54 protein-coding genes and 2 tRNA genes (1 of these 56 cut by a window edge) are annotated in these 56,746 nt (G+C 70.6%); 41 read left to right on the forward strand and 15 right to left on the reverse strand.

The annotated features are described in order from the left end of the window. Positions 1-798: 798 nt before the first annotated feature. From ABZ470_RS40340 to ABZ470_RS40445, 22 genes are all read left to right on the forward strand, one after another. Complete coding sequence (locus ABZ470_RS40340; protein ID WP_362918441.1) at positions 799-2,091, forward strand: folylpolyglutamate synthase/dihydrofolate synthase family protein; 1,293 nt, start codon at positions 799-801, stop codon at positions 2,089-2,091. Continuing rightward, positions 2,088-2,444 carry a DUF4233 domain-containing protein gene (locus ABZ470_RS40345; RefSeq protein ID WP_352016363.1) on the forward strand — a complete coding sequence of 119 codons (357 nt, stop codon included), beginning with the start codon at positions 2,088-2,090 and terminating at the stop codon, positions 2,442-2,444. The genes ABZ470_RS40340 and ABZ470_RS40345 overlap by 4 nt, the downstream gene beginning before the upstream one ends. Before the next feature lie 11 nt (positions 2,445-2,455). Beyond that, positions 2,456-4,150, forward strand: a complete 1,695-nt coding sequence (locus ABZ470_RS40350) for a hypothetical protein (protein ID WP_362918393.1) — start codon at positions 2,456-2,458, stop codon at positions 4,148-4,150. A gap of 91 nt (positions 4,151-4,241) precedes the next feature. After that, a complete protein-coding gene (gene ndk / locus ABZ470_RS40355) occupies positions 4,242-4,652 on the forward strand; it encodes a nucleoside-diphosphate kinase (protein ID WP_352016361.1) in 411 nt (136 codons plus the stop codon). Positions 4,653-4,834: 182 nt separating this feature from the next. Continuing rightward, on the forward strand, positions 4,835-5,866 hold the full coding sequence (locus ABZ470_RS40360; protein WP_352016360.1) for a rod shape-determining protein: 1,032 nt from the start codon (positions 4,835-4,837) through the stop codon (positions 5,864-5,866). Further along, positions 5,866-6,789 (forward strand): rod shape-determining protein MreC, encoded by a 924-nt coding sequence (gene mreC, locus ABZ470_RS40365; RefSeq protein WP_362918396.1) that lies wholly within the window; start codon positions 5,866-5,868, stop codon positions 6,787-6,789. The genes ABZ470_RS40360 and mreC overlap by 1 nt, the downstream gene beginning before the upstream one ends. Next, entirely contained in the window at positions 6,779-7,306 is a 528-nt protein-coding gene (mreD, locus tag ABZ470_RS40370) for a rod shape-determining protein MreD (protein ID WP_352016358.1), read from the forward strand. The genes mreC and mreD overlap by 11 nt, the downstream gene beginning before the upstream one ends. A gap of 52 nt (positions 7,307-7,358) precedes the next feature. Then, the gene (gene mrdA, locus ABZ470_RS40375) at positions 7,359-9,437 is read left to right on the forward strand and encodes a penicillin-binding protein 2 (RefSeq protein ID WP_352016357.1); all 2,079 of its coding nucleotides are present in this window, start codon (positions 7,359-7,361) and stop codon (positions 9,435-9,437) included. Next, on the forward strand, positions 9,434-10,597 hold the full coding sequence (gene rodA / locus ABZ470_RS40380; RefSeq protein WP_362918398.1) for a rod shape-determining protein RodA: 1,164 nt from the start codon (positions 9,434-9,436) through the stop codon (positions 10,595-10,597). The genes mrdA and rodA overlap by 4 nt, the downstream gene beginning before the upstream one ends. A gap of 114 nt (positions 10,598-10,711) precedes the next feature. Further along, a complete protein-coding gene (locus ABZ470_RS40385; RefSeq protein ID WP_184715420.1) occupies positions 10,712-10,936 on the forward strand; it encodes a hypothetical protein in 225 nt (74 codons plus the stop codon). A 103-nt stretch (positions 10,937-11,039) separates the two neighbouring features. Then, complete coding sequence (locus tag ABZ470_RS40390; RefSeq protein WP_352016355.1) at positions 11,040-12,467, forward strand: hypothetical protein; 1,428 nt, start codon at positions 11,040-11,042, stop codon at positions 12,465-12,467. Beyond that, positions 12,464-13,360 carry an aminoglycoside phosphotransferase family protein gene (locus ABZ470_RS40395; protein WP_352016354.1) on the forward strand — a complete coding sequence of 299 codons (897 nt, stop codon included), beginning with the start codon at positions 12,464-12,466 and terminating at the stop codon, positions 13,358-13,360. Before ABZ470_RS40390 ends, ABZ470_RS40395 begins: the two co-directional genes overlap by 4 nt. 17 nt (positions 13,361-13,377) lie before the next feature. Further along, the gene (locus ABZ470_RS40400; protein ID WP_352016353.1) at positions 13,378-15,288 is read left to right on the forward strand and encodes a TIGR03960 family B12-binding radical SAM protein; all 1,911 of its coding nucleotides are present in this window, start codon (positions 13,378-13,380) and stop codon (positions 15,286-15,288) included. 69 nt (positions 15,289-15,357) lie between these two features. Then, positions 15,358-16,182, forward strand: coding sequence for a TIGR03936 family radical SAM-associated protein (locus tag ABZ470_RS40405; protein WP_352016364.1), 825 nt, complete (start codon positions 15,358-15,360; stop codon positions 16,180-16,182). Between the two features lie 97 nt (positions 16,183-16,279). Continuing rightward, entirely contained in the window at positions 16,280-18,979 is a 2,700-nt protein-coding gene (locus tag ABZ470_RS40410; protein ID WP_362918400.1) for an Rne/Rng family ribonuclease, read from the forward strand. Between the two features lie 221 nt (positions 18,980-19,200). Continuing rightward, positions 19,201-19,503: a 50S ribosomal protein L21 gene (rplU, locus tag ABZ470_RS40415; protein ID WP_352016351.1), complete on the forward strand. Its 303-nt coding sequence runs from the start codon at positions 19,201-19,203 to the stop codon at positions 19,501-19,503. 19 nt (positions 19,504-19,522) lie between these two features. Continuing rightward, complete coding sequence (rpmA, locus tag ABZ470_RS40420; RefSeq protein WP_352016350.1) at positions 19,523-19,780, forward strand: 50S ribosomal protein L27; 258 nt, start codon at positions 19,523-19,525, stop codon at positions 19,778-19,780. A 104-nt stretch (positions 19,781-19,884) separates the two neighbouring features. After that, a complete protein-coding gene (gene obgE / locus ABZ470_RS40425; protein WP_352016349.1) occupies positions 19,885-21,237 on the forward strand; it encodes a GTPase ObgE in 1,353 nt (450 codons plus the stop codon). 58 nt (positions 21,238-21,295) lie between these two features. Further along, complete coding sequence (gene proB, locus ABZ470_RS40430) at positions 21,296-22,420, forward strand: glutamate 5-kinase (RefSeq protein WP_362784390.1); 1,125 nt, start codon at positions 21,296-21,298, stop codon at positions 22,418-22,420. Between the two features lie 17 nt (positions 22,421-22,437). After that, positions 22,438-23,730 carry a glutamate-5-semialdehyde dehydrogenase gene (locus ABZ470_RS40435; protein WP_362784388.1) on the forward strand — a complete coding sequence of 431 codons (1,293 nt, stop codon included), beginning with the start codon at positions 22,438-22,440 and terminating at the stop codon, positions 23,728-23,730. A 49-nt stretch (positions 23,731-23,779) separates the two neighbouring features. Beyond that, positions 23,780-23,953: a hypothetical protein gene (locus tag ABZ470_RS40440; protein WP_352016346.1), complete on the forward strand. Its 174-nt coding sequence runs from the start codon at positions 23,780-23,782 to the stop codon at positions 23,951-23,953. A 166-nt stretch (positions 23,954-24,119) separates the two neighbouring features. After that, positions 24,120-25,700, forward strand: coding sequence for a serine/threonine-protein kinase (locus ABZ470_RS40445; protein WP_362918403.1), 1,581 nt, complete (start codon positions 24,120-24,122; stop codon positions 25,698-25,700). Between the two features lie 92 nt (positions 25,701-25,792). Here ABZ470_RS40445 and ABZ470_RS40450 read toward each other — a convergent pair whose 3' ends face one another. After that, positions 25,793-26,818 (reverse strand): M48 family metallopeptidase, encoded by a 1,026-nt coding sequence (locus tag ABZ470_RS40450; protein WP_184715434.1) that lies wholly within the window; start codon positions 26,816-26,818, stop codon positions 25,793-25,795. Between the two features lie 74 nt (positions 26,819-26,892). Here ABZ470_RS40450 and nadD point away from each other — a divergent pair, with 74 nt between their 5' ends. From nadD to ABZ470_RS40475, 5 genes are all read left to right on the forward strand, one after another. Next, positions 26,893-27,561 carry a nicotinate-nucleotide adenylyltransferase gene (nadD, locus tag ABZ470_RS40455; protein WP_352016344.1) on the forward strand — a complete coding sequence of 223 codons (669 nt, stop codon included), beginning with the start codon at positions 26,893-26,895 and terminating at the stop codon, positions 27,559-27,561. Positions 27,562-27,651: 90 nt separating this feature from the next. Next, positions 27,652-28,059: a ribosome silencing factor gene (gene rsfS, locus ABZ470_RS40460; protein ID WP_362918405.1), complete on the forward strand. Its 408-nt coding sequence runs from the start codon at positions 27,652-27,654 to the stop codon at positions 28,057-28,059. After that, on the forward strand, positions 28,056-28,688 hold the full coding sequence (locus tag ABZ470_RS40465) for a histidine phosphatase family protein (RefSeq protein ID WP_362918407.1): 633 nt from the start codon (positions 28,056-28,058) through the stop codon (positions 28,686-28,688). The genes rsfS and ABZ470_RS40465 overlap by 4 nt, the downstream gene beginning before the upstream one ends. 121 nt (positions 28,689-28,809) lie before the next feature. Beyond that, positions 28,810-28,882, forward strand: a tRNA-Ala gene (locus ABZ470_RS40470). Between the two features lie 133 nt (positions 28,883-29,015). Further along, a complete protein-coding gene (locus ABZ470_RS40475; protein WP_362918409.1) occupies positions 29,016-32,198 on the forward strand; it encodes a BTAD domain-containing putative transcriptional regulator in 3,183 nt (1,060 codons plus the stop codon). A 9-nt stretch (positions 32,199-32,207) separates the two neighbouring features. Here ABZ470_RS40475 and ABZ470_RS40480 read toward each other — a convergent pair whose 3' ends face one another. Next, positions 32,208-33,566: an ATP-binding protein gene (locus tag ABZ470_RS40480; RefSeq protein WP_362918411.1), complete on the reverse strand. Its 1,359-nt coding sequence runs from the start codon at positions 33,564-33,566 to the stop codon at positions 32,208-32,210. After that, positions 33,563-34,240 carry a response regulator transcription factor gene (locus ABZ470_RS40485; RefSeq protein ID WP_352016339.1) on the reverse strand — a complete coding sequence of 226 codons (678 nt, stop codon included), beginning with the start codon at positions 34,238-34,240 and terminating at the stop codon, positions 33,563-33,565. The genes ABZ470_RS40480 and ABZ470_RS40485 overlap by 4 nt, the downstream gene beginning before the upstream one ends. A 50-nt stretch (positions 34,241-34,290) precedes the next feature. Between ABZ470_RS40485 and ABZ470_RS40490 the strand changes: the two genes are divergently transcribed. Then, positions 34,291-35,010 carry a hypothetical protein gene (locus ABZ470_RS40490; protein ID WP_352016338.1) on the forward strand — a complete coding sequence of 240 codons (720 nt, stop codon included), beginning with the start codon at positions 34,291-34,293 and terminating at the stop codon, positions 35,008-35,010. Positions 35,011-35,017: 7 nt separating this feature from the next. On the opposite strand, the gene ABZ470_RS40495 is transcribed toward ABZ470_RS40490, so the two are convergent. Continuing rightward, positions 35,018-35,515, reverse strand: coding sequence for a DUF523 domain-containing protein (locus ABZ470_RS40495; RefSeq protein WP_352016337.1), 498 nt, complete (start codon positions 35,513-35,515; stop codon positions 35,018-35,020). Positions 35,516-35,602: 87 nt separating this feature from the next. On the opposite strand from ABZ470_RS40495, the gene ABZ470_RS40500 reads away from it, so the two are divergent. From ABZ470_RS40500 to ABZ470_RS40530, 7 genes are all read left to right on the forward strand, one after another. Further along, entirely contained in the window at positions 35,603-35,965 is a 363-nt protein-coding gene (locus ABZ470_RS40500) for a hypothetical protein (protein WP_362918413.1), read from the forward strand. Continuing rightward, positions 35,962-36,342 (forward strand): hypothetical protein, encoded by a 381-nt coding sequence (locus ABZ470_RS40505; RefSeq protein ID WP_362918415.1) that lies wholly within the window; start codon positions 35,962-35,964, stop codon positions 36,340-36,342. The genes ABZ470_RS40500 and ABZ470_RS40505 overlap by 4 nt, the downstream gene beginning before the upstream one ends. Positions 36,343-36,402: 60 nt before the next feature. Further along, positions 36,403-37,086: an SRPBCC family protein gene (locus ABZ470_RS40510; RefSeq protein WP_362918417.1), complete on the forward strand. Its 684-nt coding sequence runs from the start codon at positions 36,403-36,405 to the stop codon at positions 37,084-37,086. A 269-nt stretch (positions 37,087-37,355) separates the two neighbouring features. After that, positions 37,356-38,519, forward strand: a complete 1,164-nt coding sequence (locus ABZ470_RS40515) for an MFS transporter (RefSeq protein ID WP_352016333.1) — start codon at positions 37,356-37,358, stop codon at positions 38,517-38,519. Positions 38,520-38,625: 106 nt separating this feature from the next. Continuing rightward, positions 38,626-39,465: a metal-dependent hydrolase gene (locus ABZ470_RS40520; protein ID WP_362784369.1), complete on the forward strand. Its 840-nt coding sequence runs from the start codon at positions 38,626-38,628 to the stop codon at positions 39,463-39,465. A 142-nt stretch (positions 39,466-39,607) separates the two neighbouring features. Continuing rightward, positions 39,608-41,038, forward strand: a complete 1,431-nt coding sequence (locus ABZ470_RS40525) for an MFS transporter (RefSeq protein ID WP_362918419.1) — start codon at positions 39,608-39,610, stop codon at positions 41,036-41,038. A gap of 21 nt (positions 41,039-41,059) precedes the next feature. Next, a tRNA-Ala gene (locus ABZ470_RS40530) sits at positions 41,060-41,132 on the forward strand. Between the two features lie 120 nt (positions 41,133-41,252). Here ABZ470_RS40530 and ABZ470_RS40535 read toward each other — a convergent pair. The 7 genes from ABZ470_RS40535 to ABZ470_RS40565 all read right to left on the reverse strand — a co-directional run bounded on the left by ABZ470_RS40535 (position 41,253) and on the right by ABZ470_RS40565 (position 46,237). After that, the gene (locus ABZ470_RS40535) at positions 41,253-41,723 is read right to left on the reverse strand and encodes a S26 family signal peptidase (RefSeq protein WP_352016330.1); all 471 of its coding nucleotides are present in this window, start codon (positions 41,721-41,723) and stop codon (positions 41,253-41,255) included. Further along, positions 41,720-43,594 carry an ABC transporter ATP-binding protein gene (locus tag ABZ470_RS40540; protein WP_362918421.1) on the reverse strand — a complete coding sequence of 625 codons (1,875 nt, stop codon included), beginning with the start codon at positions 43,592-43,594 and terminating at the stop codon, positions 41,720-41,722. Before ABZ470_RS40540 ends, ABZ470_RS40535 begins: the two co-directional genes overlap by 4 nt. Beyond that, positions 43,591-44,148, reverse strand: coding sequence for a TlpA disulfide reductase family protein (locus ABZ470_RS40545; protein WP_352016328.1), 558 nt, complete (start codon positions 44,146-44,148; stop codon positions 43,591-43,593). Before ABZ470_RS40545 ends, ABZ470_RS40540 begins: the two co-directional genes overlap by 4 nt. Before the next feature lie 45 nt (positions 44,149-44,193). Next, positions 44,194-44,703, reverse strand: coding sequence for a MauE/DoxX family redox-associated membrane protein (locus ABZ470_RS40550; protein ID WP_362918423.1), 510 nt, complete (start codon positions 44,701-44,703; stop codon positions 44,194-44,196). Between the two features lie 95 nt (positions 44,704-44,798). Beyond that, positions 44,799-45,008 carry a hypothetical protein gene (locus ABZ470_RS40555; RefSeq protein WP_352016326.1) on the reverse strand — a complete coding sequence of 70 codons (210 nt, stop codon included), beginning with the start codon at positions 45,006-45,008 and terminating at the stop codon, positions 44,799-44,801. A 32-nt stretch (positions 45,009-45,040) separates the two neighbouring features. Further along, entirely contained in the window at positions 45,041-45,205 is a 165-nt protein-coding gene (locus ABZ470_RS40560) for a hypothetical protein (RefSeq protein ID WP_362784356.1), read from the reverse strand. Positions 45,206-45,694: 489 nt separating this feature from the next. Beyond that, positions 45,695-46,237, reverse strand: a complete 543-nt coding sequence (locus ABZ470_RS40565; protein ID WP_362918425.1) for a hypothetical protein — start codon at positions 46,235-46,237, stop codon at positions 45,695-45,697. A 63-nt stretch (positions 46,238-46,300) separates the two neighbouring features. On the opposite strand from ABZ470_RS40565, the gene ABZ470_RS40570 reads away from it, so the two are divergent. The 5 genes from ABZ470_RS40570 (at position 46,301) to ABZ470_RS40590 (ending at position 50,325) form a co-directional block, all read left to right on the forward strand. Continuing rightward, positions 46,301-47,191, forward strand: a complete 891-nt coding sequence (locus tag ABZ470_RS40570; protein ID WP_362918427.1) for a hypothetical protein — start codon at positions 46,301-46,303, stop codon at positions 47,189-47,191. A gap of 66 nt (positions 47,192-47,257) precedes the next feature. Next, positions 47,258-47,527: a metal-sensitive transcriptional regulator gene (locus ABZ470_RS40575; protein ID WP_352016322.1), complete on the forward strand. Its 270-nt coding sequence runs from the start codon at positions 47,258-47,260 to the stop codon at positions 47,525-47,527. Between the two features lie 127 nt (positions 47,528-47,654). Then, positions 47,655-48,992, forward strand: coding sequence for a rhodanese-like domain-containing protein (locus ABZ470_RS40580; RefSeq protein ID WP_362918429.1), 1,338 nt, complete (start codon positions 47,655-47,657; stop codon positions 48,990-48,992). Beyond that, positions 48,989-49,558 (forward strand): rhodanese-like domain-containing protein, encoded by a 570-nt coding sequence (locus tag ABZ470_RS40585; protein ID WP_352016320.1) that lies wholly within the window; start codon positions 48,989-48,991, stop codon positions 49,556-49,558. The genes ABZ470_RS40580 and ABZ470_RS40585 overlap by 4 nt, the downstream gene beginning before the upstream one ends. Then, complete coding sequence (locus ABZ470_RS40590; RefSeq protein ID WP_362918431.1) at positions 49,555-50,325, forward strand: sulfite exporter TauE/SafE family protein; 771 nt, start codon at positions 49,555-49,557, stop codon at positions 50,323-50,325. The genes ABZ470_RS40585 and ABZ470_RS40590 overlap by 4 nt, the downstream gene beginning before the upstream one ends. 81 nt (positions 50,326-50,406) lie before the next feature. Here ABZ470_RS40590 and ABZ470_RS40595 read toward each other — a convergent pair whose 3' ends face one another. The 4 genes from ABZ470_RS40595 to ABZ470_RS40610 all read right to left on the reverse strand — a co-directional run bounded on the left by ABZ470_RS40595 (position 50,407) and on the right by ABZ470_RS40610 (position 55,200). Next, entirely contained in the window at positions 50,407-51,225 is an 819-nt protein-coding gene (locus ABZ470_RS40595) for a MerR family transcriptional regulator (RefSeq protein WP_362918433.1), read from the reverse strand. A gap of 46 nt (positions 51,226-51,271) precedes the next feature. After that, entirely contained in the window at positions 51,272-51,871 is a 600-nt protein-coding gene (locus ABZ470_RS40600) for a hypothetical protein (RefSeq protein WP_352016317.1), read from the reverse strand. An 87-nt stretch (positions 51,872-51,958) separates the two neighbouring features. Further along, positions 51,959-53,347, reverse strand: coding sequence for a selenium-binding protein SBP56-related protein (locus ABZ470_RS40605; protein WP_362918435.1), 1,389 nt, complete (start codon positions 53,345-53,347; stop codon positions 51,959-51,961). Positions 53,348-53,430: 83 nt separating this feature from the next. Next, positions 53,431-55,200, reverse strand: coding sequence for an asparagine synthase-related protein (locus tag ABZ470_RS40610; protein ID WP_362918437.1), 1,770 nt, complete (start codon positions 55,198-55,200; stop codon positions 53,431-53,433). 255 nt (positions 55,201-55,455) lie between these two features. Between ABZ470_RS40610 and ABZ470_RS40615 the strand changes: the two genes are divergently transcribed. Beyond that, positions 55,456-56,746, forward strand: the 5' portion of a protein-coding gene (locus tag ABZ470_RS40615; protein WP_362918439.1) for a von Willebrand factor type A domain-containing protein. 182 nt of this gene lie beyond the right edge of the window; only the first 1,291 of its 1,473 coding nucleotides appear in the window; its start codon is at positions 55,456-55,458; the stop codon falls past the right edge of the window.

Below are 56,746 nucleotides of genomic sequence, written 5' to 3' on the forward strand. Positions count from 1 at the left end.
GGTGGCGAAGGCCGCCCCTTTTTTGTGTGGGGTTCCCCGCGGGGTTGGTTCTGGGTTCCCTGGGGTTTTTGGTGTGGTGGGGTTGTGTTCCAGGCGGGGCGTGGGGGGTGGCGGGAGCTGCCCTCCTTTTTTGTGTATGCCTGGCTTTGGGTGCGTGTGGGTGTTTGAGGGGCGGCGGTAGCTGCCCCTTTTTTGTTTCAGGAGCGGGGCGGGAGGGCGTGGGGTTCGCTGGACAGGATGGTTACCGCTCCGCTCGTTCGGTCGGCTTCATCCGGTCTTCCAGGGTGTTGTGGTGGGTGGGTTGCGTTCCAGGCGGGGTGCCTGGGGCGCGTTTGGGGGTTGGGGGTGGCTGGCGGCTGCCCCTTTTTTGTTTGTGCCCGGCCTGGAAAGGTGATGTGAGGGGTGGCGAGGCTGCCCCTTTCTCTGGTGCGGGGTGGCTTCGCCGTCGGGGCTGTTTCTTTTCTGGTTCAGCAGCAGCCTCCGGCAGCGGTCTCGGGGAAGGTGTTGTCTGCCGGCGGGGGTCCACGGGGCGATCAGGTTGATCCTGTTCGCCCTGGTCGTGGACGGCCCTGGTTGTGGACGGTGAGGTCCCGGGTCGGGGGCCGGAGAAGGCCGAAGGGCCGCTCCTCCGGCGGCCGGTGTCCGACGGTCCCCACGGTCCCGGCATCGTGTCGGGAGCGAGCCCTACCTTCTCTGAAGGCGTTGTGAAGGGGCGCACAGGGCGTGGGGCAGGGGGAAGAGCGGCTTGTGGGTCAGTAGGCTTGAGGCGTGGAATATCGAGCGGTCGAACAAGCAATCATGGAACGTGGCGTCGAGTGGAACTTCGAGCCCACTCTCGACAGGATCGCCGCGCTCATGGATGTGCTCGGTTCCCCTCAAGACGCCTATCCGATCGTGCATGTCGCCGGCACCAACGGTAAGTCGAGCACGACGCGCATGATCGAGACGCTTCTGCGTGAGCGCAATCTGCGTGTCGGTCGCTTCACCAGTCCGCACCTGGTGTCCATGCGTGAGCGCATCTCGATCGACGGCCTCCCGCTGAGCGAGGAGCGTTTCACCGAGATCTATCTGGACATCGAGCCCTACCTCAAGATGATCGACGCTCAGGGACGCAGGCTTTCCTTCTTCGAGACGCTCACCGCGATGGCCTTCGCGGCCTTCGCCGATGCTCCCGTGGACGTGGCGGTCATCGAGACGGGTATGGGCGGCAGCTTTGACGCGACCAATGTCGCCGACGGTACGGTCGCCGTCATCACTCCGATCTCCCTGGACCACGTCGACTATCTCGGCCCGGACGTCGCGACGATCGCCGGGGAGAAGGCCGGGATCATCAAGCCGGGGGCGACCGCCGTACTCGCTCAGCAGCAGCTTCCCGCTGCGGAGGTGCTGGTGCGCAGGGCCGTGGAGGCCGGGGCGACGGTGGCCAGGGAGGGGCTGGAGTTCGGCGTGCTCGGCAGGGAGCTGGCGGTCGGCGGGCAGCTGCTCCGCCTCAAGGGGCTCAAAGGGGTCTACGAGGAGGTTCTCCTCCCCCTGTACGGCGCGCACCAGGCGGGCAACGCCGCCTGCGCGCTGGCCGCCGTCGAGGCGCTGACAGGAGGGGAGGAACCCCTCGGCATCGAGCTGGTACGACAGGCCTTCCTGAACGTCACCTCACCCGGAAGGCTGGAGGTCGTACGGCGGGGCCCGACGGTGCTCGTGGACGCCGCGCACAACCCGGGCGGGGTGCAGGCGACCCTGGAGGCCGTCCACGAGTCCTTCGGCTTCGGCAAGCTCATCGGTGTGGTGGCCATGTTCGCGGACAAGGACGTCCAGGGCATTCTCGAGCTGATGGAGCCCATGATGGACGAGATCGTGGTGACAAGGAACTCCTCGCCGAGGTCCATGGAGCCGGACAGGCTCGCGGCGCTGGCCGGAGAGATCTTCGGAGCCGACCGGGTTCGTCTGGCCGAACGACTCGACGAGGCGATCGACATGGGGATCGGCCTGGCCGACGAGGAGGGAGAGTTCGCCGGTGCCGGTGTGTTGATCACCGGCTCCGTGGTCACGGCCGGAGACGCGCGGTTGCTGCTGAAGGCGGAGGAGGCCACGTGAGCGAGAGGCGGGGCATGTTCACCGTCACGCCGGGTATGCGGCGGCTCTGTGCCAGTGTGCTGGGCATGGAGGCGATCGTCGTCGGCCTTTTCACGCCGGTGGCGATCAACACCCAGGGGGTCGAGCCCGCTTTCGCGGTGACGGTCGGGCTGGGTCTGGCCGTCCTCTGCGTCCTGGTGGTGGGTCTGTTGAAACACCCCTTCGCCTACATCGTGGGAAGCGTGATCCAGGTTCTGGCCATAGCCGCGGGTTTTCTCGTTCCGACCATGTTCTTCCTTGGGGCGATCTTCGCCGCACTGTGGATCACGGCGATATTCGTCGCTCGCCGTGTCGAGGGCGTGACTTCCCGCTAAAGTCGGCCAACATGGCCGTCCCTCCCATGCAGCCGGCCCGGGGGGTGGCCGCCGGGTCCGCTGACCTGGCGCGTCCTCTCCGTGCCTCGCTGATGCTCGACGTCATCCTAGGGCTGCTCGTCGCGGTGACCCTTCCCCTGGCGATCGTCGCCGTTCCCAACACGATCTCGGTGGTCGCGGCACTGCTGCCGCCTGACGTCTCCCAGATCGAGATGGTCAGGGCACACGGGCTCGCCCTACCCGCGATGGTGCTGACCGTGCCGCTCGCCGCACTGTTCTTACGCCGGGTCAGGGCGGTGCCGGTCCTGGTCGCCGGACTGGCGTTGCTGGCGCTCGCGGACGCGGCCGGGGGCTACGCCGGGTCGGCGTCCCTGGTCGGGGTGCTGCGGGCTCTGCACGGTGTCGGAGCCGGGCTGTTGCTGCCCGCCAGTCTTGTGACGGTCTGGGAACGCTCCGCCGTCCTGCGTGCCCTCTGGGCGGGCATGCTGGCGGTGAGCCTCACGGCCGCGCAGGCATTGGCCCTGTGGCCGCTCAACGAGGTCAGGTCCTGGAGGGTCGCGCTCCAGCCGTACCCCATGCTGACCGGAGTGGCGTTGGTGCTGGCCGCCGTCTACCTCGTGTTCTGGATAAGGAGCGGTGAAGGTTCCGCGAGTCCCGAGGTCATGCGGGGCGGTCGCCTGCCGGTCGCGGCGGGGTCGGCCGCGGCGGTGGCGACACTGGCCCTGGGCACGACGTTCGACTGGCCGCCGGGCCTGCTCGTTCTCGTCGCGGTGCTGTCGATCATCGGGCTTTTCCTCCTGGCTTCGGCGAGCGGGTTCGGGGAAGGGGCGGGCAGGGCTCCCGCCTACACGATGCTGGTGGTCGGCGTCGTCGTCCTGCCGACCGCGGCGCAGGTCACCAATGTCGAGCTGGGTGGGTTGAGTGGTCCCGGGCTCAGCGGGCTGTGGCCGGCGTTCCTGGTCGCCGGGATCCTCGGACTGGCCGCGGCCGTCGCGGTGAGCAGACTCGGAGAGTCCACCGCACCGCTGTGCGCCGCGGGTGGCCTGGCCGTCCTGGTCGCCGGGCTGTGCGCGGTCAGGGCGTTGCTGCCCACCGCGGAGGGGCTCGCGCTCCTGTTTCCCTTCGCACTGCTCACGGCGGGTGCCGCCGTGGCCCTGACAGCGGTGCTGCGTCCTTCGGGAGTGGGAGTGGCGCTGTTCGCTCTCTCGCTGTTCCTGCCGGGGATCCTGTCCGGCTTCCTGCTGGGGACCGGCGTCCAGCTCACCATGCTGCGGCAGGCGGAGACCCCGCAGGCGATGGTGGACGCGTTCGTCGGGGCGCTGCATCTGTGGGCGCTCGTCGGTGGCGGTCTGGTGGTCGCCACGATCGTGCTCGGCGCCGCGCTGGCCCGCCGTACGGTCGTGGTCCGTGCCGGGGCCGTCGAAGACGAGGCGTCGCAGGAGGGGGTGGTGGGGAACGAGAGGAGCGTTTCGGTCCCGGCGCCCGCGCCGCCGGTCGACTCGGCCCCATCTCCGGTGGGGTCCACGGGCGATGACCGATCCGCCGACGAGGCCGAGGAGGAGGGGCCCGACGGGGCCGTTCCCGAGACCGGTCCCGGGCGAGATCCGGGAGCGGCGGGCGCACCCGAGCCGGGGACGTTGCCGGTCGTGCCGCCGCCGACTCCGTCCCCCGAGGGGGCGCTGGGAGACGGGGTGGACCGCCCATGACGTCGCCGACCACGGGGAACCGGGCCGAGGGCGATAAACTTCGCGCGTTCCTCGCAGTCCGCGAGTCATCCCCGTTCAAAGGAGAACCTCAGTGTCCGAGCGCACTCTTGTCCTGATCAAGCCCGACGGTGTCGCGCGTGGTCTCATCGGTGACGTGATCGCCCGGATCGAGCGCAAGGGCCTGAAGGTCGCGGCGCTTGAGCTGCGCACCCTGGACGTCGACACCGCCAAGGCCCACTACGCCGAGCACTCGGAGCGGCCGTTCTTCGGCGAGCTGGTCGAGTTCATCACCTCCGGCCCGCTGGTCGCGCTGGTCGCCGAGGGTCCTCGCGCGGTCGAGGCCTTCCGTGCCCTGGCGGGTCTGACCGACCCGGTGAAGTCGGCTCCCGGCACGATCCGTGGTGACCACGCCCTGGAGATCGGTGAGAACGTCGTGCACGGCTCCGACTCTCCCGAGTCCGCCGCCCGCGAGATCAAGCTCTTCTTCCCGGACCGTTTCTAGGTCTCCGGCTTCGCGGAGCCCCGTCGCCTGGGAGGGTGACGGGGCTCCGCGTGTTTGAGACGCTCTAAGATTTTCCCGGATCTGGTGGGCTCATTGCGCTCAGTGGTGGGTACGTCACGTTACGATTCGAGTGCGTTCTGTAGTTTTCGCCGACGACCTGACGGAAGGAGGCCGCCTTCCTCATGAGCAGCAAGCTTGCATTTCTCGGCCGCGACATGGCGGTCGATCTCGGCACCGCCAACACGCTCGTCTACGTGCGGGGCCGCGGTGTGGTTCTCAACGAACCCTCCGTCGTCGCGATAAACACGACCACGGGAAAGATCGTGGCCATCGGCATCGAGGCCAAGCGCATGATCGGCAGGACACCGGGGAACATCATGGCGATCCGCCCCCTCAAGGACGGTGTGATCGCCGACTTCGACGTCACCGAGCGCATGCTCCGTTACTTCATCCAGCGGGTGCACCGGCGCCGTCAGTTCGCCAAGCCGCGCATCATCATCGCGGTGCCGAGCGGGATCACCGGGGTCGAGCAGCGGGCGGTCAAGGAGGCCGGCTACCAGGCGGGGGCCCGGGGGGTCTACATCATCGAGGAGCCGATGGCCGCCGCGATCGGGGCCGGGCTTCCGGTGCACGAGCCCACGGGCAACATGGTGGTCGACATCGGCGGCGGGACGACCGAGGTGGCGATCATCTCGATGGGCGGGGTCGTGACCAGCCAGTCGATCAGGATCGGCGGTGACGAGCTGGATCAGGCGATCATCACCTTCGCCAAGAAGGAGTACTCGCTGATGCTCGGTGAGCGGACCGCCGAGGAGATCAAGATGGCCATCGGCTCCGCCTGCGCGCTTCCCGAAGAGGGGCACGCCGAGATCCGGGGCCGTGATCTGGTCACCGGCCTGCCCAAGACGGTCGTCGTCTCCGCGGCCGAGATCCGCAAGGCCACCGAGGAACCGGTGAACGTGATCGTCGACGCGGTCAAGACGACGCTGGACAAGTGCCCGCCGGAGCTCTCCGGAGACCTGATGGACCGTGGGATCGCGCTCACCGGGGGCGGCGCGCTGCTCAAGGGCATGGACGAGCGGCTCAAGGACGAGACGGGCATGCCGATTCACCTGGTGGACAACGCGCTGGACTCCGTCGCGCTCGGTTCGGGTAAGTGCGTCGAGGACTTCGAGGCGCTGCAGCAGGTCCTGGTGTCGGAACCGCGACACTGATGAGGGACACGCGCCGGGCACGGATGAGTCTGGGAGTGCTGCTGGCCGCGGCGCTGGTGCTCATGACCGTCGACCACCGGGCGGGGGCGAACTCCCCGCTCAGCCCGCTCAGAGGAGTTGGCGCCGAGCTGTTCGGCGCCGCGGAGAACTTCGGGGCGGGGCTGGTCCGGCCGGTCGGGCACTTCTTCGAGACGATGGCGGCCGCTCCGGACGCGCAGCGCCGCATCGACGTGCTGCGCGCGGAGAACCAGCGGCTCAGACGGGACCTGACGGCGCAGGCGCTGGATCGTGGGCACGCACAGGAGCTGAGCCGCCTGCTCGGTGTCGCGGGGGCCGCCGGATACCGGCTGGTGCCCGCCCAGGTGATCGCCCGGCGTGGCACGCCCGGCTTCGAGGAGGCCGTACAGCTCGACGTGGGCAGCACCGATGGGGTGCGCTCCGAGATGACCGTGCTGAACGGCGACGGCCTGGTCGGCAGGGTGGTGCAGGTGGGCACCTCGACCTCGACGGTGGTGCTGCTCAGTGACCCGGCCTCCGCGGCGGGGGCGCGCCTTGAGGGGAGCAACGAGATCGGGCTGGTGCACGGGATCGGGCAGAACGGTCGTCTGCTCCGGTTCCGTCTGCTCGACTCCTCGGCGCAGATCGTGCCGGGACGCCGCATCGTGAGCTTCGGCTCCCAGCGGGGCGCGCCGTACGTGGCGGGGGTGCCGATCGGGGTGGTCGAGCGTGTGGTGGCGACTCCGGGGGAGCTGACCAGGGTGGCCTACGCGCGGCCGTACGCCGATCTGACGGCGCTGGACGTGGTCGGGGTGGTGGTGCAGGCGCCCCAGCGTGCCCCACGGGACACCGTGCTGCCGGCTGTGCCACGGGGAAAGGCCCCGCGTGGGGACGGGCCGCGTGAGGAGGCGGAGGGTGAGCCGTGACCTGGGGGCCGTCGCGGTGCTTCTGCTGGCCCTTGTCGTTCAGGTGACGTTCGTGAACCGGATTCCGCTGCCCGGCGGGGCCGCGCCCGACCTGGTGCTGCTCACCGTCGTGGGGTACGCCCTGGTCCGTGGCGCGGCCGCGGGGGCGGTGATGGGGTTCGGCGCAGGGTTCGCCGGTGACGTGCTGCCGCCTGCCGCCCATGTGCTCGGGCAGTACGCGCTGGTGCTGTGCCTGATCGGGTTCGCCGCGGGCAGGGCGGGGGAGAGCCGTCCCGACGCGAGGCTGCCGGTCGCGCTGGCCTGCGCCGCGGCGGGGCCGCCCGCCGTCGCGGTGGTCAGCGTGCTGCTCGGGGAGCCCGGTGCGGGCGGGGACGTGCTGGCCTCTCCGCTGCCCTGGGCGATCGGCTACAACCTGCTGGCGGCGCCTCCGACGGTGTGGTTGGTGATGAGGATCGTCAAGGGGCCGCGCGAGCGGGAGTTGCGGCCGGTCACGCATCTGGTTCGGGGACGTAGATGAGCGGACGGCGAGGCTGGGGCGGGACGCCGGTCCCGGCCCGCGGGAGGCGGGCATGATCAGGACACGGACCAGGCTGGTCGTGATCCAGGTCCTGGTGGCCTCGCTGCTGGCGTTGCTCGCCGTACGGCTGTGGCAGGTGCAGGTGGTGCGCGGGGCCGAGTTCGTCGAGGCGGCGACCGAGACGCGGACCCGTGACGTGGTCGTACCCGCGGTGCGTGGGCAGATCCTCGACTCGGCGGGGCGCCCGCTGGTACGCAACCGGACCAGGCTCGTGGTCTCCGTCGACCGTACGAGCCTCAACCGCATGGAGGGCAACGGCAGGGAGGTGCTGCAGCGTCTGGCGGCGGTGCTCGACCGTAAGCCGTCGGAGCTGCGCATGCGGATCAGGGCGTGCGGGCCGGGGGTCACCAGGCCGTGCTGGCCGGGCTCGCCGTACCAGCCGATTCCGATCGACGACGACGTCACGACGCGTGAGGCGCTGCAGATCCTGGAGCGGCAGGAGGAGTTCCCCGGGGTGACCGCCGAGGTGCAGGCGGTCAGGGAGTATCCCGGCAACTCGGCGGGGGCGCAGGTGCTCGGCTACCTGCAGCCGATCACACAGGAGGAGATGGAGAGGCGCGACGGGTTCAAGGCGGTCTTCTCCGGGGTCGACCTGGTGGGCCGTGACGGTCTTGAGGCGGTCTACGACAAGGAGCTCCGAGGGGTTCCCGGGCTGAGACGGGTGCAGGTCGACCGGCTCGGCAAGGTGATCGGGGTGGAGCGGCAGGTGCAGCCGACTCCGGGTGACACGCTCATCACCAGCATCGACGCCAGGGTGCAGGCGGTGACGGAGAAGGCGCTGGCGGAGGCGATGAAGTCGGCGCCGTCCGCGGACGGAGCGGCGGGGGTCGTGCTCGACGTGCGGACCGGCAGGGTGGTCGCGCTGGCCAGCGCGCCGACCTACAACCCGGCGGTGTGGACGGGAGGCATCTCGGAGCCCGAGTACCAGCGGCTGCTGTCCGGCAAGGCGGGCAGGCCACTGGTGTCCAGGGCGATCAAGGGGGAGTTCGCGCCGGGCTCGACGTTCAAGATCTCCTCGGTCTCCGCGATGCTCAGGGACGGGTATCCGCTGCACGGGCACTATGACTGCCCGGGGTCCTTCATGGTCGGCAGCAGACCGTTCAACAACTTCCACGGCATCGGGATGGGCACCCTGACCCTGCACACGGCGCTGGTGAAGTCCTGCGACACGATCTTCTACCGGGCGGCGTACGAGCAGTGGTTGCGTGACGGGGGGCTGCGGCCCAGGGGCAAGACGAAGGAACCGATGGCGGTGATGGCGCGGGCCTTCGGATTCGGCAGGCCGACGGGGATCGACCTGCCGGGGGAGTCGGCGGGGCGCATCCCCGACCGCGAGTGGAAGAAGCAGCTGTGGGACGCGACCAAGACGGAGAACTGCAGGCGGGCCAAGAGCGGATATCCGGAGGTCGCCAGGTCAAGTCCGTCGCGGGCGGCCTTCCTCAAACAGCTGGCGTACGAGAACTGCCTGGAGGGCTACCAGTGGCGGCCCGGAGACGCGGCCAACTTCTCCATCGGGCAGGGTGACGTGCTGGTGACTCCGTTGCAGCTCGCCGCGGCCTACTCGGCGCTCGTCGGTGACGGCAAGCTACGCAGTCCCCGTATCGGCTGGGCGCTGGTACGGCCGGACGGCACCATGGTCAAGGAGATCAAGGTCCCGGTCGTCGGCAAGCTGCCGCTCTCCCAGGCCGAACGGTCCTACATCAGGGGGGCGCTCAGCGAGGTCGCCTCGGACGGCACGGCCGCCGGCGCCTTCGGCGGGTTCCCCATGGACAAGGTCAGGGTCGGCGGCAAGACAGGGACCGCCGAGGTGTACGGCAAGAACGACACCTCCTGGTTCGCCTCGTTCGCCCCGGCGCAGAAACCGCGTTTCGTGATCGTCGTGATGGTCTCCCAGGGCGGGATGGGAGGTCAGACCGCGGCTCCGGCCGCGCGGAAGATCTACGAGGGCATCTACGGCATCGCGCCGCAGGACGGTCAGGGCAAGGGGAAGCCGGTGCGCGCGGCGCTGCCCGACCACCGGCCCGCGACCAGGTTGCCGATGATCGAGCGGGACGGGACCGTGGCCCGATGAACCGCACGATGGCCGTGCCGGCCGGTGGTTCCCTCACACGCAGGGCGGTCGCGGCCTCCTCCGCGGTGCGCAGGATGGACGGGGTGCTGCTGGTCGCGGTCGCCGCGCTGACGGTGATCGGGACGTTGCTGGTCTGGTCGTCGACCAGGACCTGGGCGCCCGGCTCGACCGGCCTCGTCAAGAAGCACATTCTCAACGTGGCCATCGGGATCGCGCTGACCAGCGTGGCGGTGATGGTCAACCACAGGTCGCTGCGGGTCTACGCGCCGCTGGTCTACGTCATGAGCCTGGTCGGCCTGGTGCTGGTGATCACGCCGCTCGGCTCGACGGTGAACGGCGCCCACTCGTGGATCATGCTGGGGGGTGGGTTCGCCTTCCAGCCCTCGGAGTTCGCCAAGCTCGGGCTGGTGCTGATGCTCGCCATGCTGCTGGCCAGACCGGTCAGGGGCACCGACAGGCCCCGCACGCTGGACATCGGGCTCTCGCTCGGGGTCGCGGGGTTCACCATGGGGCTGGTGATGCTCCAGCCGGATCTGGGCACCACGATGGTCCTCGGGGTGATCACGGCCGGGGCGCTGGTGATCGGGGGCGTCAGGAAGCGGTGGATTCTCGGGCTGGCGTTGCTCGTGGTCTGCGGGGTGGTGGCCGTCTGGTTGCTCGACGTGCTTGAGCCGTACCAGATCGCGCGGTTCACCGCTTTTCTGAACCCCGCGAGCGATCCGCGGGGAGTCGGCTACAACAGCACCCAGTCGCTCATCGCGATCGGGTCGGGGGGGCTCTTCGGCAAGGGGCTGTTCGAGGGGGGTCAGACGACGGGGCGGTTCGTGCCGGAGCAGCACACCGACTTCATCTTCACCGTCGCCGGGGAGGAGTCCGGCTTCCTCGGGTCGGTCGCCGTGGTGGCGTTGATCGGGGTGATCCTGCTGCGCGGCATGAGGATCGCGCGGTTGTGCGACGACCGGTTCGGGACGCTGGTGGCGGGGGTGATCGTCTGCTGGCTCGCCTTCCAGGCCTTCGTCAACATCGGGATGACGATTGGAATCATGCCGATTACAGGTCTTCCTCTGCCGTTTGTCTCGTATGGTGGTACTGCGACCTTCGCCAATATGATCGCCATAGGCTTGCTCCAGGCCATCCACATTCGCGAGCAACCATTCTGAATCGGCGAACATGAGAGCCGTCCGCATGTTCGCACCCCTGGATTCTCACTGGATTTCCGTGCGTCAAGCGAACATTCTGGGAACGATGACGGAACTCGCGATGACGGAGGGGCCGTGACATCGGAGCTCGCCGAGCGGCAACGGGCACTGGAACTGCTACGTACCGCGTTCCCCGATTATCGGATCGTGTTCAGCAAGGGTCGCTGGGCCGCTGTTTCGGCCGGGAACCCACCTGCGGTATGGTTCGCCGAAACTCCGAGCAGCCTGTGCGGGCAGCTGTTCCAGGCTCAGCTGCGCAACGGTGGGACGGTGGTTCCCTTCGGCGGTAACGGTTCATGAGGGAGAAACTCCCCTTAACCGGCGAAATGCTCTCAGGTCCACCCGATGTCGGTCAGACCACTAGCGTGGGGGCGACCCCATCGGGAAAGGGCCGAAAAAGCCTATGACCCAGAGTTCGAGGGGCGGAGACCGTGCCGCCCTCGCCTGCGCCACCATCATCCGCAACCGTACGCTCGCCGCTCTGCCGGGACCGCCGTCCGCGGCCGTCATACAGCAGATGGTCGAGGAGATCCACAGCTGCTGCCCGCAGCAGAGCCTGTTCAAATGCCGCAGGCTCGCCCACGGGTGGACCGTCGAGGAGGCCATAGAGCACTTCCACGCCCTGTGCGACAGGGAGGGCATCAAGCGACGAGGCCTGACCGAGCGTTCGTGGCGGGAGTGGGAGGCGGGCGCGCGACCCGACCGTGACTACACCGATCTGCTGTGCAGGCTCTTCGAGACCGGCCCCGTCCAGCTCGGCTTCGCCAACGACTACACACCTGAGGGGCTTCGGGCCGTGCCGTCGGCGCCGCCCGCCTTCGACATGATCACGGTCGCGGCCGACGAGGCCGGTGCGCACGCGGAGGAGGCGGAGGCGAGCGAGTTGGGCACGGGTGCGCTGGAACGGCTGCGGACACAGGTCATCTGGGTCGGCAAGCGCTACGTCGCCGAGGCGCCGCTGCCGCTGTTCGTCGAGATGCGCGAGTTGCAGGAGCGCACCAGGAAGGCGCTGGACAAGCGCATCCACCCCGGGCAGGCCAGGGAGCTGTACTTCCTCACCGGCGCGCTGTGCGGGCTGATGGCCAACGTCAGCATGGACATGGACCGCCGTATCCCCGCCGACACCCTCGCCCGGGCCGCGTGGACCTACGGCAAGGTGGCCGGGCACATCGCGCTCATGGGCTGGGCGCGTGGCATGCAGTCCTCCGTCGCGCTGTGGGACAGACGCTACGGCGACGCCGCCAGATACGCCGAGGAGGGCCTGAGCTACCTGCGTGCGGGGTCGGGCGCGGCCCGCCTGCACATGCTGTGCGCCCGCTCCTACGCCATGCTCGGCCGCAGGAGAGAGGCCGCCGACCAGCTGCGCAGGGCTGAGGACGCCAGGGCGGCGGGCTCCGACGAGCTGCACGACGAGATCGGCGGGGAGTTCGCCTTCCGCCCGGCCAAGGAGCGCTACTACGCGGCGGTCACCCACCTGCACCTCGACGAGCCCGCCTCGGCCATCGAGGCGGCCCGCGAGTCGCTGGCGCTGTACGCCGCGGGGGAGCCGGAGAACCGCTCATACGGATGTGAGTCCATGGCCAGCGCGCACCTGACGGTCGCCCACATCATGGAGGGCGACGCCGCGGGAGCCGAACAGGCGATGGAGCCGATTCTCGCGCTCGCGCCGGACAGACGCATCAGCAGCCTGGGCGCGACCCTCAGCACAGGTCGTGAGCTGCTGGCATCCCGGCCCGGCGGGCAGCAGCTGGCCAGGCAGATCGAGAGTTTCTGCGCGGTGGGTCTGCCCCAGCGGGCCCGCCACGCCATTTCAGACAGGAGTGGACGATGACGATTGCCGCGGAGGGCTCGCTCCTCACCAGGGCAGCCATGGCACTCAACGAGGCATGCCGGAAGGCCGATCTGGACGCGGACGGGGTCACGCTGCTGCGTGACTTCGCCAACACCGTCTACCACCTGCCAGCCGAGCGCGTCGTCGTACGGCTGGCGCAGGCGAACACCCCCGGGAAGTTCGACCGCCTGGTGACCTCGGTGAAGGTCACGCGCTGGCTGGTCGAACAGGGCTTCCCCACGATCAGGCCGCTTGAGATCAAGCAGCCGATCGTCGCCGAGGGGTTCCTGGCCACCTTCTGGCACCACGAGGAGCACATCGGCCCCCCGCCGGACCCGGCTCAGCTCGGGCCGCTGCTGCGGCGGCTGCACGACCTTCCGCCGGTGCCGTTCGAACTGCCGACCCACGACCCGTTCGGCACCGTGCGCAGGTCGATCCTGGCCGGTCTCGCCCTCGGGGAGGCCGACCGTGCCTGGCTCCTGGAACGTTGCGAGGCGCTGGCCGAGACCTACTACGAGCGGCTTGAGTTCGCGCTGCCGTACGGGCTGGTGCACGGGGACGCCCACCGGGGGAACATGATCCGCACCCGTGACGGGTTCCTGCTGTGCGACTGGGACGGGGTGTGCGCCGGGCCGAGGGAGATCGACCTGATTCCCACGCTCGCGGGCGTGCGCTTCGGGCTGACCGAGCGCCAGCGGAGCAATTTCAGCCAGGCCTACGGCTACGACGCGACCAGGTGGGAGGGGTATCCGGTGCTGCGCGACATGCGCGAACTGCAGACCCTCACCGCCGTGCTGCGCAACGCGCACCGCGACGAGACCGCCTTCGCCGAGCTTCGGCACCGCCTCGACTCGCTGAGGGCGGGCGACGATCGCCAGTGGCACCCTTTCTAGGCGGATAGTCTTGGCCTATGCCTGTCGAGTCGTTGTTTCCCCGCCTGGAAGCGCTCCTGCCCAGGGTGCAGAAGCCGATCCAGTACGTCGGAGGTGAGCTCAACTCGACCGTCAAAAGCTGGGACGAGGCGACGGTCCGCTGGGCTCTGATGTATCCGGACGCCTACGAGGTGGGCCTGCCCAACCAAGGCGTGCAGATCCTCTACGAGATCCTCAACGAGATGCCGGAGACCCTGGCCGAGCGGACCTACGCGGTCTGGCCCGACCTGGAGGCGCTCATGCGGGCCGAGGGGGTTCCCCAGTTCACCGTCGACGCGCACCGCCCCGTGCGGGCGTTCGACGTGTTCGGGATCTCCTTCTCCACCGAGCTCGGCTACACCAACATGCTCACCGCGCTCGACCTCGCCGGCATCCCGCTCGACGCCGCCGACCGGGGCGAGGACGACCCGATCGTCCTCGCCGGAGGTCACGCGGCCTTCAACCCCGAGCCGATCGCCGACTTCATCGACGCCGCGGTGCTCGGGGACGGCGAGCAGGTCGCCATCGCGATCACCGAGGTGATCCGCGAGTGGAAGGCCGAGGGCTCGCCCGGCGGGCGCGACGAGCTGCTCATGCGCCTGGCCGAGTCCGGCGGGGTCTACGTGCCCCGCTTCTACGACGTCGAATACCACCCCGACGGCAGGATCCAGCGGGTGGCGCCGAACCGCTCGGGCGTGCCCTGGCGCATTCACAAGCACACGGTCATGGACCTCGACGAGTGGCCCTATCCGAAGAAGCCGCTGGTCCCGCTGGCCGAGACCGTGCACGAGCGGTTCAGCGTCGAGATCTTCCGCGGCTGCACACGCGGCTGCCGCTTCTGCCAGGCAGGGATGATCACCCGCCCGGTCAGGGAGCGTTCGATCACCACGATCGGCGACATGGTCGAGGCCGGGATCAAGGCCTCGGGCTTCAACGAGGTCGGCCTGCTCTCACTGTCGTCGGCCGACCACTCCGAGATCGGCGAGGTCGCCAAGGGACTGGCCGACCGCTACGAGGGCACCAACACCTCGCTGTCGCTGCCCTCGACCCGGGTCGACGCCTTCAACATCGACCTGGCCAACGAGTTCTCCCGCAACGGCCGCCGTTCCGGCCTGACGTTCGCCCCCGAGGGGGGATCGGAGCGGATGCGCAAGGTGATCAACAAGATGGTCACCGAGGAAGACCTGATCAGGACCGTCACCACGGCCTACAGCCAGGGCTGGCGGCAGGTGAAGCTCTACTTCATGTGCGGCCTGCCGACCGAGGAGGACATCGACGTCCTGGGCATCGCCGACCTGGCCAGAAAGGTCATCAAGGCCGGTCGCGAGGCCACCGGGTCGCGTGACGTGCGCTGCACGGTCTCCATCGGCGGGTTCGTGCCCAAGCCGCACACCCCCTTCCAGTGGGCGGCCCAGGCCTCCCACGAGGTGGTCGACCACAGGCTCAAGGCGTTGAAGGACGCCCTGCGCGGCGACAAGGAGTACGGCCGCGCCATCGGCATGCGCTACCACGACGGCAAACCCTCGATCGTCGAGGGGCTGCTGTCCCGGGGCGACCGCAGGGTCGGTGAGGTCATCCGCGCGGTGTGGCAGGACGGCGGCCGGTTCGACGGCTGGAGCGAGCACTTCTCCTACCAGCGCTGGATGGACGCCGCCACCAAGGTCGGCATCGACGTCGACTGGTACACCACGCGGGAGCGCGAGGAGAACGAGGTGCTCCCCTGGGACCACCTCGACGCGGGCCTCGACCGCGAATGGCTCTGGCAGGACTGGCAGGACGCCGTCAACGACGTCGAGGTCGAGGACTGCCGCTGGAGCCCGTGTTACGACTGCGGCGTGTGCCCGACCATGGGCACCGAGATCCAGATCGGGCCCACGGGGAAGAAGCTGCTGCCACTGACGGTTGTCTGAGATAGGCCGTGCGTGAGCACGGCCCGCTGACAAAGGCGACCATCACGACTTGGGAAGGACGAAACCACTCTGAAACCCGTTCCCGATGGGCCGGCGCCCGCGCCGGTCGCGCAGCGTCTACGCGTCCGATACGCCAAGCGCGGCCGTCTGCGCTTCACCAGTCACCGTGACATCTCCCGGGCGGTGGAACGTGCCGTCCGCCGCGCCGACGTGCCGGTGGCGTTCAGCGCGGGCTTCTCACCCCACCCCAGGATCTCCTACGTGGGCGCCGCCGCGCCGACCGGAGTCGCGAGCGAGGCCGAATACCTTGAGATCGCCGTGACCCGGCGATGCGACCCCGACCGGCTGCGCGCCGCCCTGGACGACTCGCTCCCGCCGGGCCTCGACGTGCTGGCGGTCGTCGAGGCGGCCGGGGAGAACCTGTCCGACCGGCTCGAATGCTCCGCGTGGGAGGTACGGCTGCCGCAGGCGGATGCCGCCCTCGCGGCCGTCGCGGTCGAGGAGTTCAAGGCCGCCGAGCGCGTCGAGGTCGAGCGCCTGACGAAGAAGGGGCTGCGCCGCTTCGACGCCCGGGAGGCGGTGCTGGGTCTTGAGACCCGTGAGGCAACTGAGGGAATTGGGACAACAGCAGGTCAGGGGTCCAGTCAGCCATGTGTCATACTTCGCATGGTTGTACGGCACGCTACTCCTGCCGTTCGACCCGACGACGTTCTTACCGGACTGCGTCTTGTGGCTGGCTTCGCGCCGCCGGTGCCCCCCGAGGTGACCAGGCTGGCGCAGGGACCGCTCGACGTGATGACCGGTGAGCCCGCCGATCCCTTCGGCCTGGACCGCGACACCACGCGCGGCGGCGAAACGGAACCGGTGGGCGGGCACGTCGGCGGCGACCTATAGGACTTGGCGCCGGACCCGCGGGCCCGGCGTACAGCGAGAGACGAGAGCTCCCGCGCGGCGCGGAGACGCGCCCGGGAGCTGACGGGAGAACGCCCGCATGCTCGACAACGAGCCCGGAACCGGGGCCACAGGCCCTGGCGGGGACACAGAGGAACAGCCGAAGCAGGCACCGCGCAGGCGGGCCGCGAGCAGGCCGGCGGGCCCTCCGCCGGAGGAGCCGGAGACCGCCCCGCCGGTGGTCGTGGTCACCAGACCCGAACCGGAGCCCGAGCCCGTAGGGGAGCCGGTCGCCACGGCGGCGCCTGAGGTGACGGCGCCCGAGCCGGCTCAGGAGGAGGCGCCCAAGCGCGCCACCAGACGAAGGACGACCGCGGCGACGGGTACGACCACGCGGCGGAGCCGTACGAAGAAGACGGCCGAGGAGACGGCGGAGCCGGTCGCCGCGGCTGAGGAGAGCGCCCAGGAACCGGCGCAGGAGGCCCCCGCGCCCGCCAGGCGCAGCCGTACGCGGAAGAAGGCCGTCCAGGAGGAGACGCTCCCCGAGCCGGTCGCCGAGTCGGTTCCGGCTGAGGAGGCCGAGGAGGTCGCCGAGGGGCTCCTGCTCGCGATGCCCGCCGACGAGCCGCTGGACGACGAGCCCGCCGGCGAGGACGTCGCCGAGGAGCGCCCCGGTCTGTTCGCCGACCCGTTCGGCCTGGCCGCACAGGAACGTTTCGAGGTTCCCACCGTCACCTTCCAGGCGCCCGCCGCGGTGTTCCAGCCGCTGTTCCAGGCGCCCGACCCCTACCGTGCGGAACCGCCCGCCCGCCCCGCCGCGCCGCAGCCGCCCGAGCCGCCGCAGCCTGAGCCCGAGGCCGTGGAGGATGAGGCGGAGGGCGCCGAGGAGCCCGAGGACGACGACTCGGAGGGGGACGAGTTCGAGGGCAGCCGTCGCCGTCGCCGCCGCAGGGGCGGCCGCGGCCGGGGCAAGACGCGTGAGCTCGACGAGGCCGACGAGGACGACTCCGAGCAGCGGCAGCCGCAGGAGGAGGAGACCTCCGCAGAGGCCGTCCAGGAGGAGGAGCAGGACAGCGGCGGCACCTCCCGCCGTCGCCGCCGTCGCCGCCGCAGGGGCGCCGACGACGCGGGTGAGCTCAACGACGACCCGCCGAACACGGTCGTGCGCATCCGCGCGCCCAGGGCCGGTCGCAGCACCTCCGCCGACGAGGTGCAGAGCGTGCGCGGCTCGACCCGCCTGGAGGCCAAGAAGCAGCGCCGCAGGGAGGGCAGGGAACTCGGCAGGCGGCGTCCGCCGATCATCACCGAGTCGGAGTTCCTGGCCCGCAGGGAGTCGGTCGAGCGCGTCATGGTCGTGCGCCGCACCGGTGGCCGTACCCAGATCGCGGTCCTTGAGGACGGCGTGCTGGTCGAGCACTATGTCAACCGTGAGGCGAGCCAGTCCTACGTGGGCAACGTCTACCTCGGCAAGGTGCAGAACGTCCTGCCCAGCATGGAGGCGGCCTTCGTCGACATCGGCAAGGGCCGTAACGCGGTGCTCTACGCCGGTGAGGTCAACTTCGACACCGTGGGCCTTGAGGGCCAGCCGAAGCGGATCGAGGTGGCGCTGAAGTCGGGCCAGTCGGTGCTGGTGCAGGTCACCAAGGACCCCATCGGGCACAAGGGCGCGCGACTCACCTCACAGATCAGCCTTCCCGGCCGTTACCTGGTCTACGTGCCCGACGGCTCGATGACCGGTATCAGCCGCAAGCTCCCCGACAAGGAGCGCACCCGGCTCAAGGGCATCCTGAAGAAGGTGATGCCGGAGAACGCGGGCGTCATCGTCCGCACCGCCGCCGAGGGGGCCTCCGAGGAGGAGCTCGGCCGCGACGTGGCCAGGCTGTCGGCCCAGTGGGAGAACATCCAGCGCAAGGCCAAGTCGGCCAGCGCGCCCGAGTTGCTGTCGTCCGAGCCCGACCTGACGGTCCGGGTGGTCCGCGACGTGTTCAACGAGGACTTCACCTCACTGGTCGTCGCGGGTGACGACGTGTGGGAGACGGTCGACGAGTACGTCCACTACGTGGCGCCGCACCTGGCCGACCGGCTCGTCAGGTGGCAGGAGCAGGGCGACGTCTTCGCGGCCTACCGGATCGACGAGCAGATCGCCAAGGCGATGGAGCGCAAGGTCTGGCTGCCCAGCGGTGGCTCGCTGGTGATCGACAGGACCGAGGCCATGACGGTCGTCGACGTCAACACCGGCAAGTTCACCGGCCAGGGCGGCAACCTTGAGGAGACCGTCACCCGCAACAACCTGGAGGCGGCCGAGGAGATCGTCCGTCAGCTCAGGCTGCGGGACATCGGCGGCATCATCGTCATCGACTTCATCGACATGGTGCTGGAGAACAACCGGGACCTGGTGCTGCGGCGCCTGCTTGAGTGCCTGGCCCGCGACCGGACCAAGCACCAGGTGGCGGAGGTCACCTCGCTCGGCCTGGTCCAGATGACCCGTAAGCGGGTCGGGCAGGGGCTGCTCGAGGCCTTCTCGACCGTCTGTGAGTGCTGCAACGGCCGTGGCCTGCACGTCTCGACCGAGCCGGTGGAGAGCAAGCCCGAGCCGCGTGGCACCCAGGGCAAGATGGCCGTGGAGAAGGCCGTCGCGGAGAAGCTCGTCAAGGACGGCCACGCCGTCGCGGCCAGCGAGGTGTCCGGCCGTGATACGGTGACCGATGCGCTTGATGACGTCCGAGGTGAGGACGCGCAAGCCGTACAGGCTTCGGGCCGGGGGCGGCGACGCTCCCGTAAGGCCAAGACGGCCGACTAGACCCGTTCCACAGGATTTCCACGAGGGACGGGCCTGGCCCGGCCTACCGACGTTCCGCCCGGTTCGACCAGGAGACCGGTAATCCGGTACCCTGGTGAACCGGTGCGCTCATGGCGTGCCCTGTTCGCGCGCCTACCTGGTTCGTCGGTCACAATCAATGCCCACGGCCGGATGCGGGGCGCAGCATCCAGCGAGCAAACAGTCAGAAGAAGGGTTCCGCGGTGTACGCGATCGTTCGTTGCGGCGGCAGGCAGCAGAAGGTCTCCGTCGGTGACGTCCTTGAGGTGGACAAGGTCGCCGGCGAGGTCGGTTCCACGGTTTCGCTGCCGACGGTGCTCGTCGTCAACGATGGCGATGTGACCACCGAGGCGGGCAAGTTCACCGTCGCCGCCGAGATCCTCGGCGAGACCAAGGGTCCGAAGATCCGGATTCTCAAGTACAAGAACAAGTCCGGCTACAAGAAGCGCCAGGGTCACCGCCAGCGTTACACGCAGGTGAAGATCACCGGCATCAACCAGGCCTGAGTTTCGGGAGTTTTGCGAGATGGCACACAAGAAGGGCGCGTCGTCCACTCGGAACGGCCGTGACTCCAACGCCCAGCGGCTCGGTGTGAAGCGCTTCGGCGGCCAGCTGGTCAACGCCGGTGAGATCATCGTTCGCCAGCGTGGCACCCACTTCCACCCCGGCGACAACGTCGGCCGTGGTGGCGACGACACGCTGTTCGCGCTGGCCGCGGGTCACGTGAAGTTCGGCGTCAAGCGCGGTCGCCGCGCAGTGAGCATCGTCCCGGTCGCGGAGTAGATCCGCACCGACAGACGTCAACGGCAGGGGTGGATCGCATAGGCGGTCCACCCCTGTTCGCGTTTTAAAACGGGTATTTCCGCATATGGGGGTAGGGAGCAGGCATGCCGGACTTTGTGGACCAAGTGGTCCTGCACATCAAGGCCGGTGACGGGGGACATGGCTGCGCCTCTGTCCATCGGGAGAAGTTCAAGCCGCTCGGCGGCCCCGACGGAGGCAACGGAGGCCGCGGCGGCGACGTGATCCTTGAGGTCGACGCCAACACCGCGACGCTGCTGGACTACCACCGCCGCCCGCACCGCAAGGCGGCCAACGGCAAGCAGGGCCAGGGGTCCAACCGTGACGGGGCGAACGGCGACGACGTCGTGCTGCCCGTCCCCGACGGCACCGTCGTCAGGAACGCGACGACCGGCGAGGTCCTGGTCGACATGATCGGCGCCGGCACCCGCTACGTGATCGCCGAGGGCGGCCACGGCGGGCTCGGCAACGCCGCCCTGGCCTCGACCAAGCGCAAGGCCCCCGGTTTCGCGCTGCTCGGCGAGGCCGGCGACGAGCTCGACGTGATGCTGGAGATGAAGAGCGTCGCCGACGTCGCCCTCGTCGGCTTCCCCAGCGCGGGCAAGTCCTCGCTCATCGCCGCCCTCTCCGCGGCCCGACCCAAGATCGCCGACTACCCGTTCACCACGCTGATCCCCAACCTCGGCGTGGTCACCGCGGGCGACACGATCTTCACCGTGGCCGACGTGCCCGGCCTGATCCCGGGGGCGTCCGAGGGCAAGGGGCTGGGGCACGAGTTCCTGCGGCACGTCGAACGCTGCAACACCCTCGTGCACGTGATCGACTGCGCGACCATGGAGCCGGACCGCGACCCGATCAGCGACTACGAGGCGATCGAGGCGGAGCTGAGGGCGTACGGCAAGCTGGAGGACCGGCCACGTCTGGCCGTGCTCAACAAGGCCGACGTCCCCGACGCCCGCGAGTTGGCCGACATCGTCAGGCCGATGCTTGAGGAGCGGGGCATGCGGGTCTTCACGATCTCCGCGGCCACCCACGAGGGCCTCAAGGAGCTGACCTACGCGATGGGCGAGATGGTCGACGCCGCGCGGAAGGCCGCGCCGGTGGTCGAGCCGACCCGCCTGGTCATCAAGCCCAAGCAGCTCGGCGACACGGGTTTCACGGTGCGCCGGGTCGACGACAACACCTTCCAGGTCACCGGGGCGAAGCCGGAGCGGTGGATCCGCCAGACCGACTTCACCAACGACGAGGCCGTCGGTTACCTGGCCGACCGTCTCGAACGGCTCGGGGTCGAGGAGGAGCTCACCAAGGCGGGTGCGAAGGCGGGCGCCGAGGTGATCATCGGCTCCATGGAGAGCGGCTACATCTTCGACTGGCAGCCGACCCTCAACGCCGAGGCCGTGCACCAGGGGCCGCGCGGTACGGACAACAGGCTCGGATAGCCTGCTGTCCAGCGGTGATCTCCGCGGCCCCTCCGACTTCGGGAAAGGTGAGCGTTTCGTGGACTCTGTGCGCGATCGAATCCGTACGGCCTCGCGCCTCGTCGTGAAGGTGGGTTCGTCGTCGCTCACGACCCCGCAGGGGACGATCGACGTCGACCGGGTCGACGCCCTGGTCGACGTGCTCGCCGCGCGCCGTACGGCGGGGACGCAGGTCGTGCTGGTCTCCTCCGGGGCGATCGCGGCGGGCCTCGGCCCGCTCGGTCTCTCGGCCAGGCCGCGTGACCTGGCCACCCAGCAGGCCGCGGCCTCGGTCGGCCAGGGGGTGCTGGTCGCCCGCTACACCTCCTCCTTCGCCCGCTACGGCCTGCGGGTCGGCCAGGTGCTGCTGACCGCCGACGACATGATGCGCCGCTCGCACCACGTCAACGCCCAGCGCACGCTGAGCAGGCTGCTCGAACTCGGCATCGTCCCGGTGGTCAACGAGAACGACACCGTGGCCACCGACGAGATCCGCTTCGGCGACAACGACCGGCTCGCCGCCCTGGTCGCCCATCTGACGCGGGCCGACGCCCTGGTGCTGCTGTCCGACGTGGACGCGCTCTACGACGGCGACCCGCGCCGTCCCGGTGCCAGCAGGCTGCGGGAGGTGCGCGGCCCGCAGGACCTGGTCGGGGTCGAGCTGGGCAGGGGCGGCGCCGTCGGCACCGGTGGGATGGTCACCAAGGTGCAGGCAGCCAGGATCGCCACCGGTGCGGGCGTGCCGGTGGTGCTGACCGCGGCCGCGCACGCCGCGCAGGCCCTCGCGGGCGCCGATATCGGCACCTGCTTCCACCCCGACGGCCGTCATCCGGGCACCCGCCTGCTCTGGCTGGCGCACGCGACCACCGGGCGGGGCAGGCTCCACCTGGACTCGGGTGCGGTGGACGCCGTGGTCGGGCGCCGCAAGTCGCTGTTGCCCGCCGGGGTCACCGCCGTCGAGGGAGACTTCGCCGCGGGTGACCCGGTCGATCTGTGCGGGCCGCTCGGCGGGGTGGTCGCCAGGGGACTGGTCAACTTCGACGCCGTGGAGATCCCGGACCTGCTCGGCCGTTCGACGCGTGAGCTGGGCGCCAGCCTGGGTCCGGAATATGAACGCGAGCTCATCCACCGTGACGACATCGTCATACTGGAGTCCCACCACTAGTTCTTTTGGAGCGCGACATGTCCGAGGACTTCCTGAAGGTAGCCCTGGCGGCTAAGGAGGCCGCCGCCGAGCTGGCCCCGCTGCCGCGGGCCCCGAAGGACGTCGCGCTCCGCGCGATCGCCGACGCCCTGGTCGCCAGGTCGGCCGAGATCGTCGCCGCGAACGCGCTCGACGTCGAGCGGGCGGAACAGAACGGCGTCCAGGCCTACATGATCGACCGGCTCAGGCTCGACGAGGGACGGGTCGCCGCCATCGCGGACGCCGTACGCCAGGTCGCCGACCTGCCCGACCCGGTCGGTGAGGTGATCCGGGGCGGCACGCTGCCCAACGGCCTCGAACTGCGCCAGCTCAGGGTGCCGCTCGGCGTGATCGGCATCATCTACGAGGGCCGTCCCAACGTGACCGTGGACGCCGCCGCGCTCTGCCTGAAGAGTGGCAACGCGACCCTGCTGCGCGGCTCGTCGAGCGCCTACGAGTCGAACACGGTCCTGGTGAGGATCATGCAGGAGGCGCTGGCGGGCACCGACGTCCCGGCCGGGGCCGTACAGCTGGTGCCCGGGCAGTCCAGGGAGTCGGCCAAGGAGCTCATGCGGGCCCGTGGCCTGGTCGACGTGCTGATCCCGCGCGGCGGGGCCTCACTGATCAACTCGGTGGTCGAGGAGTCGACGGTCCCGGTCATCGAGACCGGTGTCGGCAACTGCCACGTCTACGTGGACGCCGAGGCCGACCTCGACCTCGCCCTGGAGATCCTGGTCAACGCCAAGGCGCAGCGCCCCTCGGTGTGCAACGCCGCCGAGACGTTCCTGGTGCACGCCGACGTCGCGGACGCCTTCGTGCCGCGCGCGCTGGCCGCGCTGGCGGCCGAGGGCGTGACGGTGCACGGCGACGCCAGGATCGCCGCCCACGGTGACGGCGTGGTGCCCGCGGGGGAGGAGGACTTCCTGGCCGAGTATCTCTCGCTGGACATCGCCGCGGCCGTCGTGGACTCCCTGGAGGAGGCGGTCGCGCACATCAGGAGGTACGGCTCGGGCCACACCGACGCCATCGTCACCCGCTCCGTCACGGCCTCCCGGCGGTTCGTCGCCCTGGTCGACTCGGCCGCGGTCGCGGTCAACGCCTCGACCAGGTTCACCGACGGCGGCGAGTTCGGGTTCGGCGCCGAGATCGGCATCTCCACCCAGAAGCTGCACGCGCGCGGGCCCATGGGCCTGCCGGAGCTGACCTCCACCAAGTGGGTCTACACCGGTGAGGGGCATCTGCGCACCGGTGCGGGCACGGTCATCGCCTCCTCGGGTGCTACGAACGGTTAGAGCGTGTCGCTCCGGGTGATCGGGGCCCAGGATGGTTTGACTGGGCCCCATGGAGACCGTGATCGCGTTCCTGTTCGTCGTCGTCGTGCTGGCGTGCCTCGACCGCCTGATGCTGTGGCTTGAGGGCAGGGGGCATGTGCGCTGGCGCCGTACCGGAAGGCGGGACCTGTCGGCCGAGCCGACGGCGGAGCTGGACAGCCTCCTGGAGGACTCCCGCCCCTGAATCGGCACGGATCTTTCCCCTCCTACGGCGCGCCTCCGGAAAATCGTCATATTCGCCCGCTAGGGTGAGGACTCCTATGGCTGGAGAGCAGGGAAGCACGGGCGAACGTGCGACCCGGTAGGCACAGCGGTCCCCCCAGGGCCATGTGGCCGACGCAGGAGGTCACGTGGGTCGTCTCGGGCGCGTCGGCTCCTACACGTTGGTTGAGCGCTTAGGCCGGGGCGGCATGGGTGAGGTCTACCACGCGACCAACAAGCGTGGTGAGAGCGTCGCCCTCAAGATGCTCCACGACGCCGTCGACGCCGACGCCGAGTCGCGAATACGCCTCGAACGCGAGGTGCGCGCGCTGCGCCGGGTCGAGAGCCCCTACGTCGCGCGGGTCCTCGACGCCGACCTCGCCTGTGAACGCCCCTACCTCGTCATGGAGTACATCGAGGGCGACACTCTCCTCGACCGCGTACGGCGCGGCGGCCCGCTCGGAGGGACGGCGCTGATCAACCTGGCCCACGGCCTGGCCACCGCCCTGTCGATCACCCACGCGGCCGGGATCGTCCACCGTGACCTCAAGCCCGCCAACGTCCTGATCAACGTGGAGAACGACCCGGTCCTGATCGACTTCGGCATCGCCCAGGTGCTGGACGCCACCCGGCTCACCCTGACCGGAACCTTCCTGGGCACCCCCAGCTACGCCGCTCCCGAGGTGTTCGCCGACGAGCCCGTCGGCGAGCCCGCGGACGTGCACGCCTGGGCGGCGACCGTCGCCTTCGCGGCGACGGGGCGCCCCACCTTCGGCAGGGGACCCGCCGAGGCGCAGATGTACGCCATCCTCAACGGCCAGGCCGACCTGGCCGGTGTCCCGGCGGCGCTGCTCCCACTGGTGCGGGCGGCCCTGCACCGGGAGGCGGCCAAGCGCCCGACCGCGGCCCTGCTCACCGCCCGTCTCAGCCGCCTGGCCCGGGCCGCGGGAGCGGAGCAGCGGCCGCGCGGCGCGACGCGCCAGGTTCCGGTGGCCGCCGCGGCGGGTGCGGCGCGCAGAGCGGAGGCACGCCCGCGTGGGACGGGCACCAGGACGGAGGAGCCGCCGCGGGCCGGACGGCCCGTCCAGGGGCACGAGGGGGCCACGCGTCAGCCCGTGACCGGTGAGCCGTCCGGGGACAGGCCCGTCCGGCGGATGGTCAGGAGGCCGCGGGCGGGAAGCACAGCAGAGGACTCCGCGCCCGGCAGGCCGTCCCAGAAGGGCAGTGCGGCGCTGGGGTTGCTGCTGGCCGTACTGGCCGTGCCGTGTGTCGTGGCGACCGTGATCTGGCCGGTGGCCACCTTCGCCGTGACGGGGGCCTGCGCCGCGCTGGTCCGTTCGGTCTGGGCCGGGCACCGGCTGGCGCGCGGACGCAGGACGGCCAGGTCGCGGGGTGTCCTGCGGGCCGCGTCCTTCCCGCCGGTCTTCGCGATCTCGCTGCTGACCGTGCTCGCCTGGCCGGGGGTTCCCGCCGCCGCGGCGGCCTGGGTGACCCTGTGGCTGGCCTGCGGGGGTTCACCGCCGCCTGAGTGGTGGTTGCAGCCTGCCCCGGTGATCCTCGCGGGCGTCGTGTTCGGCGTCCTCTGCGGCATGATCGTCAACCGGGAGGTGGAGCGGGTCGGCGCGAGGTTCCCCGAGCTTCACAAGGAGGGGCTGCGCATGCTCGCGTTGCTGGGCGGGTTCGTCGCCCTGTGCGCGGCCGCGGTGCGCGCGCTCGCGTTCCTGATCTAGCCTCCGGAGCGCCTCACGGGGCCTCCGGAAGGGGTGGCCTTCGGAAAAGGCCCGGAAGGCGGCCTTCCAGACCTTTTCAGGGAGCCACGCCCTCAGTTGCCGTCGCGGCGGGCGAAGCGGTTGAAGATGCGCTCACCCGCGTTGACCGCGCCCTCGGCGACGTCGCGAAGGACGCCGATGAAGGGGTCCTGCGACTGGGACCAGGACTCGCGGTAGGAGCGGGCGGCGGCCCTGACCTCCTCGGAGATCTTGGCGTTCGCGTCGTCGGCCCGGCGGGGGTAGTCGCCGGAGAGGATGGTCTCGTACTCGCCGCTGCGGCGCCACTTGTCCAGCTCGGCCACCCGGGAGACGGCGAACGGGTGGGTCGTGCCGAGCAGGTTGAGGACCTTGAGCAGGCCGTCGCGGACGTCACCGGCCGTGTCGTACTCGCGGGCCTGGTCGAGGAAGGCCTCGATGTTCATCTCGTGCAGGCGGGAGCCGCCGGCGAGCTTCATCAGCGCGCGCAGCGCGGCCTCCGGGTCCTGGCCGCAGAGCAGACCGCCGCGGTCGGCCGACAGCTCCGACTTGCGGTGCCACTCCTCAAGGCCGGCGACGATCGCGCGCAGCCCGATGTAGCCGAGCGGGATCCAGGCGACGCGGGTGGCCAGACGGGTCAGGATGTCCAGCATGGTGCGGTAGACCGCGTGGCCGGACAGGATGTGCGCGGTCTCGTGGCCGACGACGAAACGCAGCTCCTCGTCGTCCATGAGGTCGAGCAGGCCGGTGGTGACGACGATGAACGGGTCGTCGAACCCGATCGCCATGGCCTGCACCTGCGGGCTCTGCTGGACGTACACCTCGGGAATGCGGTGCAGGTCCAGGGTGTAGGCCGCGTCACGGCCCATGTCGTGCAGTGTGCGGAACTGGGTCTCGCCGGTGCGCACCGCGGAGGCGAGGTAGATCAGGCGCAGGCGGCGCTCACTGATCAGGCCGGACATCTGCTTGAGAACCGTGTCGAACCCACTGAGCGAGCGCAGGGCTACCAGCGCGGACCGGTCGGCGGGATGTTCGTAGGCACGTGAGCTTACGCCGGGAAGCTGCACGCGATTGCGATCCGGGGTGGTGGTCATGTCCGGCATGCTACGTCGGGCCCGCCGGGCATGCGCGGGGGGTGATTAAAAGCCGGGTACGGCTTACGCGTATGGTCCGTTTCATGATGAAAGCGGCCAACGGCACGGGGAAGAGACGCCTGGGAGTCATGGGCGGCACCTTCGACCCCATCCATCACGGGCACCTCGTCGCCGCCAGTGAGGTCGCGCATCACTTCCACCTCGACGAGGTGATCTTCGTGCCGACGGGGCGGCCGTGGCAGAAGGCCGACAGGACCGTCTCGGCCGCGGAGGACCGCTATCTGATGACGGTCATCGCGACCGCCTCGAACCCGAGTTTCTCGGTGAGCCGGGTGGACATCGACCGCCCCGGGCCCACCTACACCATCGACACCCTCAGGGAGATCGCCGCGGCGGGGGGAGCCGACGTCGAGCTGTACTTCATCACCGGGGCCGACGCGCTGTCGCAGATCCTGGGCTGGCACGACGCCGACGAGCTCTTCACCATCGCGCACTTCGTCGGGGCCACCCGGCCCGGTCACATCCTGCGCGACCCCGGGCTGCCCGAGGGCAAGGTGAGCCTGCTGGAGATTCCGGCGCTGGCCATCTCGTCGTCGGAGTGCAGAGAACGTGTCTCTTCCGGACAACCCATCTGGTATCTGGTCCCTGACGGTATTGTGCAGTACATCAACAAACGCGGCCTTTACCGTCATGTGCGCTCTTCGCCGGACCATCAATCCGTTTGCGACGTGGAATCGGGTGGCACACGATAGGCGTTGTACCCGAAGGCGGCTCTTCGACAGGCGTTCGATCGGGCACCCTGATAGGTGACAGCGCCGACTACTGGAGGACTAACCGAAACCGTGACCGCAACCGACAGATCCGTCCAGCTCATCAGGATCGCCGCCGAGGCCGCGGCCGACAAGCTGGCCGACGACATCCTCGCCTATGACGTGAGCGACCAGCTCGTCATCACCGACGCCTTCCTGCTCTGCTCCGCCACCAACGACCGTCAGGTCCGCTCCATCGTCGACGAGATCGAGGAGCGGCTGCGCGTCGAGGCCCACGTCAAGCCCGTCCGCCGTGAGGGAGAGCGTGAGGGCCGCTGGGTTCTCCTCGACTACGTCGACATCGTCGTGCACGTCCAGCACGAGGAGGACCGCACCTTCTACGCCCTGGAGCGGCTGTGGAAGGACTGCCCCGCCATCGCCCTGCCCGACAGCGTCGCGCAGGCCGCCGCCCAGCGTGCCCGCCCGGCGGTAACTGAGTGAGCCGCCGTGTCGTCTGCCTGAGACACGGCCAGACGCTGTGGAACGTCGAACACCGCTTCCAGGGCCACAGCGACATCCCGCTCGACGAGACCGGCGTCGCCCAGGCGGCCAGGGCCGCCTCGCTGCTCGCCGCGCTCCGCCCCACCATGATCGTTGCCTCCGATCTCCAGCGGGCCTACGACACCGCCTCCGCGCTCGGCCGTCTCACCGGTCTGAGCGTGTCGGTCGACAAGGACCTGAGGGAGCGGGGCGGCGGTGAGTGGGAGGGGCTCACCCGCGAGGAGATCTCCGCCGGGTGGCCCGAGCAGTACGCCGCCTGGGAGGCCCCCGGCGGTGAGGAGGTCGCCGACGTCGCCGCGCGTGTCTCGACCTCCATCCGCAGATGGGCCGAACGGCTCGACGAGGACGGCCTGCTGGTCGTCGCCTCCCACGGAGCGGCGATCCGGCTCGGCATCGCCCATCTGCTCGGCCTGCCTGAGGATCTCTGGTCCGCCCTCGGCGGCCTGGGCAACTGCTCCTGGTCGGTGCTGGAGGAGGGACGCAGGGGCTGGCGCCTGATGGAGCACAACGCCGGAACCCTCCCCGAGCCCGTCCAGAGCGACGACAGCCCCGAGGTGACGCAGAGCTGACCCCTCGTACGGCTCACGCCCGGTGAAGGGCGAGAGCCGTACGGTCGTCGATTAGGTGAACCCCCGGGTGTCCTTGTATGCTTCCCAAGCGCCGCAACGAGAGCACTCGGAGCGGTGACCAGGGGCTATGGCGCAGCTGGTAGCGCGCCTCCATGGCATGGAGGAGGTCTGGGGTTCGAATCCCCATAGCTCCACAGGACAGGCGAGATCCCGTCCGATCAGCTGATCGGACGGGATCTCGTGTTTTCTGCAGTTCTTCGGCGGTGGGCAGACAGGCCTGAGACGCCCTGATCCGTGGGGCGGGGCCGGCGCACGATAATCGATGACATGTGGTTCGGCTTGCTCGGCGCGACGGAGATCAGGGACGCCGAGGGCGGCCCGGTCCCCGTCGGCGGGCCCAGGACGCGCGCGCTGCTGGCGCTGCTGGCCCTCGACGCGGGCCGGGTGGTGACCGTCGAGCGGCTGATCGACGGCCTCTACGGTCAGGAGACGCGTGGCAACGCCGCCAACGCGCTGCAGGCTCAGGTCTCCCGGCTCAGGAGACTGCTCGGGCACGCCGGGACGGTCGAGTTCACCCCCGCCGGTTACCGGCTCGCGGTGAGCCCGCAGAAGGTGGACGTTCACCGGTTCGAGGCACTGGCCGCCCGGGGACGGCGAGCCCTGGAGGAGGGGGACGCCCCGCGCGCGGCCGGCCTCCTGCGCGAGGCGCTGGCCCTGTGGCGGGGGCCCGCGCTGTCCGACGTGGACGGTGCCCCGTTCGCGCGCGGGCAGGCCGTACGGCTTGAGGAACTGCGGCTCTCGGCCGTGGAGGAGCGGGTCGAGGCGGAGCTCGCCATGGGCGGGCACCGGGCGCTGGTGGCCGAGCTGACCGGCCTGGTGGCCGCGCACCCGTTGCGGGAGCGGCTGCGGGGTCAGCTGATGCGGGCACTGTACGGCGGTGGCAGGCAGGCCGAGGCCCTGGCCGTCTACGAGGAGGCCAGAGGACTCCTCGCCGAGGAACTCGGCGCCGATCCGTCGGCGGAGCTGGCCGCCACGCACCTGGCCGTGCTGAGGGCGGACCTCTCCCTTCTCTCCGGGCCGGTGGTGCCCGCCGCTCCGGAGAGGCACGCGCTCACGGCCCAGCTCACCAGCTTCGTGGGCAGAGGGCGGGAGCTTGAACGGGTCGGCGCGCTGCTCGAACGGGCACGCCTGGTCACCGTCACCGGGCCGGGAGGGGCGGGCAAGACCCGGCTGGCGGTCGAGGTGGCCACCCGGCACCCGGGGGAGGTCCGGTTCGTCGACCTCGCGCCGTTGAGCCGGGACGCGGAGGTGCCCCAGGCGGTCTTCGACGCCCTCGGGCTGCGCGAGGCGTGGCTCACCCCCGGACTCGGCAGACCGGGAGGCGACGCGGTCGAGCGGATGGTCGCGGCGCTCGCCGCACGGAGCGTCCTGCTGATCTTCGACAACTGCGAGCACCTCGTCGAGGCCGTCGCGGCGCTCGCCGGGCGGCTGCTCGGCGCCTGTCCCCGGCTGCGGGTCCTCGCCACGAGCAGGGAGGCGCTGGGCATCACCGGCGAGAGCCTGTGCCCGATCCCCGCGCTCGCGGTGCCGCCGAGGGGAACCCCGGCGCGGGAGATGCCCGGTTACCCGGCTGTCGAACTGTTCGCCGACCGGGCCGCCGCCGTGCTGCCCGGGTTCACCGTCGGGGAGGACAACGCCGAGGCCGTGGGACGGATCTGCCGGGCACTCGACGGTCAGCCCCTGGCGATCGAGCTGGCCGCGGCCAGGCTGCGTTCCCTGCCGGTCGGCGAGGTCGCCGCCAGGCTGGACGACCTGTTCGGGCTGCTGTCGCGCGGCAGCCGTACCGCGCAGCCGAGGCACCGCACGCTCAGGGCGGTGGTCGAGTGGAGCTGGGACCTGCTGGGGGCGGAGGAGCGGGCGCTGGCCGGGCGGCTGACCGTCTTCGCCGGGGGCGCGACGCTTGAGGCGATCCGCGCGGTGTGCGGGCTGCCGGACGGCGGCACGGTCGAGGCGCTCACCGGCCTGGTGGACAAGTCTCTTGTGGAGGTCTCGGGAACCCGCTACCGCATGCTCAACACGATCAGGGCGTTCTGCGCGGAACGGCTCGCTGAGGCGGGGGAGACCCGGCGGACGCGGCGCGCGCACGCGGAGTACTTCCTCGGCCTGGCGGTACGGGTCGAGCCACGCCTGATCACCGCCGAGCAACTGGAGTGCCTGGCCGCGCTGGACGCCGAGCGCGACAACCTGCACGCCGCGCTCCGCCACGCCACCGAGGCGGGGGAGGCGGAGCGGGGGACGGCGCTGCGGCTGCTGGCGCGCCTGACGACCTACTGGTGGCTGCGGGGACTGCGCAGCCAGGGGGCGGCGCGGGCCGAGGAGCTCCTGCGCGGGATCGGCCCGCATCCTCCGGAGGGGCTGGAGGAGGAGTACACCGTGGGCGTCCTGAGCATCGCCTCCGGCGGGCCGCGCGGCGAGTTCGACGCCCATCTGGGCAACGCCGTCGCGACGATGCTGGCCGGGGGCCGTCCGCCCAGGCAGCCCTTCATGACCATGTTGCTCGGCATGGCCATGGGCATCCCGGAGGCACACACCGCGAACCTGGACGACCGGTGGTACGGGCTGGTCGGCACCGACCCGTGGAGCCGGGCCCTGAACCACCTCGGCGAGGGGCTCGTGGCGGCCTACACCGGACGGCTCGGTGAGGCGGAGGACAGCCTGTCCGCCGCGCTGGCCGGTTTCCGGGCGGTCGGAGAGCGGTGGGGGACGTCGGTCGCGCTGTCCGAGCTCGCCAAACTGGCCTCCTGGCGCGGAGAGGCCGAACGGGCGTGGGCGTTGTGCGACGAGGCCCTGCGGACGGCCCGTGAGCTCGGAGCCGAGGAGGACGTCGCCGGGACCCTGTGCCAGCGGGCCGGTGTGCGCCTGCAGACGGGGGATCTCCGGGGGGCCGCGGAGGACGCGGAACGGGCCGCCGTGCTGGCGCGCCGTACGGGGGCCTCCGAGGTGTTCGCCCTCACCCGTCACGTGCTGAGCACCGTCGCCAGGGCGCGGGGGGAGACGGCACGGGCCAGGAGCCTGGCCGAGGAGGCGCTCGCCGGGTGCCCCTCCGGGTGGTTCGGCGGCGAGGAGGCCCGGGCCACGATCATGATCGGTCTCGGGCTGACCGCCGAGGCGGAGGGCGTCGCGGGGGAGGCGCTGGCGTGGTACCGCCGGGCGCTGGCCTCCACGGCGGACCTGCACAACGTGACGATGACGGCCCTGGTCGTCGAGCTGATGTCCGGGGTCGCGCTGCTTGAGGGCGACCCGGCCAGGGCCGCCCTGCTGCTGGGCGCGGGTACGGCGGTGCGTGGAACCGCGTCGGCCGGTGACGTGGACGTGGTCCGGCTCGCCGGGGCCGCCAGACGCGCGCTCGGCGACCGGGCCTACGAGGAGGCGTACGGCCAGGGCGCCCGTATGACACGTGAGGAGGCGCTGGCGATGACCGGGGCCGGTGTTTCCGGAGAACCCGCCTGACGGCGCGGGTCAGTCCTGGGCGTCCTGCGTGGCGTCCTTCCTGCGCGGCCAGCGTCTGGCCTGGGGGCGCCGGGCCGTACGGAAGAGGGGCTCGTACTGGTCGGTGCGCAGCCACAGCTGCACATGGGCGCCGCCGAGGACCGAGGAGTCGATCCGCAGCGCGCCACCCGAGCCCTCGGCGAGCCTGCGGGCGATGTCCAGACCGAGGCCGGTCGAGCCCGCGCCGCTGGCCCCGCGCCGCAGCGCCGCCTCGGGGTCGGCGATCCCGGGGCCCGCGTCGGCGATCAGGATGCCGACCGCGTCCGGTCCCTGGTGCAGCGTCACCGTGAACGCGGTGCCCTGGGGGGTGTGCCGGAAGACGTTGCCGAGCAGCGCGTCGACGACCGCGCTGAGCTCGGTCGCCGCGACCGGGATCCTGACCGGCTCCGTGGCGCCGATCAGCTGCCAGGGCCGTTGCTGGTCGTCGGCCAGCGCCGACCAGAAGGTCAGCCGCTCACGCAGTACGTGGGCCGCGTCGCAGTGGACGAGGGCGGGGGCCCGTGAGGGCTGCCTGGCGGCCGCGATGATCTCGTCGACCTCGGCTTCGAGACGGCCCAGGGCCCGGCGGCTCTGTTCGGCCTCCGGGCCCAGGTGGTCCAGGCTGAGACGTAACGCGGTCAGCGGCGTGCGGAGCCGGTGCGAGAGGTCGGCCGCCATCTCCCGTTCCGCGGCGAGCAACTGGATCACCCGGTCGGCCATGGCGTTGAACGCCTCGCCGACCGCGACCAGCTCCGTGGGCCCCTCGGGGGCGATCCTGACGGTGAGGTCACCGGCTCCCAGGGAGGTCGCCGCGTTGCCGAGACGCTGGGAGGCGCGCACCAGTCGGGCCCCCAGCCGGTCGGCGACGAGCACGGAGCCCGCCATCAGCACCAGCGCCACCCCGGTCAGCACCGCCCAGGAGACGGCGACCCCTCTGGTGAGTTCCTGGACGGGTACGAAGATCTCGATGACCGCGGTCCTGCCGTTCTCCAGGGTGACGGGGCGAAGCAGCAGGGAGTCGTCGCCCAGCTCGTCCGAGGTCGCGGCGCGGGTCAGCCGGACCGCCGTGGCGACGGTCAGCGCCGAGGCCCTGGGGGTGCCGATCTTCCTTCCGTCGGGCAGGTGGAGCGCGATGCGCTCCGGCTGGCCCGTGCTGGCGACCGCGCGGGCCAGCCGGGCCGGCGTGGTGGTGATGGCCAGTACCGGGACCAGCGCCGAGGCCTGCCGTTCCGCCTCGGCGATCGCCCGGTCGTGCGCGATGTCCCTGACGATGATCCCGAACGGGACCAGGAAGGCCAGGGCGATCATCGAGGCGCCGGCGAGGGCGAGCAGGGCCAGGGTGCGTCTCACGACGGTGTGATCAGCATGACGCCGACGCCGCGCACGGTGTGCAGATAGCGGGGGGCGGAGGCGCTCTCACCGAGCTTGCGCCGCAGCCACGACAGGTGGACGTCGATGGTCTGGTCGTCACCGTAGGACTGCTGCCACACCTCGGTGAGCAGCTCCTTGCGCGGGACGACCCGGTCGGCGCGGGCCGCGAGGTAGGCGAGCAGGTCGAACTCCCGCCGGGTCAGCGAGAGAGGCTCCCCGCCCAGGGAGGCCTCACGCCGGTTGAGGTCGACCGAGAGCGCGCCGACGCGCAGCACCGGGGGCGGCCCCGCGGCCCGGGCCCTGCGCAGCACCGCGTCGAGCCGCGCGTTGAGGTGGTCGCCGGAGAACGGCTTGACCAGGTAGTCGTCCGCGCCCGCCTCCAGCAGGCGGACGATCTCCGCCTCGTCGTCCCTGGCCGTGGCCACGATGACCGGAACGCTGGAGACGCTGCGGACCATCTTCAGCGCCTCCGACCCGTCCAGGTCGGGCAGGCCGAGATCGAGGATCACCGCGTCGGGGGGATTCTGGGTGATCTCCCGCAACGCGTCGAGCGCACGTCCCGCGCTGCGCACGGCGTGTTGGCGCCTGCCCAGTTCCTGGATCATCGCGGAGCGCACGTACTCGTCGTCTTCTACCACGAGAACCGTCGCCATACGACGTAACCGTAGTGAACAAAGAAGCACATGAGGTAATAATTCACCGCATGAGGCAAACCTGGGGATTCGTTGTGGTCTGGTGTGCTGCCACGGTCCTGGCTGCCGGGATCACCTGGCTTGGTGTCCGTGACGTGCTGACCAGCCAGGTTTTCGACGACGCGAGGGTCGAGTCCCTGGACGCGGAGCTGTCCCGGATAGGGGCCGTCGCGATTCCCTCGAAGCCGCCGACCGGCACGGCCGTCGTGACGGGCCCGCCGAGCGCCTCTCCCCAGGGCAGGCGCACCCCGGGGGCCTACGTCTCCCCCCTGGGCCGCCGCGGCACCTCCCACCCGCGGGCCACCGGTCTGCCGAAGGGCGACACGAAGGGGTCGGTCGGATCCAGGCGGATCTCCGGCCACGAGCGCCAGACGGACGACTCCCCGGCCAAGCCGACCGCGACCGGAACCCCGACCCGGACCACGACCAAGCCCCCGGCCAAGGCGCCGACCGCAACGCCCGAGCCGGAGAAGGCCTCCGCCACTCCCAGCCCCACGCCCCACCTCGCGGCCGAGGGCGGGACCAAGACGGTGAGCTCGAAGAACGGCTCCGTCGCCTTCAGCATCGAGGGGGGCGTGTGCCGGGTGGTCTCCGCCAACCCCAACCCGGGCTACGAGGCCAAGGTGACCCAGGCCGAGGGATGGATCAGGGTGGACCTGGTCCAGGGGGAGCACGGTTCGGCGATCTACTGCGTCGGAGGGGAGAGCCGCACCGACGTGTGGGAGTACTGAGAACGCCTCAGGATCGCGACAACTCGCGCAGCCGTACGGCGGCGGCGGGAATCCTGTCCTCGCCGAACACCGAGACGCCGTGCTGTTCGAGCAGGGCGGTGGTGACCCCGGCACCGGCCAGCCGCCCGCCGCCGAAGGTGCCGTCGTGGATGGTCAGGCTTCCGCAGGAGGGGCTTGCCTCCTTCAGGATCGCCACCCGGGCGCCGCAGGAGAGCGCGGCGGCGAGCGCCGCCCGCGCCCCGGTGAGGAAGGCCTGGGTGACGTCGGTGCCGTCGGCCGTGAGCACCCGGGCCGCCCCGGCGAGCACGGCCGCGCCGCCCGCCCCGCCCTCGATCTCGGCGGGAGGACGCGGCACGGGCAGGCCGCCCTCGACCTCGGGGCAGAACGGCACCAGCCGTCCCTCGGCCCGCCAGGCGGCCAGCAGCGCGTCACCGCTGGTCTTGGCGGCCCCGTCGTAGCGGACCCGCCGTCCCATGAGACAGGCGCTGACCAGGATCGTCTCCACGTGTCCAGGGTATGCGGAAGCGGAGAGGAAGGCGGCGGCACCGGGCAGTAACCTACTGCCCATGCCTCCTGCCACGGTGATGTCCCGATGATCGGCCCGCTCGCGACCGCCCTGATCATCCTTGCCCTGGTCATCGTGCTGTCCGCCATCGTGGCCGCGGGCCGGAACAGGCCGATGGGCACCGTGCTGCTCGTCATGCTCGCGCTGCTCGAACTCGGCCTGCTCGTCCAGGCGGGCCTCGCGGTCGCCGGGGTGATCGGGGGCAGGGGGCCGGCGGAGACGGCGACCCTGATCGGCTACCTCGCGGGGACGCTGGTGATCCCGCCCGGGGCGGTCTTCCTCGGCCTCGCCGAGCGTTCGCGCTGGGGGTCGGCGGTGGTCGCGGTCGGCGCCTTCGCGGTCTGCGTCATGGTGGGACGGCTGCTGCAGATCTGGCAGGGGACGGCATGAGCGAACCGGTGATCGGCTCGGGGCCGGGACGCGCGCTGGTCGCGGTCTACGGTGTCTTCGCCCTGGCCGCGGGCGCGCGTGCCGCGGTGCAGATCGCGACCCGTTTCGGTGAGGCGCCGCTGGCCTACTCGCTGTCGGCGTTCGCCGCGCTGGTCTACCTCGTGCTGGCCGTGGCGCTGGTCAGGGGGAGGCGGGGCCTCGCCCTGACGGCCTGCGGCGTCGAGCTGGCGGGCGTGATGGTCGTCGGCACGCTGAGCCTGGCCGACCCCGAGGCCTTCCCGCACGCGACGGTCTGGTCGGGCTACGGCAGCGGTTACGTGTTCATCCCCCTCGTGCTGCCGCTTGTGGGCCTTTACTGGCTTTTGCGGCGTAAGTAGTTATGTCCGCGGATCGTCGGGCAGGTCGGCCTACCGAACCCACGAGAGGGAGGCAGACCTGTGAGCACGATCGAACAGTCCGTCGATGTGAACGTCCCGATCAGGACGGCCTACAACCAGTGGACCCAGTTCGAGACCTTTCCCGAGTTCATGGAAGGCGTCGAATCGGTCAGGCAGCTGAGTGACACCCGTACGGCCTGGGCCGTGGAGATCGCGGGCGTCCACCGTGAGTTCGAGGCCGAGATCACCGAGCAGCACCCGGACGAGCGGGTGGCGTGGAAGTCCCTGGACGGCCCGCACCAGGCGGGGGTGGTGACCTTCCACCACCTGTCCCCGGAGACCGCCCGTGTCACGCTCCAGATGGAGTACGAGCCGGAGGGCTTCGTCGAGACCGCGGGTGACTGGCTGCAGCTCGTCCGGCTCCGGGTCCGGGGCGACCTGGAACGCTTCAAGACGTTCATCGAGTCGCGCGGCGGGGAGAGCGGCTCCTGGCGCGGTGAGGTCCCCGCGCCGCACGACCGTCCGGCCGGTTACGGCGCCGACGGTGGCGCGACCGTCACCGACAGGCCGGAGGGCGGCGCTGGGAACGGCGGTTACGGATACGACGATCCGGTTCCGCCGCGCACGGTCGGCAGGGAGTATCCGCCGTCCTCCCCGCTCGCCCCTCCCGGTGGCGGCCCGCTGCCCGGGGCGGGCAGGCGGCCGGGCGAGGAGCCGCCCGCCATGCCGGGCCCGCGCGTCTGAGCCGGTCATCGCCCTGAACTGACGGGAAGGAAGCCGGATCACGCCCTGTAAAGGAGGGCGTGATCCGGCTTTCACAGTGTCAGGGCTTTGGGCGGGGCGCACATTGCCAGGAACAAACCAAGTTTTAGGTCCTGTTACAGTTGGAGTCAGCCAATCATCCTACGATTGGGTGAATCGATTGAAGGAGGACTGAACCCCGCATGAGCGTGCTAACCCATCAGACTCGGGGCCGCACCGGTGGAACGACGGGATCTCTCGCCTGGTTGCTCGTGCTGGGAATCGTCCTCGCCGCACTGAACCTGCGCACCGCGGTCACCAGTGTGGGACCGGTGCTCGACCGCATCTCCTCCGGCCTCGGCATGTCGGGCGTCGGAGTCGGGCTCCTCACCACACTACCCGTTCTCATCTTCGCCTCGGTCGGCGCCGTGACACCGGCCCTGGCCAGGAGGATCGGCGAACACCGGCTGCTGCTGACCGCCCTGGTCGCCCTGGGCTCCGGACTGCTCATCCGCGCGATGGTCGGCTCGGCCGAGGTCTTCCTCTTCAGCAGCGCGCTGGCGCTGTCCGGCGGCGCCGTGGGCAACGTGCTCATCCCCACCCTGATCAAGCGCCACTTCCCCGGCCGGGCCGGGACCATGACCACCGTCTACACCACCGCCCTCGCGGCCGGCACGATGCTCGCGGCCGCCGCGACCGTCCCGATCGAACGGGCCGCCGACGGCAACTGGCACGTTGCCCTCGGGGTGTGGGCGGCGCTGGCCGCTGTCGCCGCCATTCCGTGGCTTGCGCTGTCGCGCAGTGAGCCGGAGCGGGACACGGGCAGCAGCGATCTCGGTCCCCGGAGCCTGGTCAGGAGCAGGCTCGCCTGGGCCGTCGCCGCCTACTTCGGCACGCAGAGCATGGTCGCCTACATCATGTTCGGCTTCCTGCCGAAGATGCTCATCGACGGTGGCTACACCCCCGGACAGGCCGGGCTGACGCTGGGCGTCTTCACCGCGATCGGCATCCCGGTCTCCATGGTGGTGCCGTGGATCGCCTCGAAGTTCGCCGACCAGCGGCCCGTCGTGGCGGCCTTCGTGGTCTTCTACACGATCGGCTTCCTCGGCCTGTGGCTCGCTCCCGTCAACCTGGCCTGGCTGTTCGCCGTACTGGTCGGGATCGGGATGGGATCGTTCCCGCTGGCGCTGACCATGCTGGCCCTGCGCACCCGGACCCCCGAGGCCACCGCCGCTCTGTCCGCCTTCGGACAGAGCGCCGGATACCTCATCGCGGGCGCGGGTCCTCTGGTCGTCGGTGTGATGCACGAGGCCAGCGGAGGCTGGACGCTGTCGTTCCTGCTGCTGTTCGCGGTCGTCGGCGTGCAGCTGGCCACCGGCTGGTACGCGGGCAGGGCGCGCTATCTGGAGGACGAGAAGGGCGTCCCCGCCCTCTGATACCCCCTTCCTCCGCCGTATGGCCCGTGCCTCCTCAGGGGTGGCGCGGGCCATACTCGTTTGGCTGAGATGATGAGGGAACCAACAGGGGCAGAAGGGGGAAACGGTGATCGAGGGATCGACGCTTGTCAGCTATCCGGCGGGGGAGACCGGGGGCCGCTCCACAGTCGTGGCGAGGGTCCCCGTGGGGGAGGAGCACGGGACGGTCGTGGCCGAGACCCCCTTCCATCCGCTCGACCACACCTGGCCCGACCAGCCCGCGGACCGGGGGACCATCGCCGGGATCGCGGTGACCGACTGCGTGACCGGGGCGGTGGCCGACGGCGAGCAGCGGATCCACCTCGGCGAGGACATCCCGGTACGGCGCGGCAGCTCCGGGTGGAGCTGGCTGGTCGTCCACGTCACCCGGGAGCCGGTCCCCGACGGGGAGGTCGAACTCGCCGTCGACGCCGAGTACCGTCACGCGCTCTCCACGGGGCACACCGCCTGCCACCTCGCCGCGCTCGCGCTCAACGCGGCGCTGGCAGACCGGTGGCGCAAGGAGATCTCCGCGGACGGCCTGGGCAACCCCGACTTCGACCAGACGGCCATTGCCTCCTCGCGAATCCTGCCCGGGGGCAGCCTCGACGTCTATCGCCTCGGCAAGTCGCTGCGCCGCAAGGGCTTCGTCACGGAAGGGCTGCAGGAGAGCCTTCCGGAGATCACCGGGAAGGTCTGCGACACGCTGAAGGAGTGGGTCGCGGCCGACGCCGAGGTCCGGATCGAGAGCCCCGGGCGCGAACTGACCGCGCGCCGTACCTGGCGCTGTGGCCTGCCCGAGGGAGAGGTGACCATTCCGTGCGGCGGCACCCACCTGCCGAGCACCTCCCGGCTCGGCGCCGTCACCGTGTCCTTCGAACTGTCCCAGGACGGCACCGAGCTCACCATGCGCACCACCGCGGGCTGAAGGCGGCGCTCCCCGGGAGTCCACGGACATGGCGCCCAAGGCGTATCACGCCACCCGTGACGCGACATGACCCAGTAGATGACGTTTTCTGACGAGCATTTACCATCTCATTGCCGCAAGCCGATGGGAAAAGAGGGGGAGCATGGCAGGAGTGGCCGTCGCCGGACCCGGTGCCGTGATCCGGAGCAGACAGCTCTGGCTCACCCTGCTCGCCCTCTCCATGGCGGGGATGGTCGTCTCCGTCCAGCAGACCGTGGTCATTCCGCTGCTGCCGAGGATGATGGCCGGCTTCGGTGTCTCGGTCGACGAGGTCGCCTGGGTCTTCACCGCATCGCTGCTCGTCGGCGCGGTGGCCACGCCACTGCTGTCCCGCCTGGGGGACATGTACGGCAAGAAGCGGATGATCCTGTTCACCGTCGGCTTGCTCGTCCTGGGCTCCGTGATCTGCGCCGTCTCGCTCACGCTGCCGGTGCTGATCGTGGGCCGTGCCCTGCAGGGAGCCTCCGCGGCGCTGATCCCCCTGGCCATCGGCATGATCAGGGACAGCTTCCCGGCCCAGAAGGTGATGACCGCGATCGGCGTGGTCAGCGCGACCATGGGCATCGGCGGCAACCTCGGCATGATCGTCACCGGCGTCATCGCCGACCGGACGCCCAGCCACCACCCGGTCTTCTGGATCACCGCCGGACTCGGCGTGGTCGCGATGGTTCTCATCGCCCTGAGCGCCCACGACAGCGGAGCCCGCGCCGGGGGCCGCCTCGACCTCGTCGGCGCGTTGCTGTTGTCGATCTGGCTGGTCTGCCTGCTGCTCGCGGTGTCCAAGGGAAACGACTGGGGATGGGGATCCCCCCAGGTGGTCGCCCTGTTCGCGGCCACCGCGGTCGTCTGCGCGGTGTGGGTGTTCAGCCAGCTCAGGCTCAGGGCGCCGATGGTCCGTCTCGACCTGCTCGTCGGCCGCCGGTCGCTGCCGGCCAACCTGGCCGCGCTGCTGCTCGGCTTCGCGATGTTCGGCTCCTTCACGCTGGTCTCCAGCTTCGTCCAGACCCCCTCCTCGGCCGGGTACGGCTTCGGCGGATCGGTCCTCGACGTCGGCCTCTACGCCCTGCCGAGCACCGTCACCATGCTGGTGTCGTCCTTCATGGCGGGACGGATCTCCGGACGCCTCGGCCCGGCGCGTTCCCTGGCCGTCGGCGCGGCCATCACGGCGGCGGCCTTCGGCTGGTTCGCGATCTTCAACGCCTCGGTCTCGGACCTGATCGTCGCCAACACGCTGCAGGGGCTCGGGTTCGGGGTCGCCTACGCGGCCCTCGGGGCGCTGGCCGTACAGCATGTGCCGATGGACCAGAGCGGCATCGCCAGCGGGGTCAACTCCCTGGTCCGCTCCATCGGAGGCAGCGCCTCGGGGGCGGTGACGGCCGCGCTGCTGACCTCGATCACCGTCGCGGGCACGGCCGTCCCCGCCCGCGGCGCCTACGTGCTGTCCTTCACGATCGTCGCGGTGAGCGCCGTCGCCTCCGTCCTGGTCGCCCTCGTCGCCGCCGCGATGGCACGAGGGGTCCCGGAAGTCGGCTAAGATTTCTTCTGCACCACACAAGGGGCTATGGCGCAGCTGGTAGCGCGCCTCCATGGCATGGAGGAGGTCTGGGGTTCGAATCCCCATAGCTCCACAGCGAAGTGGTCGACGAAGATCCCGCCTGATCGGTCCGATCGGGCGGGATCTTCGCTTTCCGGGACGGCGAGGCCGTCGAGGGGCGTTTCGCGGTCCGGTGGTGACGGTCCGCCTCCGATCACGGCCGCGGGAGCCGCCCGGCTCTCCTGCGGACGGCCACGCCGAGGATCCGGTCGCCGGAGTACAGGCCGACCTGACGTGAGTCGTGACTCTCGCCGGCGTCGCCGAACACGATCAGCGAGTTCTCCGGGACGGTCTCCCGGCCGTCCGACGCGGCGCGCGCCGACACCGGGATCCGGTCGCCGGGCAGCGCCACCACCCGTTTGACCTTCCACCGTGTACGCGGTCGTGCGGGCGCGACGACGACGACGCCCCTTGGGTGAACCGGGCGGGGCGGCTCCAGGACCACGATGTCGCCGACCTTCAATCCGGTGATGCGGCACCGCCGTACCAGGAGACGGTCTCCCGGCTGGAGGGTCGGCGTCATGCTGGTGCCGCTCACGGTCACCAGCACCCAGCGCCGCCGCAGACGGGCGAGAAGGACGGCGGACGCGGCGAGGACGGAGACCGAGGTGAGAAGTCCGATCACGAGGAGACCGCCTGCGGTTCCTGCCCGGTGTCGTAACCCAGCGCCTGCAGGAGGAAGAGCCGGGCGTAGTCGCCGTCCACGGTCATCAGTTCCTCGTGCGTGCCCTGTTCGGTGATCCGGCCGTCGGCGAGGACGACGATGCGGTCGGCCATCCGGACGGCGTTCAGCCGGTGAGAGATGATCACGCTGGTGGCGCCGTGCCGGTGCTCGACCAGCCGCCGGTGGATCGTGTGCTCCGCCTCGGCGTCCAGGCCCGAGCTGGGCTCGTCGAGGACGAGCAGATCCCGCCTGCCCCGCATGAGGCCGCGCGCGAGGGCGAGCCGTTGCCACTGGCCGCCGGACAGTGTCACACCCGCCGTCCTGCCGTCCGACCGGGAGTTCATGAAGAAAATCCTGCTCAGGAGCGTGTCATATCCGTACGGCAGGCCCGAGACGGTCTCGTGGGCCTCCGCGGCGGTCGCGGCGGCGCGGATCCTGTCGCGGTCCTCCAGCGCCGTCAGGTCGCCGATGCCGATGTTCTCGGCGGCGGTGAAGTCGTAGTTCATGTGGTCCTGGAAGACCGTGCCGATCCGGTCACGCAGTTCCGCCACCGGAATGAGACGGATGTCCACCCCGTCCCAGGTGATCGTCCCGCGCGTGGGCTCGTACAGCCGGCACAGCAGCTTCACCAGGGTGCTCTTGCCGGCGCCGTTCACGCCGACCACGGCGAGCAGGGCACCGCGGGGGATGCGCAGATCGACGCCGCGCAGCACCCACGGCTTGTCGGCGTCGTAGCGGAACCAGACGTCCTTCAGCTCGATCGCGTCCCTCAGCGGCAGGGCGGGCAGCGGGGAGTCCGGCCTCGTCAGGTCGGGCCCCGCGTTCAGGACGGCGAGATAGTGGCCGAACTGCAGGAGCCCCTGGTGCCCGCTCGCCAGTAACGTGATCAGCCCGGACAGCCCGGACTGCACACCCGCGACCGCCGCGACGAAGACGACCACGTCGCCCGGGGTCAGCTCGCCCACCCGGGCCAGCTGGACGGCCCAGACCAGCCCGCCGCCGGACACCGCGGCGGCGAGCGCGGCCAGGCCCACCTGAGCGCGGAAGGCCCGCCGGTCGAGTTCGTGCTCCGCGCCGTTGACCTGTCGTAGTTCGGCCAGCATCCGTTTCCGCATGAAGTCGCCCAGGCCGAACAGCCGGATCTCCTTGGCCGCCGCGCGGTCGGTCATGAGCTGGGAGTAGAACAACTCCCGGCGCGCGTTGGGGCTGGTCGTCCAGAGCATCTCACCGCGCCTGCGGCTCAGGGCCAGCTCGGAGACCACGGCGGGCACGGCCGAGAGCACCACGAACCCCGCCATGACAGGACGCACCGCCAGTAGCGTTCCGGCGAACCCGATCATGGTGACGGCGGCGCGTACGCCTCCCAGCGCCGCGTCGAGGACGATCTGCGGCGCCGTCCCGCTCGCCTGCCGTGCCAGGCCGATGCGGTCGTGGAACTCGGGATCCTCGAACCGGGCCATACCCTCGAAACGAGACAGCGCCTCATACAGCCGGTCCCGGGTGCGGAACCGGATGCTCCGGCCAAGCTCCGCCTGCACGTACCGGGAGAGGAACGGCAGCGTCGCCGTGAGCAGTCCCAGGCACGCCAGCAGGACGGCCTGCGTCACCAACCGGCCGACGGGCACCCGCTCGGCCGACAGCCCGTCCAGAACGTACTTGGTCAGCCAGGCGACGCCGACCGGCGCGGCGCCCGTGACGAGCGCGGCGGCCAGATAGGTCAGCAGCAGGGCCGGTCCGGCGTGCCACGCGACGCCCAGGGCGGCGACCGCTCTCTCCCGCCAGGTCGCCTCACCGCCGACGTGGCCGGCGGTGAGGCCGAGTCCGCTCGTCACCGCGCGGGGACCTGGGGTGAGGCCAGCTCGCGGACGCTCACCGCGCTCGTGCGCACGGTGCCGTCCCGGTCGAGCAGGACGAACGTGGGTGAGCCCTGTACGCCGAACGCGCCGGTCACCGGACCGTCCTGCGGCTCCACGACCACCCGCGCCACCCGGCCTACGGCGTCGATGATGTCGGCGCCCTGTTCCAGGGTGCCGGAGACGACCACCAGTTTCCGCTCCGGGCCGCCGGGCATGGCGGCGGCGTACTCGACGAAACGGGGAACCTCCTCCCGGCAGGACGGGCACCCCGTGGAGAAGAAGCCCGTGAACAGGGGAGTTCTCAGATCGCGCAGGGACACGGTGGCGCCGTCGAGCGCCGTCGCCTCGAAGTCGGCGACGCGGTATCCGGACTCCGGCGACGACCTGCGCTCCACGAGCCGGTCGAGGCCGGCCCGTGCCCATTTCGCCTCGTGGTCCCGTAACCGGCGCAGGACCGCGAGCGACAGTAGCAAGTTGAGCAAGCCCAGAAAACCGACGACGACCACAGCGGCGATCAGTACGGCATCCATCGACACTCCCAGCCTGAGAGGACCTGCAAAGAATTCAGCGGACGTTCAGCGGACAAGGATCAGCGCCACGAGGTCGTCGTAGGCGATGACCAGCGTGGCCAGGACGACGGCCACGAAACCGGAGAGGAGCATGGCGGTCACGTCGAGTCCGCCGGAAGCCAGGAGGGTCCCTGCCATGCCCGCCGCCGCGACGGACAGGAGGATCACGTTGCGCACCACGTGCCGCACACCCAAGGGCTGATCGGACGCGCCGAAGCACCGGCAACTCGTCGTCGCGCCCCGCCGTACGGCCGAGCCGATCGCTCCCGTGAAGGCCGCCAGCAACATCGCGGCGAGTCCCAGGCCCACGGGAGCGGTGGCGTCGATCAGCATCAGCGACGTGGAGACCAGTTCGCCCGCGATCACCGCACCCGAGACGGCGGAACTCCAGCGCGGGGCCACACCGAACTCACCGACCGCGGCGCGGAACCGCGCCAGATCACCTCGCCCGCGTAACTTACCGGCGACGGCGGCGAGGAAAACCAGGGCGAGAGACAGGCGGCATATGAAACTCAAATATGCCACCGATATCACGAGCCTCCCGCTGAACGGGGGCGGTGTGATTGCGGGAACATTTCAGAGGAAATGCGTGCCGTCACGGGATTCGCCGTTCAGCAGAACCACGGTCCGTGATCGCAGCCTCCGGCGGTACACGTCCCGATGCGGTACCAGTCGCTGCAGCCGCCGGGGCCGCAGATCTGCTGCCAGAGTTCGCAGTTCTTGCAGGTGCACCGCAGATATGTCGGGTCGGCGGACGCCTCGGCCCGGGGGGCGGTCAGGGAGAGGAGCGTGTCCCCGACCCTGTTCAGCAGACGAGTCATGTGAACCTCCAGGGGTTTGAGATGGGGAAACCTCAGCAGGAGTAGACGCCGGTCGGCTTGGTGCACCCTCCGGCGAGGTACCAGTCGCTGCAGCCGCTGGGGCCGCAGATCCGCTGCATCAGCCCGCACGTGTCATTGCAGTAACACTGCAGATATGTCGGGTCGGCGGACGCCTCGGCCCGCGGCGCCGCCATCATGAGCATAAGATCGCCCGCGGCTCTGAACATACGAACCATTTCGCTTCCCTCGGGTCGGTGATTTATCGAAATCATAATTATGTGTGACCGGCCGATCCAGGAGCTTTTCTGCCATACATGGGCGGTCGGCTGCCAAATCCGAACCCGAAGGATTTCTCCGGCCGTAGCCGGGCGGGGGAGCGGTCATATGCTCGATTTCGAGCAATCGTGCGGTGGCGACGACGTCCGGCAGGGCGTGTGCGAAAGACCGTCACAGTGGCCGCAGGCCGGACACCGGGGGGTTCGGGACCGCCGGGCGCTCAACCGGCGCGGTTTCGGAGGCGAGCCGAACAAGGAGGCCGGTGCGCCGGGGCCGCCGTCTCGCTGGACCACCGCGCATCCCGGGGACGATCTCACGGATCGCTCCGCCAAGCGTGAGCCGGTAGGACCCGGTCGGGCCGTGTTCAGCCTCGGCCCAGGGCGGTTCGAAGGGACTGACGGGGCCCGGGGTCACCCGCTGATCGGTTCGTAGGCGCCTCCCCACTCGTTGAGCAGGACGAAGCCGGGCGATGTCACCGTCTCCATGAGGAGGGTCAGCGCGTCCGTCGTCGACGGGAGGCGCAGCCCGAGCAGTCCGGTCAGCGAGGTGCGGCACGCGTCGAGGTCGATGTCGTGGTCGGCGTACTCCTCCTCCAACTCCGGAGCCACCGACGACATCGCTTCGAGCCCGCCGGAGACGCGCCAGACACAGTCCCTCCAGTACGGAACCTGCACGATCAGCTGGATCGCGGAGGTCAGGTCACCGCCGATCAGCCCGGCCTGCCCCTCGGAGTCGGCGTAGAGCACGGGCCGCCGCCCGGCCGCGTCCCCGCAGAGGAAGTACGTCCCGCCCGCGCCGTCACCGGCGACCGCCTCAAGGGCCTCTCCGGACTGCAGCGTCACCTTCTCGACGTGGTCGGTGCGGGAGACGTCGAAGTCGAACGGCCAGGTCAGCAGTTCGGCCGCGGCCGGAGTGCGGTGGATGAGGCCGAGCAGGGGGTCGGGGTGCGTCATGGGGAGCACCGTAACAGTCGTTCGCGGGGCGAACCGGTCATCCCAGTCGCGCGTCTACTGATCATGAGATTGCTCCCGATCGCGCTGCTCGTCGTGCTCGTGACGGCCTGCGGTCCCGGACGCGCGCCGGTCACCGACGACGAGTTCGCCGCCCGTGCCCGCGAGGTCGTCGAACACTGGCGGGGCTCGGCGGAGCGGGAGGCCTGGGTCTCGGGGTTCGTCCCGCTGCGGAACCTGACCCTGGAGCCGGACTGGAGGCACACACCCCGCTGGGTCGGACGGAGCGCGATCAACAGCGTCTGGAGGCTGGAGACCGAACTGCCGTCAGGGACGCCCGCCCCGGCGAGGTTGCGCTGGGCCGACGGAGGCTCGCTGGAGGTGCCGGTCCTGACGGCGGATGCCGCCTACGCGGGGCTGAGCAAGCCCAAGTCCTTCGCCGACGAGAAGTGCCCGGCCGAGGGCTGCCGGCCGTTGAGCGTGGTCGCGGTGGCGCGGGGCGAGGCCACGGTGCCCAGCAGCAGGGGAGAGGTACGGGTTCCGACGTGGGACTTCACCGTGCGGGGCGTGCCGGAGCCGTTCCGGCGGGTGGCGGTCGACCCGGCCGCGATGGGTGGGCCGCCCCGGCCGCTGGACGACGGGATCCAGGAGGTGGACACCTACGAGGCGAGCGCGCCGACCGAGCTCCGGCTGAGCTACCTGCACGGCGACTGCGACACGACGTACGGCTCGCGTGTCCACGAGACGCCCGAGGCGGTGGTCGTGGACGTCGACGTCCGGGACGACGACGACGTGAGGATCTGCCCCGACGTCGGCAGGGCCGGCCGGATCGACGTCACGTTGCGCGAGCCCCTGGGGCGCCGGGTGGTGCTGGACTCCGGCAGCGGGGTGCCCCTGCTGCCGGAGAGCAATGTCCGCCTGATCGAGTTCCGGAACTACGACCCACGCCGTTCCTAGCGGGAGTTTCGGCCGTTGACATGCGCTGATTTGCCGAAACGGACACCCATACATACCCTAGGGGGTATGGAGCTGACGGAATCGATGGTGGGCGACGCCGTGACACGGCTGCGCCGTGCCCATGGGCAACTCGCGGGTGTGATCTCGATGATCGAGGCGGGGGAGGACTGCGTGAAGGTCCTGACCCAGCTCGCGGCCGTGTCCAAGGCGCTCGACCGGGCGGGGTTCAAGATCGTGGCCAGCGGCCTGAAATGCTGCCAGGACGCCCAGGCCCGTGGTGAGGAGGCTCCGATGAGGGTCGAGGAACTGGAGAAGCTCTTCCTGGCCCTGGCCTGAACCGAAGGGCGGCGAACGGTGGGGACACCCGCTCGCCGTGTGTCCCATGTATACCCCCCCGGGGTACTCAGTCCCTGCTCATGTCTCACTGATACCCCCCGGGGTATTTGCCAAAGGAAGGACCACGATGGAGGTCATCTCGTTCCGCACGCCCGGTCTCGGCGACCAGAGTCACCTGCTCGTCCACGAGGGGCGCGGTGTCCTGGTCGATCCGCAACGCGACATCGGCCGCTTCCTGGACGTGGCCGCCGAACGCGACGTCGAGCTGCGCTTCGTGCTGGAGACCCACCTGCACAACGACTACGTCTCGGGAGGCGGACAGGCGGCGCTGCGCACCGGCGCCGAGCTGGTGCTCCCGGCGGCCGCCGCGGCGGCGTACCCGCACACCCCGGCCTTCCATCTGGAGGACATCGACGGTGGGAACGGCCTGACCATCCGCCCGATGCACACGCCCGGCCACACGCCGGAGCACACCGGCTACCTGGTGCTGATCGACGGCGAGCCCGTCGCGGTCTTCTCCGGCGGCAGCCTGCTGGTCTCCTCCGCGGGGCGGCCTGACCTGCTCGGACCCGAGCGCGCCCGCACCCTGGCCAGGCTGCAGTACGGCTCGCTGCACCGGCTGGCCGCGCTGCCCGGTGAGGTGGACCTGTTCCCGACGCACGGCGAGGGATCCTTCTGCAGCGTGTCCGGCGTCGGCCGCCACACCTCCACGATCGCCGACGAGCGACGGGACAACCCGCTGCTCGCGCTGCCCGACGCCGAGGCCTTCGCCGACGAACTGCTGGCCGCGCCGATGCCCATCCCGGCCTTCTACGCCCACATGGGACCGGCCAACCTTCTCGGAGCGCCCGCCATGCCGGGCCTGCGTCCGCCGGAGACAACGGTCGAGGAGATCCCCGAAGACGCGCACGTCGTGGACGTCCGCCCGCGTGCGGTGCAGGCGGCGGGGTTCCTGCCGGGATCGACCGGCATCGCGCCCGGCGACGACTTCGGCAGCTGGGCGGGCTGGCTGGTGCCGTACGGAGAACCGATCGTGCTGGTGGCGGAACCCGATCAGGACGTCACCGAGGCCCTCACCCAGCTGGCCAGGATCGGCGTCGACGACGTGCGCGGCGTCGTCCGCGACCTCGGCGGGCACGCGAGCGCCGGCTTCGAGCTGCTCGGCCTGACCGACTTCCTCGAAAGGATGCCCGGAGCCCGGGTGCTGGACGTGCGCATGCCCGGCGAACGGCGGGCCGACCCGCTGCCCGGCGCCGTCGAGCGATTCCTGCCGGACCTGCTCACCCAGGGCGTCCCCGAACAGCTGCGGGGCGAGCGGCAGGTGCTGGTCGTCTGCGGTTCGGGCCGCCGGGCCTCGATCGCCGCCACCGTCCTCACCCGCCACGGCCTGCACCCGGTCGTGCTCGGCGACGCGGGCGCCTCGCAGGTGGCGGCGGCCCTGGCCGGAAAGGGGGAGGTGCGGTGAACGCCGTCGACGTGGCCACCGTCCGGGCGCTGACCGCGGCCCGGGAGACCGAAGGCGCCGTGCTGCTGCTGGACGTGCGAACCCCCGCCGAGTTCGAGAGCGCGCACATCGACGGGTCCGTCAACGTGCCCCTCGACCGGCTGGAGGCGTATCTGCCGCAACTGGCCGGCGCGATGACCGGCCGGAGCGTGCTCGTCTGCCAGTCCGGCGGACGAGCCAGGACGGCCCAGGACAAGCTCACCGCCGCCGGGCTGCGCGGGACGGCCGTCATGACCGGCGGGCTGAACGCCTGGATCACCTCGGGGGCGCCCGTCAACCGGGGACGGCGCCGCTGGAGCCTGGAGAGGCAGGTCCGCCTGGTCGCGGGGCTGCTGGTCCTCGGCTCCGTCACGCTGAGCCTCTGGTGGGCACCGGCCCTGTTCGTCACGGCGTTCGTCGGCGCAGGGCTCGGCTACGCGGGAGCCAGTGACAACTGCATGATGGGCATGCTGCTGGCCCGCCTGCCGTACAACAGGGCCGGTGCCGGTGATCCCGCCGCCGCGCTCGCGCGGGCCTGTCGGCGATGACTCTCACCGTGGCCCTGGTGCTGGCCGGCGCGGTGGTCGTGGGCGTCAGCCTGGGACTGCTCGGCGCGGGTGGCTCGGTGCTGGCCGTGCCGGTGCTGGTCTACGGCGCGGGCCAGCCGGTGGCGGTGGCCGTCCCGACCTCGCTGGCGGTTGTGGCGATCTCCAGCATGGGGGCGCTCGTCCCACGCCTGCGCCGGGGACAGGTCCGCTGGAGCGTCGCGGCGGTGTTCGCCGCGGGAGGCGTGCCTGCCGCCCTCGCCGGGGCGGTACTCGGCCGTGGGCTGCCCGGCGAACTGCTGCTGCCCGCGTTCGCGGTCATCATGGTCGTGGTCGCCGTGCGGATGCTGCGCGACGCGGAGTCGACCGGCGGCGCCTGCCGTACCACGGCGGGGCGGGTGAACCGCCGCCGGTGCCTGCCGAGGGCGCTGGCCGCGGGAGGCGGTGTCGGGGTGCTGACCGGGGTGTTCGGCGTCGGAGGGGGGTTCGCCGTCGTCCCCGCCCTGACCCTGCTCCTCGGCCTGACCGCGACCGATGCGGTGGGGACCTCGCTGGTCGTCGTCGCGGTCAACTCGGTGGCGGGGTTCGCCGGGCACGCGGGCACGCGGCTGGACTACGGCCTGGTGCTGCTCTTCGCCGGTGGGGCGCTGCTCACCTCGCTGGTCGCCGGGCGCCTGGCCACGCGGCTGCCCGCCGACCGGATCCGGCGCTGGTTCGCCTGGACCGTCCTGGCGCTGGCGCCGCTGGTCGCCGCGGGCGCGTGGATCTAGGACCGGGATCGGCGTCACCGTGGAGAAGGGGATCCGTCCAGGTGAGCGACGAATCCCCTCCTTGGACGAACCGGGTCAGGGCTACCCGGCCGTCACGGCGAGCTGGATCTCCGTCACCCATTTCTCGTGGTCGGCCGGGCACTCAAGGCTGATCTCCCTGGCCAGGCCCAGACTGCGGTAGCCGTGCTCCTCGACCCAGTGGGCCAGGATCTGGTAGGTCGAGTCGACGTGGTCCATCGACCCCCGGTGGACGATGGTCGCGGCCGTCCCGATCTCGGGCAGGTCCACGATCTCGAAGTCGTGTCCCGGGGACGGCTGGGCCGTCACCTCGACTCCGGCGTGCACGACCACCGAGCCGTCCTGGGTGGGTTCGTAGTGGGCGATGCCGTACCCGGACGGTGCGACCCCCGCCCTTTCGAGGCGCTGGAACAACTCCTCGTACAGGGGCTTGATGACGGGGCCGATCTCCTCACTGTCGTAGCTCGCCGCGACGGCGCTGACCTCCGCCAGCCGCACCGGCGGGACACGCTTGACGACGACCTCTTCGACGGCCATGTGGCCCTCCCTCTCCATCGTCCGGAGCCTCGCCTCGATCCGCAGCAGCCGCGCGGTGTCCGCGGCGATCCGCTCCTCAAGCTCCGCACGGCGCAGCCGTACCATGCCGTGGAGTTCGGCCACGGTCACCTTCTCGTCGAGGATCGAGCTCACCTGCTGCAGGGTGAGGCCCAGGTCCTTCAACGCGATGACGCGGTTGAGGCGCGAGAGCTGCGCCGCGTGGTAGAAGCGGTAGCCGCTGGCCGGATCGACGTGGGCGGGCCGCAGCAGCCCGAGCGCGTCGTAGTGGCGCAGCATGCGTACCGAAACGCGGCCGAGCTGGGCGAAGTCTCCGATGCTGAACATGATGGTTCCAGGTGTACGGGCTCACACGGTGTCAGGGTCAAACGTGTCAGGTGAGGGCGGCGAAGGCCCCGGCGCCGACGAGGGCCACGGCCCAGGCGAGGTCGAGGTTGAACCACGCCTTGCGCAGCACCGCCACCCCCAGTTTCTCGTAGACCAGCAGGGCGACGGCCGTGACCGTCGTCAGCATCGCAAGGGTGTGGACCGCCGTGGCCAGCAGACTCTGCGAGGCCAGTACGGCGGCGCCGTGGCCACCGCGCAGGGTGACCGGGAGCACCATCAGGCCCGCCCCGTGCGCGGTGGCCATCAGGAACGACCACCCGGCGAGCTGCCACCGGTTCACCCGCATGCCGACCCAGCGGGGGTGGCGCCGCCGTACGATCCGCCAGATCCCGAACCCGCACACCACGGCCGCCACGCCGTAGGAGACGGCCCTGGGAGGCACGGCCAGTCGTGCGAGGGACACCAGCGCGAGCGTGACCAGCACCGAGCCCGCGTGGCCGAGCACGATGGGCGGCAGGGCGCGCAGCACCGCGGAGCGCGAGCGTTCCTGCAGGCCGAGGGCGACGGCGAACAGCCAGCCCATGGCCGGGTTCAGGCCGTGGAAGGCGCCGAGACCGGCCAGGACCAGCACGGACGTCAGGTCCATCTCGCGCGCTCCGTCCTGTTCTTCGGGGCGGGGCCCGCAAGAGCGTTCATGGAGGAGGCCGACTCCTTTCTGCGGTCGTCGCGGGGATCAGGAGGGGAAGCAGTAGGAGTCGGAGGAGGAGTCGCCTCCCTGCAGCCTGATCTGGTGTGCCCGGCGGCCGTCGGCGGCGAAGTCGACGAAGAAGCCCTCGTCGAGGGAGAGCGAGCCGTCGTCGCCGATGTCCACCTTGGCGATCCAGCTGGAGATGCCGTCGGGGTAGAAGACGTCGTCCCAGGAGCGGTAGAGCGAGTTGGAGAAGTAGACCCGTCGGCCGTCCCTGCTGGCCTCGACCATCTGCGGGCCGCCGTTCAGCGCCCGTCCCTGGCGCGCCGGGTGCGGGGTCCTGCCGACGATGCCGCCGAGGCGCACCGAACCGGTCTCGCGGGGGGAGAACGGGTCGGAGACGTCGTAGGCCTTCAACTCGCCCGTGCCCCAGCAGGAGACCAGCAGGATGCGGTCGTCGAGGGTCAGCGAGATGTCGGTCACCAGCGGCGGAACCGCTCCGAACTGCTTGAGCGGCTCGGGCAGCAGCTCGGGGTCGGCGGGCTCGGCGGGGATGGTGATGACCTTCTCCGCCTTCCAGACCCCGTTGTCCTGGTACCACGTGAAGATGCCGGCCGACAGGTCCTCGACGCTGATGACCGTGTTGACGAAGCCGTGGGTCTTGGACGGGTCGTGCGCGGGGCGCAGTTCGAGGGCCATCTGGTGCTGGTCCCCGAGGTCGATCTCCTGCAGGTGCCTGCGCTTGGTCAGGTCCCAGACGTGCAGCTTGTGGCCGTACTTCCTGCCGACCAGCAGGTCGAGCGAGGGGCCCGCCTCGATCTGGTTGGGGGTGCCCCACTCACTGGTGATCATCGTGTCGTGGCCGAGGTGCCACCAGAAGTCGTAGTGCAGCTCCTGCGGGCCCCGGTCGACCTCCCAGCGGCCCTTGGGCTCGAAGGTGTCGTGGTCGAGGGTGAAGACGCCGCCGGGCGCGTCGCCGTCCACGTTGCCGAGCGCGCTGACGTAGATCGCGTCGGTGCCGCAGTGGACGGTGTGCGGGCGGCTGTAGCCGGTCTTTTCGAAGACGGTCTCCGGCTCGATCGTCTTGACGAGCCTGGGCCGCCGGGGGTCGTCCTTGACGTCGAACACGTAGATCCTGCTGGAGCGCAGTCCCGGCAGGACCAGGTAGCGCCGCTCGACGTGCGGGTGCGGGGCGTACGGGCACAGGGCGGCGCTGCAGACGTTCCACCCGAAGTGGTGGAGCTCGTCGCCCGCGTGGGGCATGTCGCCGACGCTGACGATCGACCCGTCCGACAGGTCGATCGTGGCGAGCCCGTCGGGACGGCCCTGCCCTTCGGCGTCCAGCAGGGCGACGTAGGCGAGCTCCTCCCGAGGCGCCTGCATGGCGTCACGGGCCGACGGATAGAAGGTGGGATCGGGCTGAATGAGTGCCACGGGAACTCCTAGGCCGAGATCAATATCCCACTAATGTTGTAGGAAAACTCTCCGCTGTCTAGGGGTGATTTTACGTAGCCGGGTCAGGAGGGGACCTGGACGTGGATCTCGTCGAGCCCTTCGGGGGCCTTGCCCGGGTACGCGCCCGACAGCATCGTGGCCACCGTGTAGAGATGCCAGACCTGGGCGGGCTTGGTGACCACGGGCGCGGCGAACAGCTTGCGGACCTCGTCGGGGGAGACGATCGGGGCCAGCAGGTCGAGGTGCTCCAGGACGTGGTCGCGCAGCACGCCGCTCAGCGCCTCACCCGGGCTGGTGCGCCAGCTCCAGCCGCCCCCGGTCTTCGGAGCCGTCAGGAATCCCGGCTTGCGCTGCCAGGGGTAGTAGCGCCTGTCGGCGGTGAAGCGCCACGGCTTGCCCTCGATGGGGATGTGGCGAAGTTTCGGGGCGAAGGTCGTGATGAGCTCGTGGACGACCTCCTCCGACAGCCGCCACGCCTGGTCGAGCCCGAGGGCCGCGCGCACCACCCGGTTGTCGAGGAAGGGCCAGACCGGGTCGCCCCGGCGCTGTGATCCCGCCCTTGAACCGGCCTGCCAGCGGCCGATCCGGTAGAAGACGTACATCTGGTCGAGGGCCTCGACCCCCTCGCGCTCCTGCCAGGGGCGGGCCAGTTCACGGGCGTGGTCGTTGGCCTCGGCGCTGAACAGGGCCTTGTCCCGCATGAAGGTGGTGTCGATCCGGCGCCGCAGCGCCTTGGGGCTCAGGTCGCTCTGGAGCAGCAGGAAGCTGCCCGCGCGCAACACCTCCCCGCTCTGCCCCGACATGGTCGGCCTGGCGTTGTACGGCAGGTAGCCGACGATCGACTCGTAGGCCGAGGTCATCCCCTCGCAGGTCCGCAGTGTCTCGTAGGTCCTGGCGAGCGGGTGCTCGACCAGGACGGCGTCCCTGCGCTCGGTGCGCGCCGGGGGGATGACCGTGTGCTCGACGCCGAGCGCCCCGGCGATCCGCCCGGCGAGGATCACGTCGGGGTGGCTGTCGAGGCCGTTCGTGGTCGCGCGCAGCGGAATCCCCGCCGCGTGCAGCACCGCGGCGGCCAGCCTGCTGTCCCGGCCGCCGGTGAGGGCGAGGTTGACCGGCTCGCCCGCCGCGCGCAGCGGCTCGACCGAGGTCAGCAGGGCGTCGGCCAGCCCCCCGATGAGGGCCCTGCGCCGCCTGGCCGAGGACGGCGCGGCGACGGCGACCGGCAGCGGAGCCTCGGTGACCGTACGGCTGCCGCCCCTGACGGTGACGGTCGAGGAGGGCGGCAGCGCGCTGACCCCCCGGTAGGGCGTCTCGTCGGACAGGAAGTAGCCCTGCCGGATCATCGACTGCAGGGCGAGCACGTCCCACTCGATCCGCTCGCCGAAGGCGGCCAGGCTGACCAGCAGAGCCCTGCTGCCGATCACGTGCACGTCCGGGGTCTCGGCGTAGTAGACCGGGCAGACCCGGTGGATCGCGGTCGCGGCGGCCAGTTCGGTACCGGTCGCGCGGAAGACCGAGAAGCAGCCGCCGACCGCCTCGGCGCTCAGTTCGGGGGCGCCCGCGAGCCGGTCGACGTCGCCGGGCACGGCCAGGTTGCCGTTGACCCCGGTCACCCTGTCGTGGCCGGTGGCCAGCAGCGGGGGAGTCCGGGAGTCGTCGGGCTCGTTGGTCCAGGCGAACAGGCTGACGCCGGGCCTGTGCCACTCGCGGGGTCTGATGACCTCGGCCGGGACGGGGAAGGCGGTCTCGATCGAGGCGCGCACGGTGTGCAGCATCGCCTCGGGAATTCCGGCTTCGGGACGCTTGGCCGCCAGTCCGAGATACACGCGCATGATCCCGAATCCTATGTCCCCTTTTTTCCGCATGAAGCCTGATTAATGAGGAAAACGTGTGGTCACTTGAGGTGCCGAGGGGGGAGAGGCCGATCACGCGCCGGGCACGGTTTGCGCTCGCTTGGGTCAAGCGCCAGGCCCAGGTCATGAGGGGGTCGTCGTACGGGATGGCGCGCGAATCCCGCGAGTCCCCGTGAATCCATGCAAATCCAGATAAATCACGGCGAATCCCTGTGAATCCCTGTGGAGGCGAACATGAAACCACGCACGCTCGCCGTCGTCCTGGCCGTCCTCGCCCTGTGGGTCACGGCCGCCTGCGGGAGCTCGGCGAATAGGTCGCCCAGCACCCAGCCCAGGGGCGACGCGAACGCCCAGGCACCCGAGGAACGCGAGAACGACACCGGCACGTCCAAGGACATGAACGACACCACCGTCGACCAGATCTCCACCTTCGCCCTCGACGTGGACACCGCCTCCTACGACTACGCCAGACGCGCCATCGGGGAGGGCAGGCTCCCGGAGCGGGACAGGGTGAGACCGGAGGAGTTCGTCAACTCCTTCCGCCAGGACTACCGGGAACCCGAGGACGACGGTTTCTCCGTACAGCTGGACGGCGCACGGATGCCCGGCAACGGTACGGCGCTGCTCAGGGTCGGTCTGCGCACCCGTCAGGCGCAGTCACGGGAACGACGCCCGGCGAACCTGACCTTCGTGGTCGACGTCTCCGGCTCGATGGGCGAACCCGGCAGACTCGACCTGGTCCGTGAGGCGCTGCACCGGCTCATCGGACAGCTCGGGCCCGGGGACAAGATCTCCATCGTCGCCTTCAGCGACCAGGCCCAGGTCGTGCTGTCCATGACCCCCGCGACCGAACGGCAGGAGCTGGACGCGGCCGTCGAGCGGCTGGCCGTACAGGCCTCGACGAACCTGGAGGCGGGGCTGACCACCGGGTATCAGGAGGCGGCGAAGGCCTTCAGGCCGGTGGCGACCAACCGGGTCATCCTGCTCTCCGACGGCCTGGCCAACAACGGCGACACCAGCTGGCAGGGCATCCTGGACCGGGTCGAGGAGTACGCGGGCAAGCAGATCACCCTGCTGTGCGTCGGCGTCGGCCGTGACTACGGGGACCAGCTGATGGAGCAACTCGCCGACAACGGGGACGGCGCCGCCGTCTACGTCAGCTCGGTCGACGACGCGCGCAAGGTGTTCGTCGAGCAACTCGCCGCCACCCTCGACCTGCGGGCCCGCGACGCCAAGGCGCAGGTCGTGTTCAACCCCGCCACGGTCGAGTCCTACAACCTGATCGGCTACGAGAACAGGCGGATCGCGGCCGAGGACTTCCGTGACGACAGCAAGGACGGCGGCGAGGTCGGCCCCGGTCACACGGTGACGGCCCTGTACGAGGTACGGCTGCGCCAGGGCGCCTCCGGCCAGCTCGCCACCGCGACCGTGCGCTGGCAGGACCCCGACACCCGCGCCCCGGGTGAGGTCAGCGGCTCCATCGGGCGGGCCGACCTGGTCTCCTCTCCGTGGGAGAAGTCGTCGC

The organism is Streptosporangium sp. NPDC020072, from assembly GCF_040631445.1.
In the GTDB taxonomy this organism is placed as follows: domain Bacteria; phylum Actinomycetota; class Actinomycetes; order Streptosporangiales; family Streptosporangiaceae; genus Streptosporangium.

Excerpts from the sequence above, each read along its gene's own strand:
- ABZ470_RS40340 (WP_362918441.1), top strand. The coding sequence starts at position 799 with ATGGAACGTGGCGTCGAGTGGAACTTCGAGCCCACTCTCGACAGGATC.
- ABZ470_RS40350 (WP_362918393.1), top strand. The coding sequence starts at position 2,456 with ATGGCCGTCCCTCCCATGCAGCCGGCCCGGGGGGTGGCCGCCGGGTCC.
- ABZ470_RS40360 (WP_352016360.1), top strand. The coding sequence starts at position 4,835 with ATGAGCAGCAAGCTTGCATTTCTCGGCCGCGACATGGCGGTCGATCTC.
- mreC (WP_362918396.1), top strand. The coding sequence starts at position 5,866 with ATGAGGGACACGCGCCGGGCACGGATGAGTCTGGGAGTGCTGCTGGCC.
- mrdA (WP_352016357.1), top strand. The coding sequence starts at position 7,359 with ATGATCAGGACACGGACCAGGCTGGTCGTGATCCAGGTCCTGGTGGCC.
- rodA (WP_362918398.1), top strand. The coding sequence starts at position 9,434 with ATGAACCGCACGATGGCCGTGCCGGCCGGTGGTTCCCTCACACGCAGG.
- ABZ470_RS40390 (WP_352016355.1), top strand. The coding sequence starts at position 11,040 with ATGACCCAGAGTTCGAGGGGCGGAGACCGTGCCGCCCTCGCCTGCGCC.
- ABZ470_RS40395 (WP_352016354.1), top strand. The coding sequence starts at position 12,464 with ATGACGATTGCCGCGGAGGGCTCGCTCCTCACCAGGGCAGCCATGGCA.
- ABZ470_RS40400 (WP_352016353.1), top strand. The coding sequence starts at position 13,378 with ATGCCTGTCGAGTCGTTGTTTCCCCGCCTGGAAGCGCTCCTGCCCAGG.
- ABZ470_RS40410 (WP_362918400.1), top strand. The coding sequence starts at position 16,280 with ATGCTCGACAACGAGCCCGGAACCGGGGCCACAGGCCCTGGCGGGGAC.
- rpmA (WP_352016350.1), top strand. The coding sequence starts at position 19,523 with ATGGCACACAAGAAGGGCGCGTCGTCCACTCGGAACGGCCGTGACTCC.
- obgE (WP_352016349.1), top strand. The coding sequence starts at position 19,885 with ATGCCGGACTTTGTGGACCAAGTGGTCCTGCACATCAAGGCCGGTGAC.
- ABZ470_RS40435 (WP_362784388.1), top strand. The coding sequence starts at position 22,438 with ATGTCCGAGGACTTCCTGAAGGTAGCCCTGGCGGCTAAGGAGGCCGCC.
- ABZ470_RS40440 (WP_352016346.1), top strand. The coding sequence starts at position 23,780 with ATGGAGACCGTGATCGCGTTCCTGTTCGTCGTCGTCGTGCTGGCGTGC.
- ABZ470_RS40450 (WP_184715434.1), bottom strand. The coding sequence starts at position 26,818 with ATGCCGGACATGACCACCACCCCGGATCGCAATCGCGTGCAGCTTCCC.
- nadD (WP_352016344.1), top strand. The coding sequence starts at position 26,893 with ATGATGAAAGCGGCCAACGGCACGGGGAAGAGACGCCTGGGAGTCATG.
- ABZ470_RS40475 (WP_362918409.1), top strand. The coding sequence starts at position 29,016 with ATGTGGTTCGGCTTGCTCGGCGCGACGGAGATCAGGGACGCCGAGGGC.
- ABZ470_RS40485 (WP_352016339.1), bottom strand. The coding sequence starts at position 34,240 with ATGGCGACGGTTCTCGTGGTAGAAGACGACGAGTACGTGCGCTCCGCG.
- ABZ470_RS40490 (WP_352016338.1), top strand. The coding sequence starts at position 34,291 with ATGAGGCAAACCTGGGGATTCGTTGTGGTCTGGTGTGCTGCCACGGTC.
- ABZ470_RS40500 (WP_362918413.1), top strand. The coding sequence starts at position 35,603 with ATGATCGGCCCGCTCGCGACCGCCCTGATCATCCTTGCCCTGGTCATC.
- ABZ470_RS40505 (WP_362918415.1), top strand. The coding sequence starts at position 35,962 with ATGAGCGAACCGGTGATCGGCTCGGGGCCGGGACGCGCGCTGGTCGCG.
- ABZ470_RS40525 (WP_362918419.1), top strand. The coding sequence starts at position 39,608 with ATGGCAGGAGTGGCCGTCGCCGGACCCGGTGCCGTGATCCGGAGCAGA.
- ABZ470_RS40545 (WP_352016328.1), bottom strand. The coding sequence starts at position 44,148 with ATGGATGCCGTACTGATCGCCGCTGTGGTCGTCGTCGGTTTTCTGGGC.
- ABZ470_RS40555 (WP_352016326.1), bottom strand. The coding sequence starts at position 45,008 with ATGACTCGTCTGCTGAACAGGGTCGGGGACACGCTCCTCTCCCTGACC.
- ABZ470_RS40560 (WP_362784356.1), bottom strand. The coding sequence starts at position 45,205 with ATGATGGCGGCGCCGCGGGCCGAGGCGTCCGCCGACCCGACATATCTG.
- ABZ470_RS40565 (WP_362918425.1), bottom strand. The coding sequence starts at position 46,237 with ATGACGCACCCCGACCCCCTGCTCGGCCTCATCCACCGCACTCCGGCC.
- ABZ470_RS40570 (WP_362918427.1), top strand. The coding sequence starts at position 46,301 with ATGAGATTGCTCCCGATCGCGCTGCTCGTCGTGCTCGTGACGGCCTGC.
- ABZ470_RS40575 (WP_352016322.1), top strand. The coding sequence starts at position 47,258 with ATGGAGCTGACGGAATCGATGGTGGGCGACGCCGTGACACGGCTGCGC.
- ABZ470_RS40580 (WP_362918429.1), top strand. The coding sequence starts at position 47,655 with ATGGAGGTCATCTCGTTCCGCACGCCCGGTCTCGGCGACCAGAGTCAC.
- ABZ470_RS40590 (WP_362918431.1), top strand. The coding sequence starts at position 49,555 with ATGACTCTCACCGTGGCCCTGGTGCTGGCCGGCGCGGTGGTCGTGGGC.
- ABZ470_RS40595 (WP_362918433.1), bottom strand. The coding sequence starts at position 51,225 with ATGTTCAGCATCGGAGACTTCGCCCAGCTCGGCCGCGTTTCGGTACGC.
- ABZ470_RS40600 (WP_352016317.1), bottom strand. The coding sequence starts at position 51,871 with ATGGACCTGACGTCCGTGCTGGTCCTGGCCGGTCTCGGCGCCTTCCAC.
- ABZ470_RS40610 (WP_362918437.1), bottom strand. The coding sequence starts at position 55,200 with ATGCGCGTGTATCTCGGACTGGCGGCCAAGCGTCCCGAAGCCGGAATT.